Here is a 56,350-nt window from a genome sequence, read left to right on the forward strand (position 1 = left end):
ATGCCGGACGGGCCGTGCTGAGGGCCCCGCCGGTGGCGGGGTCGATCCTGCCGACGGCGTGGAACTGGTCGGCGACGTCGTCCCGGGCCGGCTGGTAGCCGCGGCCCTTCTCGGTGATGGTGTGCACGATGACCGGTGCGCCGTACGTCTTGGCGAGCTCGAGCGTCTCGACCAGGGCGTCGAGGTCGTGTCCGTCGATCGGCCCGAGGTATTTGATGTCGAGGTTGGAGTAGAGCGCTGCGTTGTTCGTGAATCGCGACAGGAAGCCGTGGGTGCCGCCGCGCACACCGCGGTACACGGCGCGACCGGCGGGCCCCATCTTGGCGAAGAAAGTCTCGGTGCCTCGGTAGAAGTCCCGGTAGGTGTCGCCCGTTCGCACCCGGTTCAGGTACCGGGCCATCCCGCCGATCGTGGGTGCGTACGATCGGCCGTTGTCGTTCACGACGATGACGAGGTTGCGGTTGTTGTCGTCGGAGATGTTGTTGAGGGCCTCCCACGTCATTCCGCCCGTGAGCGCTCCGTCGCCGACGACGGCGATCACGTGACGGTCGGCGCGACCCGTGCGCGTCAGGGCGCGGGAGATCCCGTCGGCCCAGCTCAGAGAGCTGGAGGCGTGCGAGGACTCGACCACGTCGTGAGGGCTCTCGGAGCGCTGCGGGTAGCCGGCCAGACCGCCACGGGATCGAAGGCCGGAGAAATCCTGGCGGCCGGTCAGAAGCTTGTGCACGTAGGACTGATGGCCGGTGTCGAAGATCATCGGGTCATCCGGCGAGCGGAATACCTTGTGCAGCGCGATGGTCAGTTCGACCGCGCCGAGGTTGGGACCCAGGTGCCCACCGGTGCGCGAGACGTTCTCGACGAGGAAGCTGCGCACCTCGGCCGCGAGTTCCCGGAGCTGATCGAGACTCAGCCCATCGAGGTCGTCGGGTCCGGTGATGCTCGGAAGGATCGCCATCCGTCTCCCTCTGCGCTGCTCAGGGCCCCTGCCGGGAAGGCATTCCGAGACCCGGATGCCGGCCTCCAGTCTATCCCGCGGGATGCGAAGGGCCCCCGGCGCCGCGACGCCGGAGGCCCTTCTCCACGATGCTCAGACGAGCGAACGCAGCACGTACTGGAGGATGCCGCCGTTGCGGTAGTAATCCGCTTCACCTGGTGTGTCGATACGGACGACCGCATCGAACTCCACCGGCTGCTTGCCTGCCGCGGAGAACTCGCTCGGAGTGGCCGTGACGCGCACGGTCTTGGGGGTGACGCCCTCGTTCAGCTGCTCGAGGCCCGAGATCGAGACGATCTCGGTGCCGTCGAGGCCGAGGGATGCCCAGGACTCCCCCGCCGGGAACTGCAATGGAACGACACCCATGCCGATGAGGTTCGAGCGGTGGATGCGCTCGAAGCTCTCGGTGATGACGGCCTTGACCCCCAGGAGGCTGGTTCCCTTCGCGGCCCAGTCGCGCGACGAACCCGACCCGTACTCCTTGCCGCCGAAGATCACCAGCGGCGTGCCGGCGGCCTGGTAGTTCTGGCTCGCGTCGTAGATGAACGACTGCGGTCCGCCCTCCTGGGTGAAGTCGCGGGTGTAGCCGCCCTCGATCCCGTCCAGAAGCTGGTTCTTCAGCCGGATGTTCGCGAAGGTGCCGCGGATCATGACCTCGTGGTTGCCGCGGCGCGATCCGTAGGAGTTGTAGTCCTTGCGGTCGACGCCGTGCTCGTTGAGGTAGTGGCCGGCGGGGCTGTCGACCTTGATGTTGCCGGCGGGGCTGATGTGGTCGGTCGTGACCGAGTCGCCGAGCGTGGCGAGCACACGGGCACCGGAGATGTCCGTGACCGGGGTCAGCTCCATCGTCATGCCGTCGAAGTACGGGGGCTTGCGGACGTACGTCGAGGCGGCATCCCATTCGAAGACGTCGCCCGTGGGCGTGGGCAGCGTCTTCCAGCGCTCGTCGCCCTCGAACACGCTCGCGTACTGGGTGTCGAACATGTCCTTGTTGATCGACGAGTCGATCGTCGCCTGCACCTCCGCCGAGTCCGGCCAGATGTCGCGCAGGAACACGTCGTTGCCGTCCTGGTCCTTGCCGAGCGCATCGGTCTCGAAGTCGAAGTTCATCGACCCGGCGAGCGAGTAAGCGATGACCAGCGGCGGGCTCGCCAGGTAGTTCATCTTCACGTCGGGGTTGATGCGCCCCTCGAAGTTGCGGTTGCCCGAGAGCACGGCGGTGACCGCGAGGTCGTTCTGCTGGACGGCGGCCGAGACCTCCTCGATGAGGGGTCCGGAGTTGCCGATGCAGGTCGTGCAGCCGTAGCCGACGGTGTAGAAGCCGAGATCCTCGAGATCCTGCGTGAGGCCGGCCTTCTCGTAGTAGTCGGTCACGACCTTCGACCCCGGCGCGAGGGTGGTCTTGACCCACGGCTTGGCCTTCAGGCCCTTCTTCACGGCGTTGCGGGCCAGCAGGCCCGCCGCGAGCATGACGGAGGGGTTCGAGGTGTTCGTGCACGACGTGATCGCGGCGATGGTCACGGCCCCGTGGTCGAGCGTGAACCGCTGACCGTCTTCGAGCACGACCGGTGTGGGCTTGGAGCCGTTGGTGGGCGCGTGGCTGTGGTGGTGGTGCTCGTGGTGGCTGTTCTCATCCTCGGGGCTCAGACCGGGGGGGTCGGATGCCGGGAAGGACTCCGCCGTCGTCAGATCAACGAGATCGTGGTCGCTGTCCGCGTAGTTGACGAGGTCGCTTGCGAACTGCGTCTTGGCATTCGCCAGGATGATGCGGTCCTGGGGACGCTTCGGTCCGGCGATGGAGGGAACCACGGTGGCGAGGTCCAGCTCGAGGTACTCGCTGAAGACCGGCTCGGAGTCGGCGTCGTGCCAGAGCGTCTGCGCCTTCGAATACGCCTCGACGAGGGCCACCTGCTCCTCGCTGCGGCCCGTGAGGCGCAGATAGTCGAGCGTCACGTCGTCGATGGGGAACATGGCGGCGGTCGAACCGAACTCCGGGCTCATGTTGCCGATGGTGGCGCGGTTGGCCAGCGGCACCGATGCGACTCCGGAGCCGTAGAACTCGACGAACTTGCCGACGACACCGTGCTTGCGGAGAATCTCGGTGATCGTCAGGACGACGTCGGTGGCGGTGACTCCGGTCGGGATGGCACCGGAGAGCTTGAACCCGACCACCTTCGGGATGAGCATCGACACGGGCTGGCCGAGCATGGCCGCCTCGGCCTCGATGCCGCCGACGCCCCAGCCGAGCACGCCGAGACCGTTGACCATCGTCGTGTGGGAGTCGGTGCCGACGCACGTGTCGGGATACGCGCGGACCACGGAATCGGTCCCTGAGCCTGTCGAAGGGCGGGTGAACGTGACCTTCGCCAGGTGTTCGATGTTCACCTGGTGCACGATGCCCGTCCCCGGCGGGACGACCTTGAAGTCCTCGAACGCCGTCTGGCCCCACCGCAGGAACTGGTAACGCTCGCCGTTGCGCTGGTACTCGATCTCGACGTTGCGCTCGAGAGCGTTCTCGGTGCCGAACAGGTCGGCGATCACCGAGTGGTCGATGACGAGTTCGGCCGGCGCGAGCGGGTTGATCTTCTTCGGGTCTCCCCCGAGAGTCTCGACCGCCTCGCGCATCGTGGCGAGGTCGACGATGCACGGCACGCCGGTGAAGTCCTGCATCACGACGCGGGCGGGCGTGAACTGGATCTCGGTGTCCGGCTCCGCCGCGGCATCCCACGACCCGAGCGCCTCGATCTGCGCCTTCGTGACGTTGGCGCCGTCCTCGGTACGGAGCAGGTTCTCGAGCAGCACCTTGAGGCTGAACGGGAGCTTCTCGTATCCCGGAACGGAATCGATGCGGAAGATCTCGTAGTCGGTGCTGCCGACCGTCAGGGTGCTCTTCGCACCGAAGCTGTTCACCGTTGACACGATGCCGTCTCCTTCTCGTCGACCGCGGACGCTCGCTTCCATCTTCGTCGCAGGGTGCGAACTGGGCTAGCAAGGCGTGCCTAACCAGTCTGCGCCGCAGGCGGGCGACCCGGAAGAGGGCGAATTTATCTTGACATCAAGATAAATCTATCATGCCTTCTGCGTGGGATAGAGGGCGCGGACGGCGAGCCAGTTGACCGCCACCATGGGCGCGAACAGCGGCAGGCCCATGATCAGCTTGACCGTGCCGAGCGCTGTGACGTCCCCGGAGAGGTAGAGCGGAACCTGCACCGCGAGCCGCGCGGCGAACAGCGCGGCCCACGCGATCGCGAGCCAGAAGAAGACCCGGCGCTTGCGCTTGTCCTTGCGCCAGGCCGTGCCCTCCCCCATCAGGAAGCCCACGGCGAGGCCGATGAGCGACCAGCCGATCAGCGCCGAGACGAGGAACGCCGACCCGTACAGCACGTTGGTGACGAACCCGGGGATGAAGTTGTCCTCCGCGCGCCCGGTGAACAGCGCGAGCGCGGCCGCGGCGACGGTGGCGATGAGACCGCTGATGGCCGGTCCGGGAGGAGATTTCGTCGCAAGGCGGATGACGGTGAAGACCACGGCAAGCCCTACCGACAGCCCGAGGCTGAGCGGCAGGTTGCCGGTCCCGGCGTCCGGATCGTAGGTGAGCGTGAAGGCGAGGACGAAGGTGAGGCTGGGCAGAACCGACTCGACCACTCCGCGCCAGCCGCCCATGGCGGTCCACACCACTCGTCCGGTGGACGCATCCGAATTCGGATCGAGACCCGCGCTGCGCGCGGCTCCGCCCAGGGCGGCACCGAGCAGCTCCGAAGCGGACGGCTCCGGCGGTGGCGGCGTCAGGTCCGACGACTCGCTGCGCTCGGGGACGCGGTCCTCGCTCACGCGGAACCAGGCGTGGACGGCATCCGGAGCGGAATCAGGTCTCGCGGCGGCATCGGCGAGTTGCCCCGCACGACGACGATCGAGCGGAACAGGTCCTCGACCTGCGCGGCCGCCGCGACGTCGGAGGTCGCGGCGCCGCCGATCACCCCCCGGAGGAACCAGCGAGGGCCGTCGACGCCCACGAAACGTGCGAGGCGCTTGCCCGGCGCGCCGTCGGCCGTCGCCGCGACCGGCACCTCCGCCAGCAGTTCGGGGCCGAGGGGACCGTCACGTTCCTCGACCCGCCCGCCCTGCTGACGGACCTGATCGCGGATCTGGTCGCGCGTCTCATCCCACAGGCCGGCGGTGCGCGGCGCGGCGAAGGGCTGCACCTGCAGCGAGGAGTCCGCGTAGTCCAGGCCCACCGCGACGATCCGCTTGGTCTGCTCCTCGACCTCGAGGCGAAGATTCAGGCCCTCGCGCGGAAGGATCTTGATGCCGCCGAGGTCGATGTACGGACGGACGGGGTTCGCCTCCGATTCGTCGAAAGGCCCCGAGACCGCGCGGTCATCGGGAGCGGCCTTGCGGGGGGCACCCGTAGGTGTGTCGTCGCTCATGCGTTGCTCCCGGTGGTCTGCTGATAGCCGGTGGACCCGAAGCCGCCCTCGCCGCGGACGCTCTCGGGAAGGGTGTCGACGGCGATGAAGCGCACACGAGGCACCGGCAGCACGATCAGCTGGGCGATCCGATCCCCCGGTGCGATGTCGTACGCCTCCGTGGGGTCGGTGTTCAGCAGCGTGACCCTGATCTCGCCCCGGTAGCCGGCGTCGACCGTGCCGGGTGAGTTCACGATCGTGATGCCGTGCTTGGTGGCGAGGCCGCTGCGCGGCACGACGAATGCCGCGTAGCCCTCCGGCAGCGCGATCCGCACACCGGTGCCCACCAGCGCTCGCCGGCCCGGCTCGAGCCGAACGGACTCGCTGGAGACGAGATCCGCGCCGGCATCGCCCGGGTGTGCGTAGGCCGGAACCTCCGGGGCGATAATGAGGACGTCCACGCTTTCGGTCACCCAACGAGGGTAATGCAGATCACTCATCACGACAGTCCGCCCGACGACGGCTCCGGCGGCCGCCTCGACGCGGCCCGGCCGACCCTCGCCGCTTACCGGGAAAGACTCACGCCCTCGCTCTGGGCGCTCGTGGCCGCGGCCGTGGTCGCTCCGATGGCGGCGCTCGTCTTCGCCCCCTTCGATGCGACGGTCGCCCTGGTGATCGGGGCGATCGTGGGTGTGGCGGCTGTGACGCTGCTGATCATGCTGTCGCCGCTGATCGCGGTGGGCGACGGGATGCTGCGCGCGGGTCGCGCGCACATCGACGTGTCGCTGCTCGGCGAGCCCGTGCCGCTGACCGCAGAGGCGGCGCGCACCGCACGGGGACCGGGTCTGGACCCGCGAGGGTGGCATCTCATCCGCGGAGGCATCGACGGACTGGTGGTCGTCCCGAACATCGATCCGGATGACCCGGTCGCGACCTGGTCGATCTCCAGCCGCACGCCGGATCGCCTTGCGGCGGCGATCGTGCGGGCGCAGTCGGCGCCCCGATCCTAGGCAGCCTGCTGCGCTGAGGTCCCTACGCGGCGCACTCCTTGCAGATGGGGCCCGCGGCGTCGTCGTGGTCGAGCTGAGAGCGGTGCTTGACGAGGAAGCAGTTCACGCAGGTGAACTCGTCCTCCTGCGCCGGCAGGACGACGACATCCAGTTCGAGGTCGGAGAGATCTGCGCCGGGCAGTTCGAAGCCCGAGGGGTTGTCGGCGTCCTCCACATCCACCGACGCGGACAGCTTGTCGGGAACGCGTTCCTTCAGGGCCTCGATCGACTCGCTGTCGTCCTCGGTCTTGCGGGGTGCGTCGTAATCCGTGGCCATGCCTGAATGTCTCTTCCGTTGCGTATTGTCTGTGGGCCTGCGCGTGTCAGGCGGCGATAGTTTGCATGAAGCGAGGGCATTACGCAAATGCGATGCTGTCGTGCGAGGAGCCAAACTCGCGGCACGCCCGGTGTATTCCCGATGCCCGGGCGTCGCCGTGCGAGCATGGGCGCATACGCATACCGTTCGGAGAGGCGTCAGGCAATGGAACAGCTCACAATCATCGGAACCGAGGACGACACGATCGTCTTGGCGACCGAGTCGGGCGAGCGATTCGCGCTGTCGATCGATGACGTGCTCCGCGCCGAGCTGCGCAAGGCGCGTCAGGAACGCAACGCAGAAGCGCGCACTCCTCGGCCGAGTCCCCGTGAGGTGCAGGCGCACATCCGAGCCGGCCTCTCGGCCGCCGAGGTGGCCGAACTTCTCGGGGCACGGGTCGAGGACGTCGCGCGGTACGAGGGGCCCGTGCTCGCGGAACGCGAGCACATCGTCGGTCAGGCTCTGGCGGTCCCCGTGCTGATGGGCGGCGACCTGGAGCACGACGCGCTCCCGACCTTCGGCGCCGCGATCCGCGCGAAGCTGGCCGAGGCCGGAGCCACGAGCGAGCGATGGACCAGCTGGAAGGAGCAGACGGGCTGGATCGTCAAGGTCGAGTTCGCGGCATCCGATATCGATCACGACGCCCGCTGGGCGTTCGATCCCCGGCGAAGCACCCTGTCTCCCCTGAACGCCGACGCCGTCCAGCTGTCGAGGCAGGGGTCGCTGCCCGAAGGCCTGATCCCCCGGCTCCGCGCTCTGGATCAGGCGCCGCTCAAGGACGACTCCCGCTTCGACAGCGGCGCATTCGGTCCACGGCGCGTCCCCGACACTGAGCACTCCGCCGGATCGGCACAGCCAACCGCCCCTGTGCTCGAGACGGGCGACGCCGGAGAACCGGCCGCCGTCGCGGTGCAGAACGCCGCGATCAAGCGCGCGCCGGACACATCGGTCACGAGTTCCGAGACAGCGGACCTGCTCGAGGCCCTTCGCCGGCGCCGGGGGCAGCGCGAGCCGCTGCCCGGCGCGGAACGGGAGCCCGAGCGGGACCACTCCCCGGTCGCGCTGTTCGACGCGCTGGAGCCGGGCTATGAGGACTTCTCGCGCACCGATCCGAGCCCGAGGCAACCCGAGCCCGCCCGTGGCGAGGCATCCGGTCGCCGCAAGGGCCGCACATCGATGCCGTCCTGGGACGAGATCGTCTTCGGCGCGCGCACCGACGAGCAGTAGGCCGAGGGGACCGACGAGCAGTAGCCCGAGGGCACCGACGAGCAGTAGCCCGAGGGGAGGGCGTCAGGCCGCGAACGCTCCCAGCCTGAGAAGCGGGACGACGGTCTCCTCCGGACTCGTCGAACCGTGCTGGCCGACCATGAGCTGCGGCCGCTTGTCGGTCAGCCGGTCGTCGTAGAAGGCCCACGTCCCGCGCGCCGCCACGAGCACATCGCCGATGCGCGGCAGCACCTCGTCGTCGACGTCGGGTCCGAAGATCCCCGCCGCCACAGCGGCGCTTCGCGTCGCGACATCCGCCGTCGCACCAGACACGGTCTCCCACCGCAGGGCCGCCCCGGCGGCGTCTTCCCCCTCGTCCAGGTAGATGTGCAGCAGCCGCGGCTCGCCGCCGATGTGGGCCACTCCCTCGAGCCGGGGGTCCTCGTCGGTCAGGAGCACGTGGCGGTGACGGGGCACGTCGATCATCCCGTGGTCCGCCGTCACCAGGGCGCCGACACGGTCGGGGATCTTCGCCGCACCGAGCGCGGCGTCGATGCCCTCGAGGGCGGAGACCCACTCATCCGATGCGACGCCGTGCTTGTGGCCGGCCTTGTCGAGTTCCGGGAAGTAGCAGTACACGAGCGTGCCGGGATGGCGGCCGGCGAGTTCGAGCGCCACGCTCACCCGCTCCGCCGGCGATTCGGCGGCGACGTACTCGGCGCCCCGGAGGATCGCCCGTGTGAACCCGCTGGCTGCGTATGCCGGCAGTCCGACGGCGAACGAGCGCAGAGCCGCGAACCGCTCGAAGACGGTGGGCACCCGTTGCCAGGTCTCGGGGTCGATTCCCTCGTTCTCCCAGCCGCTGAGCTGGTTGATCAGCACGCCCCTGGTGGGGTTCAGCACGCTGTATCCCATCAGGCCGTGGCGACCGGGCCACTCGCCGGTCAGCAGCGACGTGAGTGCGGCGGCTGTCGTGGATGGGAAGACGCTGCGCCCGACGTCCTTCTTCCCCATCCTCGGGGCCAGCATCCGCGCATGGCCGGCATGCGCGCGAAGCTGCAGCGCGCCGAGTCCGTCGACGACGAAGACGACCGCGGATGTCGCGGGGCGAAGCGGCGATTCTCCACCGGTGAGGGCGGCCACGACATCCGGCAGCACACCGGTGAGGCTCCGGGCGGAGGCGGGCCCGGCGGGTATCATCAGGGACATCGGGGCAAGTCTCGCACAGCGTGCGGCCTTGCCCTGGCTGTCGTTCAAGGCCCTTCCTGCAGAGCGAGGGTCGACCCGCTTGACCGAAGGCACGCATGCCCCGCACCAACCCACCAGCCGAAGACATCGCCGAGCGCATCGAAGACGTCGATGTCTCCGCGGAGATGCAGGGCTCCTTCCTCGAGTACGCGTACTCGGTCATCTACTCCCGTGCGCTGCCCGATGCGCGCGACGGCCTGAAGCCGGTGCAGCGCCGCATCCTCTACCAGATGGCCGATATGGGCCTCCGCCCCGACCGCGGTCACGTGAAGAGTGCTCGCGTCGTCGGCGAGGTCATGGGAAAGCTGCACCCGCATGGCGACGCGCCGATCTACGACGCGCTCGTGCGGCTGGCGCAGCCGTTCTCGCTGCGTGTGCCGCTCGTCGACGGACACGGCAACTTCGGCTCGCTGGATGACGGTCCGGCTGCCGCTCGGTACACGGAGGCGCGGCTGGCTCCGGCCGCGCTCGCGCTGACCGAGAACCTCGACGAGGACGTCGTCGACTTCATCCCCAACTACGACGGCCAGTTCCGGCAGCCGGCCGTGCTCCCCGCCGCCTATCCGAACCTTCTGGTCAACGGCGCGAGCGGCATCGCCGTCGGCATGGCCACCAACATGGCGCCGCACAACCTCATCGAGGTCGTCGCGGCCGCCATCCATCTGCTCGAGAACCCCGACTCCACCGTCGAGGATCTGATGGAATTCGTGCCCGGTCCCGACTTCCCCTCCGGGGGGATCGTGATGGGGCTCGACGGCGTCAAAGACGCGTACACCAAGGGCCGCGGGGCCTTCAAGGTCCGGGGCAAGGTGACCGTCGAGCCGCTCGGCCCCCGCCGCACGGGGCTCGTCATCACCGAGCTGCCATATCAGGTGGGTCCCGAGCGGGTGATCGAGAAGCTCAAGGATGCCGTGCAGGCCAAGCGCCTCACCGGCATCGCCGACGTCAACGACCTGACCGACCGCAACCACGGCATGCGGCTCGTGATCGGCCTCAAGACCGGCTTCGACCCGCAGGCGGTGCTCGACCAGCTCTACCGGCTGACGCCCCTCGAGGACTCGTTCAACATCAACAATGTGGCGCTCGTCGACGGTCAGCCGCTGACCCTCGGCCTCAAGGAGCTGCTGCGGGTCTACCTCGACCACCGCATCGAGGTCATCACGCGCCGCAGCCGCTTCCGGCTCGCACGGCGGGAAGAGCGTCTGCACCTGATCGAGGGGCTGCTGATCGCGATCCTCGACATCGACGAGGTCATCCAGGTGATCCGCACCTCCGATGACAGCGAGCAGGCCAGGGCGCGCCTCCGGGACGTGTTCGACCTCAGCGAGGTGCAGGCGGAGTACATCCTCGAGCTGCGCCTTCGTCGCCTGACGAAGTTCTCCCGCATCGAGCTCGAGGCCGAGCGCGATGCGCTGAAGGCCGAGATCGCGCAGCTGCAGGAGCTGCTGGGCAGCAGCGCGCTCATCAATCTGCAGGTCGCCAAGGAGCTCGAGGCGGCCGCCGACGCACACGGGACCCCCCGCCGCACCATGCTCATGAACGCGAATCCGGCCGCTCCCCGGCCGACGCGAGGTGCCCCCGCGCCGGATCTGCAGATCGCCGACGCGCCGACCGTCGTCGTGCTCTCCACGACCGGACGCGCCGTCCGGGTGGACCGTCCGGATGGCCAGACGCTCACCACCCCCACGCGCAGGAGCAAGCACGACGCCATCCTCGCAACCGCGGCATCCACCACCCGCGGAGAACTCGGCGCCATCACGACGGCGGGGCGGATCCTGCGCTTCACCCCCGTAGACCTCCCTTCTCTGCCGTCCACCTCGATGCAGCTCGGCGCCGGGGTGCCGCTCAGGGACTACCTGGGCATCACGGACAAGTCCGAGCGCGTGCTGGCTCTGGTGCGCTTCGACGACGACACGCCGGTCGCGCTCGGCACGGCTCAAGGCGTGGTGAAGCGGATCGTCCCCTCGACGCTCCTTCCGCGGCCGGAGCTCGAGATCATCGGCCTCAAACCCGGCGATGCGGTGGTCGGTGCCGCACCCGCCCCCGACGGGGCCGAGCTGGTCTTCGTGACGAGCGACGCCCAGCTCCTGCGTTTCCCGGCGTCCTCGGTCCGCCCCCAGGGCGCGCCGGCGGGCGGCATGGCCGGCATGAACCTCTCCCCGAAGGCCAGCGTCATCCATTTCGGGGCGGTCGAGGGCGAGGATGTCGTGGCGGTGACGATCTCGGGCGCCGACGGGGTGCTTCCCGGGACCGATCCCGGTCGGGTGAAGGTGTCCAAGTTCGAGGAGTTCCCCGCGAAGGGCCGGGCAACGGGTGGGGTGCGAGCGCACGCGTTCCTGCGCGGCGAGGACCGGCTCACCCTGGCCTGGGTCGGACCGGCACCCGCCAGGGCGGTGGGCACGGACGGAGCCACCCGGCAGCTGCCCGAGGCGACTGCCAAGCGGGATGCATCGGGTCAGCCCCTCGACGCTGTCATCGGGTCCATCGGCCGAACGCTCGCCTGACCCGCGGCCGACGCTTCGGCGTTTCCCTCCGGGACGGGGCGCAGAAGCGTCAGGATGTCGCGATGGCGGAGCAGGAAGGTGCGCTCGTCCAGCTTCTTACGGCGGAGCCACCGCGTCACCTCGTCGTTGCCCTTGCTCGCATTGCACGAGCGGCAGGCGGGGACGATGTTCTCGATCGTGTAGCGCCCGCCGCGGGACAGGGCCAGCACGCAGTCGCGCTGCAGCGCGGCGTCCGAGGCTCCGCAGTATGCGCAGCCGCCGCCCCACGCTTCTCTGATCGTCGCCCACTCGGCGGCGGTCAGGTCGTTGTCCGCCGCATCCATCCGCCGCTTGCGGCGCCGGGCGGCCCGTGCGCGCCTGCTCTGACCGACAGCCATGCCGCTGCCGCCTACGCGTCGATCGCCTCGCGCGAGAGGCGGTGCGAGGACTCGACGATGAAGTCGCGGCGGGGGGCGACCTCGTTGCCCATCAGCAGCTCGAACACGCTGCCGGCGACCTCGGCGTCCTGCAGACGCACTCGCCGAAGCATCCGCCCGCTCCGATCCATCGTCGTCGTGGCGAGCTGATCGGCATCCATCTCGCCGAGCCCCTTGTAGCGCTGCACCGGTTCGTGCCATCGCCGGCCCGACTTGGTCACCTTGGCGAGGAGCGCGTGCAGCTCCGGCTCGCTGTAGGTGTAGATCGTCTCGTTCGGCTTGGTGCCGGGGTTCATCACGATGACGCGGTGCAGCGGCGGCACGGCCGCGAACACCCGTCCTGCCTCGACGAGCGGGCGCATGTAGCGGAAGAACAGGGTGAGCAGCAGGGTGCGGATGTGCGCTCCGTCGACGTCGGCATCGCTCATCAGGATCACCTTGCCGTAGCGAGCGGCCGAGAGGTCGAACGAGCGCCCGGAACCTGCCCCGATCACCTGGATGATCGACGCGCATTCGGCGTTGCTCAGCATGTCGCTGACCGATGCCTTCTGCACGTTGAGGATCTTGCCGCGAATGGGCAGCAGCGCCTGGAACTCGCTGTTGCGCGCGAGCTTGGCCGTGCCGAGGGCCGAGTCGCCCTCCACGATGAAGAGTTCGGACTGCTCGACGTCGGACGAGCGGCAATCCGCGAGCTTCACGGGCAGGGACGACGACTCGAGCGCATTCTTGCGGCGCTGGGTCTCCTTGTGCGCCCGCGCCGAGATGCGGGCCTTCATCTCGGAGACCACCTTGTCCAGCAGCAGCGCCGTCTGGTTCTTGTCGTCGCGCTTGGGCGAGGAGAAGCGCGCGCCCAGCTCCTTGCGCACCACCTGGGTGACGATCTGGCGGACGGCCGGGGTGCCCAGGATCTCCTTGGTCTGGCCCTCGAACTGCGGCTCGGGCAGGCGCACCGTCAGCACGGCGGTGAGGCCCGCCATCACGTCGTCCTTCTCCAATTTGTCGCTTCCGACCTTGAGTCGCCGGGCATTCTGCGCCACCTGATCGCGCAGCACCTTCAGCAGCTCCTGCTCGAAACCCTGCTGGTGCGTGCCGCCCTTGGGTGTGGCGATGATGTTGACGAACGAGCGAGTGGTGGTCTCGTAGCCCGTCCCCCACCGCACGGCGATGTCGACGTTGCACTCGCGCTCGACCTCGGTCGGGACCATCGCCCCCGTCGGCTGCAGCACGGGCACGGTCTCGGTGAACGTGCCGGTGCCGGTCAGTCGCCACGTATCGGTGATCGGCGAGTCGACGGCGAGGAACTCCGCGAACTCGGAGATGCCTCCGTCGAATCGGAAGGACGTCTCGATGATCTCGTCGGTCGCCGAGCCCCCGCCGGTCCCCGAGCCTGCCTGTGGGCGGGCGTCCTTCACGACGATCTCGAGCCCCGGCACCAGGAAGGCCGTCTGCCGCGCGCGGGTCGAGAGCTCCTCGAACTGGAAAGCGGCGTCCTTGGTGAAGATCTGACGATCGGCCCAATAGCGGATGCGCGTGCCCGTGACGCCCCGGGGCGCCTTGCCGACGACGCGCAGCTCGCTGCGCTCCTCGAACGGGGTGAAGGGCGAGTCGGGCGACTTGTCGCCCTTGTCGGCGAACACTCCCGGCTCTCCGCGGTGGAAGGACATCGCCCAGGTCTTGCCGCCGCGGTCGACCTCGACATCGAGTCGCTCCGACAGGGCGTTGACCACCGACGCGCCGACGCCGTGAAGACCGCCGGATGCCGCGTACGAGCCACCACCGAACTTGCCGCCTGCGTGCAGTTTGGTGAAGACCACTTCGACGCCCGAGAGCCCCGTTCGGGGCTCGATGTCGACCGGAATGCCGCGGCCCGTGTCGTGGACCTCGACGCTGCCGTCGGCGTGCAGCGTGATGTCGATGCGGTCGCCGTTCCCGGCGAGCGCCTCGTCGACGGCGTTGTCGATGATCTCCCAGACGCAGTGCATGAGACCGCGGGAATCGGTCGACCCGATGTACATTCCGGGGCGCTTGCGGACCGCCTCGAGTCCCTCCAGGACCTGAAGGTGATGCGCGGAGTACTCGGAGGTCACAATCGGCAAGCCTAGCCGCGGCGGCTCCGGGGCTCCGCTCGACACTCGGCGCTCCGAAAGCTCCGTACGCGCACAGCGAAATACCAGGCGATCGCGGCCTTGCCGAAACATCCGCGTGGTTACATTGAGAGACCCCGCACCAGACCGCGATACGCACCAAGGAGGCACCGCGATGAACACGCTATCGACACCTGCCGAGCCGGCCGCCGCTGTCATGTCGCACCGCCTCACCGCGGCCGACCGCTGCGACTCCTGCGGCGCGCAGGCATACATCGCCGCCGAAGTGAACGGCAGCGAGCTTCTGTTCTGCGCCCACCACGGCCGCAAGTACGAGGACAAGCTCCGCAGCATCGCCACTTCGTGGCACGACGAGACCGCGCGTCTCGCCGAGGTCCTCTGACCTAGACGGCTTCTCTCGGAACGGTCGGCGAGACCCTCACCAGGATCTCCTCGCCGACCGTTCCGATCTTCTCGGCCAGATCCGTGGCTGAAGAGCCCCCGTCGCCGAAGACGACGACCTCGTCGCCGGCCGCGGCGCCCGGCCACCCCTGGACGCGGCTCTCGGTCGGGCCCACTTCCGCGAGCGCTCTGGCGCCTTCTGACGTGGTGACGCGGGCCCGTCCTGCGAGGAGCGATGGCAGTCCGTCCAGGGCTCCGACCGCGATCGTGGCATCGTCGCCGTCGACCCGAATCACTGGGGCCGTCAGCCGCGCGACAGGGCGGATGCCGAGCTGTTCCTCGCTCGGTCCGCCCGCCGAGCGGATGCCGTAGCAGAATGCCCCGACGCGAACGACGTCGTAGCGGAACTCCGGACGCGCGAAGGAGGCCGCGCTGGCGGCGAGATGGCGCACATCGATCGTGAAGCCTGCCGCCTCGGCAGCGGCCACCGCGGCGTCGAAGTGCGCGCGAGACGTGTCGTCCTCCTCGTCGCTCGCCTCCGCGATGTGGCTCCATACCCCGACGACCCGGAGTACCCCGGATCGCTCGTGGGCCATCGCCTGTTCGAGCACGGCGGGCCAATCCTCGGGGCGGATGCCGTTGCGGTGCAGTCCGGTGTCGATCTTCAGGTGCACCCGCGCGACGCCGCCGCGGGCGGCCGCGACCGCGGCGACGTCGTCCAGAAAACCGGCGTCACCGACGCCGAGCTCGATGTCGTCGTCGAGCGCGACCGCGATCTCCCGCCGGCCGACGGTGAGCCACGAGAAGATGCGGGACTCGGGACCGCTGATCGCGCGCGTGGTCACCGCGGCGCTCACATCGAAGGCGCCGAACCAGCGCACGCCCTCGGCGACCGCTCGGGCCACGATCGTCTGGATGCCGTGCCCGTAGGCGTCGTCCTTGACGACGAGCATCAGCTCGGCGGGCGAGACCCGTGCGCGGACGGCCGCGATGTTCTCGGCGAACGCGTCGAGGTCGACGCTCAGGCGGGGGCCGGCCGGCGGGGCACTGGCGCTTCCGGAGCTCACGGGACGTACTCCCGAGCGGCGTGCATCCCGACGGCGGCAGCCAGTTCGCCGGCCGACATCCCGGTGCCGGCCACCCATTCGCCGATCGCCGGAGCGCCCGTCGCCGGGTCGCCGAAGAAGGCGACCTCGTCTCCGCGCGCAACACCCGAGTCGCCGACATCCACGACGCACACGTCCATGGCGACACGTCCGACGATCGGATGCCGTCGACCGGCGATCGCGACGCTCGCCACATTGCCCAGCGCGCGGACGATCCCCTGGGCGTAGCCGCCGGTGACCAGGGCGACGGTGGTGTCGCGGGCAGCTCTGTGGGTGTAGCCGTAGGAGACGCCCTCCCCTTTTCGGAGGGCCTTCAGGCTCACCACCCACCCGTGGGCGCTCATCACGGGAGCCGTGGTGTCAGAGAGACCGAAGACGGCGTTCGGGTCGAGCGTCGGCCCCGAGGCGAGCACTCGGCGTCCGTCGACGACATCGGCCAGCGCGAGGGCGGCCCACGGATCGGCCAGCACCGCGGCGGCGCCCGCCTCGACGGCGGAACGCGCGACGAACCGGGCACCGTGGCCCCAGGCATCCGCTCGCACGTCGATCACGCCGGCATGCACGCCGGACAGCACGCGTCGCAGATTGCGCTCGAGAGCGGACCGCGAGAGCCGCACGATCGGCGCACTCCGCTCGGGCGGGCCCGAGGGCGTGGGTCGCCCAGGGTTGCCGGAGATCACGCAACTAGACTATCCGGGTCCCCCGATCCCGACTCCGGAGCACCCATGCCCTCGAAAGGCCTCGGCCTCGCCCCCCGCTTGCGCTACCTTCTCGAGCGGGCGCGACGCATCGACGCCGGCTCGGTGATCGAGCGGGCCAAGGAGGCCTCCGCACAGCACGGCAAGGCCGTTCCGGTGGTCGTCGCCGACATGCTCTGGTCGGCCGCGCGCCACAACGTCGGATTCCAGGACTACATCGACTACGACTTCGCGATCCTGAACCGCGACGAGCGCTCCACCTATATGACGCATCCCGTGTCGAACCAGATCTCGCAGCGCTACGCGCAGCCGGAGTATCGGCACGTGTTCCACGACAAGATCGAGTTCGACAAGGTCTTCGACGCGTTCCTGCGGCGGGAATGGATGATCGTCGAACCGGGCAACGCCGACCGGTTGCGCGACTTCCTGCAACGCCGGGGCACGGTGGTCGTGAAGACCCCGATGGGCCAGGCGGGCTCGGGCGTCTTCCGCTACCACGCCGCGGATGTCGAGAACTGGAACGAGTTCCACGCCACCCTTCTCGCCCAGGGGCGCCTGCTCGTCGAAGAGGTCATCCAGCAGCACGCAGACCTGGCCGCCGTCTGTCCCGGCACCGTCAACACGACGCGCATCACCGCCTTCTTCGACGGGGACAAGACCCACGTCCTGGCCATCGCGCAGAAGTTCGGGCGAGGCGAGGTGTCGGACCAGATGTCGTTCGGCGGCTTCTACACGATGCTCGACGACGACGGACACGCGGTCGGTCCCGGTTACGACTCCCACGGGCACGTGCACGAGAAGCACCCCGACTCGGGCTTCGTCATCGCGGACTTCCAGCTGCCGATGATGGACGAGGTCCGTGTCTTCATCGATCAGGTGGCGCGCGTCGTGCCACAGGTGCAGTACGTGGGGTGGGATGTCGTCGTCAGCCCGACGGGACCGGTGCTGGTCGAGGGTAACTGGGGCGCCGGAGTGTATGAGAACAAGCCGAGCGTGACCGGCATCCGCACCGGCCACAAGCCCCGCTACCGCGAGGCCATCGGCTTCTGACGAAGCGCGCTCAGATCGCGCGGACGATCCCGAGCGGCGTGGACTGGTGTCCCTGACCGAGCGGGTTGTCGCCGAGGATGGCGACGAGGCGCTTCTCCCCCGCCTTGTCGAGCGTCGACCCGAGGATGTTGCCGCCGAGGTCGTTGATGTCGACGACGGCTACCTCGGCGGTGCCGCCGAGGAGGGTCTTCAGGTGCGCGGCGACCTCACGGGGCTTGTCCGGTCCGAGCACGACGGCCTGGTTGTACGGCGGAATCGTGCCGCTCGTCGGGCCGTCGATCGCCCGGGCCTTGTCCCCCGCGATGCGGTAGAAGTCGCCCTTGCGGCCGAAGAACTTGGTCACGGCAGACACGGCGGCTGCGAAGAGGATGCGCGGGGCACCGCACTCGCGAAGCGCCATCTCCATGGTCTCGGGCATCCCGAGGCCGATGCCGTAGGGCGTGCGCGTCACGTACTTGGAGAGGAAGAGCGCCAGCTTGCGCGGGCGGATCTCATCGAGCAGGTAGGAGCGGCCCTGGGTGATCGCCACGATCTTCTCGGTCACGAAGAAGGTATCGCCCGACCGCACCGCCGCCGCCCCGTACTCGGTGACGATCTCATCGAGGTCATCACCGGGCATCACAACGCGGGTGCGCAGGGGGATGCGCGCGTAGCGCGCGCCGTCCACCTGCACCTCGAGCTGTTTTCCTTCGTTGGCCGCGGGAGGCTGTCCGTCCGAGCTCATGCTCGCCGGAGCCTCATGCTCACTCAAGCCTCAACTCACTCGAGGTAGTCGCGCAGCGACTGCGAGCGGCTCGGGTGGCGCAGCTTCGCCATCGTCTTCGACTCGATCTGACGGATGCGCTCGCGCGTCACCCCGAACGTGTCGCCGATCTGGTCGAGCGTCTTGGGCTGGCCATCGCCCAGGCCGAAGCGCATGCGGATGACACCAGCCTCCCGCTCCGAAAGCGAGTCCAGGAGCGACTCGAGCTGGCGCTGCAGCATCGTGAAGCCGACGGCATCCGCAGGCACGACCGCCTCGGTGTCCTCGATGAGGTCTCCGAACTCGCTGTCGCCGTCCTCGCCGAGCGGGGTGTGCAGCGAGATGGGCTCGCGGCCGTACTTCTGGACCTCGATGACCTTCTCGGGGGTCATGTCGAGCTCGCGGCTGAGCTCCTCGGGCGTGGGTTCGCGCCCCAGGTCCTGCAGCATCTGACGCTGGACGCGCGCGAGCTTGTTGATGACCTCGACCATGTGGACCGGGATGCGGATCGTGCGCGCCTGGTCGGCCATGGCGCGCGTGATCGCCTGACGGATCCACCACGTCGCGTAGGTCGAGAACTTGAAGCCCTTGGTGTAGTCGAACTTCTCCACGGCGCGGATGAGACCGAGGTTGCCCTCCTGGATCAGGTCCAGGAACTGCATGCCGCGGCCGGTGTAGCGCTTGGCGAGCGAGACCACGAGGCGCAGGTTGGCACCGAGCAGGTGCGACTTCGCGCGCTGACCATCGCGGGCCACCCACTGCAGGTCGAGGCCCAGCTGGCTGGACTTCTCGGCCGGCGTCATGTGCGAGAGCTTCTCTTCGGCGAACAAACCCGCCTCGATCCGCATCGCGAGCTCGACCTCTTCGGCCGCATTGAGCAGCGGAACCTTGCCGATCTGCTTGAGGTAGTCCTTGACGGGGTCGGCAGTGGCGCCGGTGATCATCGAGGAGTAGACCGGCACATCGTCCTCGTCGGAAGACGAGATGACGATCGCGCCGGTGGGGAGGGGCTCGGTGAAGGCGGGCTTCGTGGACTCCTCGTCCTCGTCGTCCTCCTCGACCGCTTCGGTCTCGGCCTCGGGCTCGGCGACAGCGGCCGCCTTGCGACCGGGCTTCGCGGCGGCGGGCGCCGGGGTCTCCTCGTCGTCCACCTCGACCTCGACGTCGAGATCGACATCGTCGAGCTCCACCTCCACCTCGACGTCGTCATCGAGCTCGACGGCGGCGTCGGCGTCGTCATCCTTGGGCTTGCCCTTGCTCGCGGCGGCCTTCGCGGCCGTCGACTTGGCGGGTGCCTTGGCAGCAGCCTTCTTCGCGGGGGCCTTCGCGGCCGTAGTCTTCTTCGCCGGAACCTCGACGCCGGCGTCGGCCTCGGTGTCCTTCTCTGCGGAGGTCCGCGTGGTCTTCGTAACAGTAGTCACGTTTCGCCTTTCACCGGCTCGCGGACTTCACGCGCCGCCGGTCGTTTTCGGACACTAGTAAGACCCTTGTCAAGTGCGGAGCCCGATCGACCGAAGTGACGAGCCCGTTGACAACGGGTCAGATACACCATTGTACATACGTACCGCAATGGTGGTGACGCGCGGGACACGCGCGTACCCGAGAAAACGCCCGGAAGCGCCGCGCTATTCCGACATCGGCGACGGGTGTGCTCCCCCGCCGCGCTTGTCATCGTCCGGCGACGGCCGCGTGGCGAGGTACCGCTCGAGCTCGGCGGCGAGTTCATCGGCGCTGGGCAGGTCGCCGTCATCCAGGAGCGGCGGGGTCACCACTCCGCCCGTCATCCCGGCCATGTAGGCGTCGTAGCGCTCCTCGAGCCCGCGCACCATGCGACTCAGTTCCTCGTTGCCCTCGACCTGCTCGTCGACCTTCGTGACGTACTCGCGGTTCTCCTCCCGCAGGTCGTCGGCGGTGAAGACGAGGCCGGTCGCGGTCATCACGCGGTCCATCGCGGCGATGGTGGCCCCGGGAAACTCCGTGTCGGCCAGGTAATGGGGAATGAGGAGGACGAAGCCGGCGATGCGGGCGCCCGACTCGGCGAAGCGATACTCGAGCAGGTGCCCGGCCGTGGCGGGGACCTGCGTGTGGGGACGCCACACCGAGTGCGCCGCCGTCAGCTCCTCACGTGTTCCGCTCACCGTGGTGCCGATCGGACGGGTGTGCGGCACGGGCATCGAGATCGCGTGCACCCACGTCACGGTCGCCACGTCGAGCACGGTCGAGAAGCGCAGCACGGTGTCGGCGAACGCATCCCACGCGAAGTCCGGCTCGTAGCCGGCGAGCAGCAGGAACGGCTGGCCGAGCGCGTCGCGCACCAAGGAGAGTTCGAGCCGCGGCGGCTGGTAGTCGGTGAGGTGATCCTCTTCGAAGGCGACGATCGGACGGCGCGCCCGGTAGTCGAGGAGCGCATCGTTGGAGAACACGACGATGGGCTCGGCATCCAGTTCGTCGCGCGTGTAGTCGATGAGCCCGGCGACCGCGCTGCCGGCATCCGTGAAGCCCGTCAGCAGGATGACGAGGGGAAGCCCCGGCGGAACGGCCGGGCCGTTCGCAACACGCTCGTAGAGGTCTCCGATTGGGGGCATGCCTCCATGGTACGAGTCGGTCGGCCGGCAGGGCGTCGCGGTGCTCCCGCTTTCAGCGAACACGTGAAACCTAGGATGGGGTGCATGTCTCTTCCCGAGCTCGCCCAGAGCAGCGCACCCATTCGAGAATCCGACGCAGATGCCATCCTGCTGGCAGTCCCCTCCTTGGACGGCGAGGACACATCGGCGTTCGGCGAGTGGCCGGGGCTCCACGAGACGCTCACCGCCGTGGGGTTCACCGGCGGACCCAGTGCGTTCGCGCGCGTGCATCTGCCGGATCTGACATCGGTTCCGCTTGCCGTCGTCGGCGCGGGAAAGACGCCGGATGCCGTCTCGATCCGCGACGCGGTCGGTACCGGCATCCGCACCCTCACGGGCTTCGAGACCGTCGCGGTCGGCGTGCTCGGCGCCGTGGATGCCGAGAGCCTGAGCGCCGCGGCGCAGGGCGCGGGCCTCGGCGGGTATGCGTTCGACGGATACAAGAGCGGCGGTGCGAAGAAGCGCGCATCGCGGGTCGTGCTGCACGCCGATCTGCCGCCGAACGCCGTGCTGGCCGCTCAGGCGGACGCCGACGCCGTCGCCCTGGTGAAGGACCTCGTCACGATCCCGGCCGAATGGCTGGGGCCCGACGACTTCGCCCGGCGAGCCGTCGACTCGGTGGCGGATCTTCCCGTCGATGTGCAGGTCTTCGATGAGGCCGCGCTCGCCGATGGCGGATTCGGCGGCATCCTCGGCGTCGGCCAAGGGTCCGACCGCCCGCCGCGTCTCGTGCGACTGGACTACTCCCCCGCGGACGCCGTCCGGCACGTCGCCCTCGTCGGCAAAGGCATCACGTTCGACACCGGGGGGCTCTCGCTGAAGCCCGCGGCATCCATGGTGGGGATGAAGTACGACATGTGCGGCGCGGCCACCGCCCTGGCCGTGCTGCGTGCGGCTGCGACGCGCGGGCTTCCCGTGCACGTGACGGCATGGCTGTGCATCGCCGAGAACATGCCGTCGGGGCGGGCGACGCGACCGGGCGACGTGCTGCGGATGCTCGACGGCACGACCGTAGAGGTGCTGAACACGGATGCCGAGGGCCGGCTCGTGCTGGGCGACGGCCTCGTCGCCGCCAGCCGGGAGCACCCTGATGTGATCATCGACGTCGCGACGCTCACGGGCGCCATCACGATCGCGCTCGGCACGCGCCACGCCGGTGTGATGGGTGAGGGCGGTGCGGTGAAGGAGTACCTGGAGGCCGCGAATCGCACGGGCGAGCTCGCGTGGCACCTGCCCCTGCCCGCTCACATGGTCGATGACCTCGACTCCCCGATCGCCGACCTCGCCAACGCCAAGATCGGCGACCCGGCGGGCGGCTCGCTGTTCGCCGGTCTGTTCCTCCGCCACTTCGTCGGCCGCGTGTCGGACGAGGATGACGCGCCCCGCATCCCCTGGGTGCACCTCGACATCGCCGGCGTGGGGATGAACAAGGGCGGCGGATACGGTTTCACCGACAAGGGGCCGACGGGCGCGACGGTTCGCTCGCTCATCGAGTTCCTCGCGAGCTCATCCGCCGCAGAGAGCTCGTCCGCCACCGAGGGCTCATCCGCCACGCAGGGAGAGGAGTCGCGATGAGCGACCACACGTTCGACATCGTCGTGCTCGGAGGCGGCAGCGGCGGCTACGCGGCGGCCATCCGCGCGTCCGAGCTCGGCAAGTCGGTGGCGCTCATCGAGAAGGACAAGGTGGGAGGCACGTGCCTGCACCGAGGCTGCATACCCACGAAGGCGCTCCTGCATGCGGCGGAGGTCGCCGAGAACGTGCGCGACGCTGCTTCGTTCGGAGTCAGGGCGCAGCTCGATGGCATCGACGTCGAGGGGGTGCGTTCCTACCGCGAGGGCATCGTGGCCAAGAAGTTCAGGGGCCTCGAGAGCCTGCTGAAGGCGCGCGGCGTCACGGTCGTGCCCGGGGAGGGACGACTGGAGAGTGGGCGCTCCGTCCGGGTGGGCGAGGACACCTACACCGGTGCCGACGTCATCCTGGCGACCGGTTCCTACAGCCGCACGCTGCCGGGCCTGAACATCGGCGGCCGGGTCCTCACGAGCGAGGGCGCGCTCGAGCTGACGGAGGTGCCCGGGCACGTCGTCATCCTCGGTGGCGGTGTGATCGGAGTCGAGTTCGCCAGCGTGTGGCGCTCCTTCGGTGCGGAGGTGACGATCATCGAGGCGCTCCCGCACCTCGTGCCCAACGAGGACCTCGCCATGAGCAAGGGGCTGGAGCGCGCATTCCGCAGGCGCGGGATCGCCTACGACCTCGGCGTGCGGTTCCAGGGTGTGACGCAGACCGGCAACGGCGTCACGGTCGCGCTCGAGGACGGGAAGTCCTACGAGGCGGACTACCTGCTCGTGGCGGTCGGTCGCGGCCCGGTGACGAGCGGTCTCGGCTTCGAGGAGGCCGGGGTTGCCCTGGACCGCGGGTACGTCACCGTCGATGACTCCCTTCGCACCGGTGTGGACGGCGTGTGGGCGGTCGGCGACATCACGCCCGGCCTGCAGCTGGCGCACCGCGGCTTCCAGCAGGGGATCTTCGTGGCGGAGCAGATCGCGGGACTGAGCCCCGCGCTCATCCGGGACGTCAACATTCCGAAGGTGACATACTCCAGCCCCGAGGTGGCGTCCGTCGGCCTCAGCGAAGCCCAGGCGATCGATGCGCACGGCGCCGACGGCGTGGTGTCGTACGAGTACAACCTCGCTGGCAACGGCAAGAGCGAGATCATCGGCACGGCCGGGCTCGTCAAGGTCGTGAGGCAGAAGGACGGGCCCATCCTCGGCGTGCATCTGCTGGGCGATCGAGTGGGCGAGCTGATCGCCGAGGGTCAGCTCGCCGTCGGCTGGGAGGCCCATCCCGAGGACATCGCGCCCCTGATCCACGCGCATCCCACCCAGAGCGAAGCGCTCGGCGAGGCGTTCCTCGCCCTGGCCGGAAAGCCGCTGCACGCCCTGTAGACCATCGCCCGCCGCGTGGCAGGGCAACGCTCCACGCGTTGGAGAGCAATGCTTCGCAGGGGCATCACTAAGCTAGAGAAGTCATCGACATCTTGAAGGAGACACCGTCATGAGCACATCCGTGGTCCTCCCCGCTCTCGGCGAGAGCGTGACCGAGGGAACGGTCACCCGCTGGCTGAAGCAGGTGGGAGACACCGTCGAGGCGGACGAAGGCCTGCTCGAGATCTCGACTGACAAGGTCGACACGGAGATCCCCTCTCCGGTCAGCGGCGTGCTCGAGGAGATCCTCGTGCAGGAGGACGAGACCGTCGAGGTCGGTGGCGTGCTCGCGAAGATCGGCGACGGCAGCGGCGCGGGTTCGGATGCCGCAGCGGAGGCGGCCCCGGCCGACTCCGCTCCTTCGGAGCCGACGAGCGACCCTGTGGAGGAGCCCGAGGCTTCGTCCGTCGAGAAGCCGATCGAAGCCGACGTCCCGGCATCGGAGACGCCGCAGGGAGCCCCCGCGCCCGAGCCGGCACCCGCCGCCAGCGGCGACAGCACGTCGATCGTGCTGCCCGAGCTCGGTGAGAGCGTCACGGAGGGCACTGTCACCCGCTGGCTGAAGCAGGTCGGCGACACCGTGGAGGTGGACGAGGGTCTGCTCGAGATCTCGACCGACAAGGTCGACACCGAGATCCCCTCCCCCGTCGCCGGAGTGCTCCAGGAGATCGTGGTGCAGGAGGACGAGACGGTCGCCGTCGGTGCCGTGCTCGCCAAGGTGGGCAGCGGTGCGCCGGCCGAGGCCCCAGCGCCGGAAGCACCGACGCAGGAGCAGGCCGCGCCCGCGGCTGAGCCCGCGCCGGCGCCCGCCGAAGAGCCGGCGCCTGCCGAAGAGCCGGCGCCTGCCGAAGAGCCGGCGCCTGCCGAAGAGCCGGCGCCTGCCGAAGAGCCGGCGCCCGCCGCTCCGCAGCCGAGTGCCCCCGCTCCGCAGCAGGCTGCTCCGCAGCAGGCCGCCCCCGAGGCGGCGAAGGCCGAGCGGCCGGAGCCGCCGGCGCCGACGTTCGTGGACGACGCGTCGAGCGACCGCAGCTACGTCACGCCCCTCGTCCGTCGCCTCGCGGCGCAGCAGGGTGTCGATCTCGCCACCGTGCAGGGCACGGGCGTCGGCGGTCGCATCCGCAAGGAAGACGTGCTCAAGGCGGCGGAAGCCGCGTCCGCTCCGGCGGCACAGGCCACTCCCGCGCCGGCCCCGTCCCCCAAGCTCGAGGTCTCACCGCTGCGCGGAACCACCCAGCCCATGTCGCGGCTGCGCAAGGTGATCGCCGAGCGCGCCGTCGCGTCGATGCAGGCCACCGCACAGCTGACCACAGTCGTCGAGGTCGACGTGACCAAGCTGTCGTCGTTCCGCGACCAGGTGAAGAGCGACTTCCAGGCCAAGACCGGCGACAAGCTGTCGTTCCTGCCCTTCTTCGCCGTCGCGGCGGTCGAGGCGCTCCAGGCGTTCCCGATCGTCAACGCGACGGTCGACGGCACCGACATCGTCTACCCCGCCAGCGAGAACATCTCGATCGCCGTCGACACCGAGCGCGGCCTGCTGACGCCCGTCGTGAAGGACGCCGCAGGCAAGAGCCTGGCGCAGTTCGCCCGCGACATCGCCGACCTCGCCGCGCGCACCCGCGACAACAAGCTGAAGCCCGACGAGCTCGCGGGCGGGACGTTCACGCTGACGAACACCGGGTCGCGGGGAGCGCTCTTCGACACACCGATCGTCTTCCTGCCGCAGTCGGCGATCCTCGGGCTCGGCGCCGTGGTCAAGAAGCCCGGCGTCGTGCAGGTCGACGGCAAGGACGCGATCTCGGTGCGCTCGTACGTGTATCTCGCGCTGTCGTACGACCACCGCATCATCGACGGCGCGGATGCCGCACGTTTCCTCGGCGCCGTCAAGACCCGCCTGGAAGCGGCGGACTTCGCGGGCGATCTGGGGATCTGACTCCAGGCCTCACTTGGATGGCTGCTCGGCGACGTCGTACACGTCGCGGAGCAGCCATCCGTCGTCTGTCCGGATGATGACCATCAGCTGCGGCGCCGCGTTGCCTGCGGCGGACTCGACGCGGAGCACAGCGGCGCCGCCATAGTCATCGAGCAGCGTGATCACCCGCTCGCGCGCCGGCAGGTCGATGACGCCGGGACTCACCTGCAGCCCCGTCTGCTCGAGCACGTCGTCGCGGCACGACGTTTCGTCCGCCGATCCGCACGAAGCCCACCGGTCCAGAAGCAGGCCGGCCTCCGCTTCGAGCGGGAGCGCCGGCGTCTCCGCCTCCGGCGCCTCCGCCTCGGGCGTCGCCGGAGTGTCAACAGGGAGCGGTGCTGCGGGCGTCGATGCGTCGGTCGGGAATGGATGGGGTGACGCCGACGAGGAGCCCGGCTCGGCCGCCTGTGCCACCGGATCGTGTCCCCCGTCGGTCGGCCAGAGGGCCCCTGCCAGCACGATCGCGCCGGCCACACCGGCGGCCGCGAGCCAGGGGGCACGCCGGCCACGCCCGAACTTGGCGCGCACCGCTCGCACGACGCCGCCCACCGTCACGGCGACGGCGTCGGCCAGCTCACCGTCGACGTGACGCGCGATGGTGTCCCGCAGCGGACGCGAGAAATCCGCGGTGACGGCGGTGCCGCCGACCGGGCGGAGCGCCGGCGCCTCGAGGTCCCGCACGCGCGCCGCCGGGAAGATCGTGGTCGCGAGGGGCTGCGGCGCGGAGGCGTGGAACAGCTCGCTCTCCAGCCGACTCGCCTCCTGCGCAAGCGTCCGCGGGCGATCAAGCGCACTCATCGCCGCCGACACGAGTCGACTGAGGACGCGATCGTCGCATGACGAGACTGCGTCCTCCACGATCCGGCGAGCACCCGCCTCGACATCGGCGCCGGACTCACCGTGCACGAACACCGGCCGCCCGGCATCCGTCAGCCACCAGGTTCCCCGGGGACTCGCCTCGTCTCCGGCCCGGCCCTGGTGAGCCTCCGCGGTTCCGCGGAGGGCGCTGACGACCAGGGTCACCACCTCTCCACCGGACAGCGGCGAAGCGGCGGCGCGCCGCCGTCCCAAGAAGACATCCACTCGCTCGGTGCACCACGGCATCACCGCTACATGGCCGTCTGGTCTGCGTGCGATGTCGTGGGGACCGAGCACGTGCTGCGCGCGATCGAAGGCCCAGCCGGCCCAGGACTCGAGGGCCGCCGCATCCACGAGCAGGACGACCTGGTCGCCGTCGCGCGCAAGAGTCCCCTCCAGAGGCGTCTCGGGTGGGGACACCGTGCGGATGATGCGGTACGCATCGGTGAGAGGCGCATCGGCGACAGGGGCGGAAGGGGACGTAGGCGGTGGCACGGTCTCAGTGTTCTCGGCCGCGCGGCGGCATCGAGCCGGCGAGACGCATTCTGTGCAGCCTCGCGCCTCCGGTTCGCCTGGGGAGGAATCGGCTCGGCCGACAACGCTCTGAAGGTACTCTTGACGCATGGCAGCACGCAGTCCCGAGCCCGAGAAGCGCCCCGGCTTCTTCAAGCAGATCAGCTCTCTCTTCCGCTTCACGCGGGAGGCGTACCGGTGGCTCCCGTGGCTCCTGATCGGCATCGTGCTGGTGGCCGTCGGCGTCGGCGTGCTCATCGGCTTCCTGATCCCGCCGCTCGTGTGGTGGAGCGTGCTGCTGTGGGGCATCACCGGCCTGATGGCGGGCATCCTCGCCGCTCTCATGACGATGACACGGCTCTCGACGAAGGCCATGTACCGCAAGATCGACGGGATGCCGGGGGCCGCCGGACACGTGCTGTCCACGAGCCTCGGCCGCAACTGGCAGACGAGCGACATGCCCGTGGCCGTCAACCCGAAAACGCAGGAAGCCGTCTACCGTGCCGTGGGCCGCGGAGGCGTCGTCCTCGTCGGCGAGGGTGCGCGCGGCCGCCTCACGCGTCTCGTGAACGAGGAGCGCCAGAAGGTGCAGCGGGTCGCGCAGGGCGTTCCCGTCACGGTGCTCTACCTCGGTCACGGCGAGGGCGATGTGAAGATCGACGACCTCTCGAAGACGATCAAGGCGCTCCCGAAGAAGATCGACAAGAGCACCATGGCCGCCGTCATCCGCCGGATCGACTCGGTCTCGCAGTCGCTGTCCTCGCTCCCCATTCCGAAGGGAATCGACCCCACCAAGGTGCGGGCCCAGCGCCCTCGCTGATCATCTGGGTAAGCGCCTCGCTGATCGATCGGGCCGGCGCCCTCGCTGATCAGCCCCGGCGCACCAGCAGCGTGCCGGCCGCCTTGTCGTGCAGGCCGCGCTGATCCGGGTCCCAGATGACGGCCGGGATGACCAGCACGAGCAGCGCGGTGCGCACCAGCGGGCGCCACAGGCCGACCCAGCCTCCACGCATGGCGGCCACCCGCAGTCCGACCAGGCGATGCCCTGGGCTGCCGCCCAGCGTGGGGATGAACACCACCTGGACGAGAGCGAAGATCGTGAGCGTCGCCAGCGAGTCATACGCGAAGAAGGCGACCGAGATCAGAACGGCGGCCGTCCAGTCGATCGCCAGGGCCGCGAGTCGGCGGCCGACACGGGCGATGCTTCCCGGCCCGGTGGCCGGCAGGCCGAGGCGCTGCCCGGGGTAGGTGCTCTGCGGGGCGGATGACGTCATGCTCCTCAGCGTAACCACGCACGCGTAACACGGCCGAAACGTGGGAGATACCGTCGGGCAACGCCCTGTCGGTAGGTTCGAATCGACCCGCTACGGGTGGGTCGTCCTTCCCGATGCCCTACCTCTGGAGTTCCATGTTCCGCGATTCATCCGAGGTGCTGACCTTCATCAAGGAGAACGACGTCAAGTTCCTTGACATCCGTTTCACCGATCTCCCTGGCGTTCAGCAGCACTTCAACATCCCTGCGTCGACCGTCGACGAAGAGTTCTTCACGGTCGGTCAGCTGTTCGACGGCTCCTCCATCCGGGGCTTCGCGAACATCCACGAGTCCGACATGCAGCTGATTCCGGACGTGACGACGGCGTACGTCGACCCCTTCCGCGAGCACAAGACGCTCATCATGGTGTTCGACATCTACAACCCGCGCAACGGCGAGATCTACTCGAAGGATCCGCGTCAGGTCGCCAAGAAGGCGGAGAAGTACCTCGCCTCGACCGGCATCGCCGACACCGCGTTCTTCGCGCCCGAGGCCGAGTTCTACATCTTCGACGACGTGCGCTACTCCGTCACGCAGAATCAGAGCTTCTACTCCGTGGACTCCGAAGAGGGCGCCTGGAACACCGGTCGCGAGGAGGAGGGCGGAAACCTCGCCAACAAGACTCCCTACAAGGGCGGCTACTTCCCGGTCAGCCCGGTCGACAAGCAGGCCGACCTTCGTGACGACATCAGCCTCAAGCTCATCGAGGCGGGACTCATCCTCGAGCGCGCGCACCACGAGGTGGGCACCGGCGGCCAGGCCGAGATCAACTACCGCTTCGACACCATGGTGCACGCGGCCGATGACATCCTGAAGTTCAAGTACATCGTCAAGAACACGTCGCTCGAGTGGGGCAAGGTCGCGACGTTCATGCCCAAGCCGCTCTTCGGCGACAACGGCTCCGGCATGCACACGCACCAGTCGCTGTGGCTCGACGGCAAGCCCCTCTTCTACGACGAGGCCGGCTACGGCGGACTCTCGGATGTCGCTCGCTGGTACATCGGCGGCCTGCTGGCGCACGCGCCCGCCGTGCTCGCATTCACGAACCCGACGCTGAACAGCTACCACCGCCTGGTCAAGGGCTTCGAGGCCCCGGTCAACCTGGTGTACTCGGCCGGCAACCGCTCCGCGGCGATCCGCATCCCCATCACGGGCACCAACCCCAAGGCCAAGCGCATCGAGTTCCGCGCTCCCGACGCCTCGGGCAACCCCTACCTGGCCTTCGCCGCGCAGCTCATGGCCGGTCTCGATGGCATCAAGAACCGCATCGAGCCGCACGAGCCCGTGGACAAGGACCTGTACGAGCTTCCCCCCGAGGAGGCGAAGAACATCCCGCAGGTCCCGAACTCCCTTCAGGACTCGCTCGACGCCCTTGCGGCCGACCACCAGTTCCTCCTCGAGGGCGGCGTGTTCACGCAGGAGCTCATCGACACGTGGATCGAGTACAAGGTCGAGAACGAGATCAAGCCGCTCGCTCAGCGCCCGCACCCCTTCGAGTACGAGCTGTACTTCGGGGTCTGACGCACGACGCACGAAGAGGGCCGCGGGCGACCGTGGCCCTCTTCGTCGTGTGATCCCGGTACGTGCTACCCGTAGAAGAGCTGCTCGAAGACCCGGCGTGCCCGGCGGGTGGCGCCCAGGTAATCCGCCTCGACCTCCGTCGCGGAGCGCGGCGGGTACCCGAGCAGCCGCCCGATGCCGTCCAGCTGGCGGCGGTCGGTGGGAAGGACGTCGCTGGTGCGTCCGGTGAGCAGGGTGTTGGCGGACCTCAGCCGGCTGGCCAGGCGCCAGGCCTCCCGCAGGCGCTGGGCACCGGTGTCGCTCACCAGCCCGGCGTCCTCCGCCGCCACGAGCGCGGTCATCGTCGAGGTGGTTCGGAGGCCGGTGATGCCGTGACCGTGTTCAAGCTGCCACAGCTGCACGAGCCATTCCACGTCGCTGAGCGAGCCGGGCCCCAGCTTGAGGTGCCGTGTCCGCTCGACGCCCTGAGGGAGTCTTTCGTTCTCGACGCGTGCTTTGATGCGCTTGATCTCACGAAGGCCCTGCGGGTCGACCACGGCCGGGTAGCGCACCCCATCGGCGACATCGGTGAAGGCGCGGATGAGCTTCACGCTTCCCGCGACCCCGCGGGCCCGCAGCAGCGCCTGTGCCTCCCAGGAGAGTGACCAGCGACGGTAGTACTCGGTGTACGCCTCGAGCGACCGCGCCAGCGGCCCGTTCCGGCCCTCCGGTCGCAGACCCGCATCGAGCTCGAGCGGCAGGCGGTGGTCTTCGGAGTGCCGCCGCAGCTCGGACACCACGAGGAGCGCCAGCTCCTGGGCCCGCTGCGGGTCGACGCCGTTCGGGTTGTAGACGTACATGACGTCGGCGTCGGAGCCGAAGCCCAGCTCCGCTCCCCCGAACCGTCCCATCGCGATGACCGCGAAGTCGAGGGCGCCGTCCGCGGCGGGGACGACCGAGCGCCACACCGCCCTCAGCGTCGCCTGGATCGTCACCTCGGTGATGGTGGTGAGCGCCTGCGCGACCTGCTCGATCGTGAGGACGCCGAGGAGGCCCCCCATGGCCGTGCGCAGCAGCTCCCGGCGGCGCAGCGCCCGCACCGATCGCATCGCGTCGTCGATCGTGTCGTGGCGCGTCTGGATCGCCCGCGCTTCCTCCTGCAGCGCCCGTCCGCTGCGGGGGTGCAGGTGCTCGTCCGAGTCGAGCCACGCGACCGATTCGGGGATCCACTCCATCAGCTCGCCGATGTACCGCGAGCCGGAGAGCACGCGCGTCAGGCTCTCCCCGGCGGCCGACGAGTCCCGCAGCATCCGCAGGAACCACGGCATGTTGCCGAGCCGCTCGCTGATGCGGCGGAAGGCCAGCAGCCCGTAGTCAGGATCCACGCCGTCCGCGAACCACTGGATCATCACGGGCATCAGGTGGCGCTGGATGGTCGCCTTGCGGCTGAGGCCGCTCGTGAGGGCGGCGATGTGCCGCAGAGCCCCGGCGGGGTCGCGGAAGCCGATGGCCGCCAGACGGTCGTGGGCCTGCTCGGTCGAGAGGGAACGCTGTTCCTCCGGCATCGAGGCGACGACGGACAGGAGAGGCCGGTAGAAGAGCCGCACGTGGATCTCGCGCACCTCGCGTTTCACGCTCTCCCACAGCGCCCAGACGTCGGGGCCGGTCTCGGCGATGCCGGCCGCCCTCGCGAGCACTCGGAGCCCATCCGGCGTGCGGGGCATGAGGTGCGTGCGCGAGAGTCCCTGGAGCTGCAGGCGGTGCTCCAGAAGACGCAGCGTCCGATAGTCCCGCGCGAAGATCGCGGCATCGTTGCGGCCGATGTACCCCTCGCTCACGAGCGCATCGAGGGCGTCGAGCGTCCCTCGTTGACGGATGCCGGCGTCGCTGAGGCCGTGCACCAGCTGCAGCAGCTGCACGGTGAACTCGATGTCGCGGATGCCGCCCGGCCCGAGCTTCAACTGGTAGGGCACGTCCGCCGTGGGGATGTGCTCGGTGACCCGCTCCCGCATGCGCTGCACGCTGTCCACGAAGTTCTCGCGCGCGGCGCTGGTCCAGATCTTCGGCTGCACCGCATCGACGTACGCCTCGCCGAGCTCGGCATCGCCGGCGATCGGGCGCGCCTTCAGAAGCGCCTGGAACTCCCAGCTCTTCGCCCAGCGGTCGTAATACGCCAGGTGCGAGTCCAGCGTGCGTACGAGCGCGCCCTGCTTGCCCTCCGGTCGCAGGTTGGCGTCGACCTCCCACAGCGCAGGCTCCATCTCCGCGCCCGAGATGCCGCGCATGGTCTGCACCGCCAGCCTCGTCGCGATGTCGATGACCCTGCTCTCCGGCAGTTCGGTGTCGTTGTCTGGCGCGGCCCCGCCGACGAAGATGACGTCGACATCGCTCACGTAGTTGAGCTCACGGGCTCCGGTCTTGCCCATCCCGATGATCGCAAGCTGTGCCGCCGCCACCTCCTCGCGCGGGAAGAGACCGGCCCCCGCGACGCCCGTGGAGATGCGCGTCCGCGCGACCGCGAGCGACGCCTCCAGCGCCGCGCCGGCGGCATCCGCCAACCGAGCCGAGACGGCACGGACGGCCTCCACGGGATCGCTGCTCAGCAGGTCGTACACGGCGATCTGGGCCACGAGCCGTCGGTAGCGCACGCGCAGTGCGCACCATGCCGATTCGTCACCGCTCTCGGCGAATCCGTCGACGGCGCCCACCGACTCGAGCAGTGCATCGGTCAGTTCCGCGCTCGATGGGAGGGCGCCGGCGGAGCCCCGCAGGTGCGCGAGTTCTTCCGGATGCCGCAGGTAGAAGTCGCCGAAGCCCGTCGAGGCGCCGAGCAGCGCCCACACCGCCCGGCGGCTGAGGTCATCGGCCAGCACGTCGCGGACGGCATCGGCATCCCGGCGCGCAACGCGCACCATGCCCCTGAGACCGGCGTCAGGATCGCCCGCCGTGGCGGCATCCGCGGTCAGAACCTCGCGGGGCAGCCCGGTCGTCTCGGCCAGCTCTGTGAGCTGCGCCTCTGCCTCACCGAGGCTGCTGAACCCCAGCCGGGCAAGGTCGGTCAGCGCGGAGGAGCGGTCGTTCGTGGACATCGGCGGTCATCGCCGGGTCAGAGCATCTCGAGGTTGCTCTTCAGCTCGAAGGGGGTGACCTGGGAGCGGTACTCCTGCCACTCCCTCCGCTTGTTGAGCAGCACGTACTGGAACACCTGCTCGCCGAGCGTCTCGGCGACGAGCTCGCTCTCCTCCATGTACTCGAGGGCGTGGTCGAGGCTGGCAGGCAGCGGCGCGTAGCCCAGCGCGCGGCGCTCGGCGTCGGTCAGCGACCAGACGTTGTCCTCCGCCTCCGGCGGCAGCTCGTAGCCCTCTTCGATGCCCTTGAGGCCGGCCGCCAGCATCAGCGCGTAGGCGAGGTAGGGATTCGCGGCGGAGTCGAGCGCGCGGTACTCCACGCGGGACGACTGGCCCTTGTTGGGCTTGTAGAGCGGCACGCGCACCAGCGCGGACCGGTTGTTGTGACCCCACGTGATGAAGCTGGGCGCCTCGTCGCCGCCCCAGAGCCGCTTGTATGAGTTCACGAATTGGTTCGTGACCGCGGCGATCTCGTTGGCGTGCCGCAGCAGACCGGCGATGAACTGCCGCCCGACCTTGGAGAGCTGGTAGGTGGCCCCCTCCTCGTAGAAGGCGTTCACATCGCCTTCGAAGAGGGACATGTGGGTGTGCATGCCGCTGCCCGGCTTGCCGCCGAGGGGCTTCGGCATGAACGTCGCGTAGACGCCCTGCTCGATCGCCACCTCCTTGATGACCGTGCGGAAGGTCATGATGTTGTCGGCCGTCGCCAGGGCGTCGGCGTACCGCAGGTCGATCTCGTTCTGGCCCGGTCCACCCTCATGGTGGCTGAACTCCACCGAGATCCCGAGGTCTTCGAGCATGCGCACCGAGCGTCGCCGGAAGTCGTGGGCCGTGCCGCCGGGCACGTTGTCGAAGTAGCCGGCGGAGTCGACGGGCTCCGGTCCCTCCGCGCCGAAGGAGGATGACTTGAGCAGGTAGAACTCGATCTCGGGGTGGGTGTAGAAGGTGAACCCGCGATCCGCCGCCTTGGCCAGCGCCTTCTTCAGCACGTGCCGGGGATCGGCCACCGCCGGCTGCCCGTCAGGCGTCGTGATGTCGCAGAACATTCGCGCGGTGGGGTCGATCTCCCCGCGCCACGGCAGTGTCTGGAAGGTCGTCGGGTCGGGGTGGGCGAGCAGGTCGGACTCGTAGCTGCGCGTGAGACCTTCGATCGCGGAGCCGTCGAAGCCGAGGCCCTCACTGAAGGCCCCCTCGACCTCTGCCGGGGCGATCGCCACCGACTTCAGCGTGCCGATGACGTCGGTGAACCACAGGCGTACGAACTTGACGCCCCGCTCCTCGATCGTGCGCAGAACGAAGTCTCGTTGCTTGTCCATGGATTCCCTGGATTCCCTTCGGCCCGTGACGTCTCAGACTACTTGCCGTCAGTGTCCTGTTCCGTCTGCGGCGGGGTGCCCCACGAGTTCTCGCGCGCCTCTTCTTCCGCCCAGGCGCGTGAGCGCTCGCGCAGCAACTCGGGCGCGTGCGCGGCCTCGGCTTCGGTGTCGAAAGGACCGGCCCTGTCGATGGCCGGGGACTCGTAGCCCTTCTCGACCTGTCCGGTCGTGAAGTTGTACCAGTACTTCTCGTCGTCACGGGTCACGATGACTCCTTCGATTCCTGAGCCCGTCGAACGGCTCGGCTGTCTCGATCCTACTGATCCCGGATGCCGCGCCTGGGTATGGTGGAGGCATGACACGGGGTGCGACACAGGCAATCGGAGTCGACATCGGCGGGACCGGCATCAAGGCCGGCATCGTCGACCTCGATCAGGGAAAGCTCTCGAGCGACCGCATCCGCGTGTCGACTCCCGAGGGGGCAGAGCCGAAGGCCGTCCTGGCCGCCGTCCGCGAGGTGCTCGACACGCTGGGCGTCGGGGATTCGGACATGGCGCTCGGCGTGGCGTTCCCCGCGATCGTCAAGGGCGGGCGCACGCTCTCTGCGGCCAACGTGTCGAAGAAGTGGATCGATTTCGAGGCGGAGAAGTTCTTCGAGGACGGCCTGGGCCGGGACATCCACTTCGTCAACGATGCGGATGCCGCCGGCATCGCCGAAGTCCGCCACGGCGCGGCGGAGGGCCAGGCGGGCCTGACGATCCTCACCACCCTCGGCACCGGCATCGGGTCCGCGATGATCTACGACGGCGTCCTGATCCCGAACTCCGAGCTGGGGCATGTGCAGCGCGCGAAGCACGGCGGCGACGCCGAGTCATACGCCGCCTACTCCGCGATGGAGCGCGAGAAGCTGTCATGGGGCGACTGGACCGAGCGCCTGCAGTGGTACTACTCCTACATCGAGTTCCTCTTCTCTCCCGACCTCTTCGTCGTGGGCGGCGGGGTCTCCAAGCACCCGGAGAAGTTCCTGCCGTTGCTGAAGCTGCGCACGCCTATCGTTCCCGCGGTGCACCGCAACTCGTCGGGGATCATCGGCGCCGCGAGCCTGGCGGCAGACGGCCCGCCTGCGGTGGTTGCAGCGAGCTGAGTTCCCCGCCCGCCCGCGCAGCGGCATGGCGAGAAAGGGCGAATGGGCCGGCCTGTACGCCGGGTTCTGTCCGGGGGCGAAGCCCCGTGGACGGTCATCTATCTCGGCGACACGTTGCCGTGCCGCTCCAGCGGCCTACCCGGGGACTCGGCGGGCCACGTCAACATCCCCTGTCTGACCTTGCTCCGGGCGAGGTTTACCCAGCGAGTCGCGTCACCGCGACCCCTGGTGGTCTCTTACACCACCGTTTCACCCTTACCGGGGCGAACCCCGGCGGTCTCTTCTCTGTGGCACTGTCTCGCGGATCACTCCGGGTGGGAGTTACCCACCGCCCTGCCCTGTGGAGCCCGGACGTTCCTCGGCGCGTGCGGCGAACCGCGCGCGACGTGACCGTCCAGCCGACCCATTCGCGGTCTCATTCTATCGAGCGGCGCCGGGCGCCCGCTTCAGGTCTTCTCGGCCGTCTCGGCGATGTGCAGCTCGAGGGGGAAATCCAAGGGGAAGTCGCCGAAGAGCAGCCGAGATGCGGATGCGGCGGCATCGCGCACCGCGTCGGCCGCCGCATCCGCCAGCTCGAGCGGGACGTGCAGGATGACCTCGTCGTGCAGGAAGAACGCGAGGTGCGGCCTCCGGCCGAACGCCGGGCCCGAGCGAGGGGCGGCAGTCCCCTCGCCCACTTCCCCGAGGGCGTCGAGGCGCCTCCGGATCTCTGCCATCCAGGCGAGCGACCACTCCGCCGCCGTGCCCTGCACGATGAAGTTGCGGGTGAACCGACCGCGATCACGAGCGCTCTGGCGAGCCCGGCGCTCATCGGCCGGCAGCGCCGCGTGGTCGCCGGCTCGCGACTGCGCCTCCCGCCACCCAGGCGACGGCGGCGGCGAGCTGCGCCCGAGCCAGGTGGTGACGATGCCACCGTCCTCCCCCGTGCGCGCCGCCTGATCCACGAGGGCCATCGCCCGAGGGAAGATCGAGCGGAGCCGGGGCACCAGCCGGCCGCTGCTGCCGGTCGTCGCTCCGTACATCGCGCCGAGCATCGCCACCTTCGCCTCGGCGCGCGTTGCCACGGCGCCGCGCTCGACGATCCCGGCATAAAGGTCGCGCCCGCGCGCGGCATCCGCCATCGCCGTGTCGCTCGCCATGCCGGCGAGCACCCGCGGCTCGAGCTGAGCCACGTCGGCGACGATGAGTGTCCAACCCGGGTCGGCGCTCACGGCGGCACGCAGCTGCCGAGGAAGCTGCAGGGCTCCCCCACCGGAAGACGCCCACCGCCCTGTGACCACGCCGCCTGGCACGTAGACGGGGCGGAAGCGACCGTCGTGCACCCATGTCGAGAGCCACGTCCACCCGTTGGCTGAGTTGAGGCGGGACAGCTTCTTGTACACGAGCAGCGGCTCGATCGCCGGGTGGTCGTGCTGGGCGAGCTCCCAGCGGCTCGTCGATTCGACCAGGATGCCGGAGCGGTGCAGCGCCCTCATGAGCTTGGGCTGCGAGTCCAGGCTGAGGGCCGGGTCGCCGAGCGCCTCGCGCACCGCCTGCCCGGTTCGTTCGAGTTCGGCCGGATTGCCGCCGCCCACGGGGCGTGCGCCGAGGATGTCGGTGAGGATCGCATCGTGGGCTGCGGCGTCCCACGGCACACCCGCCGAGCGCAGCTCGGACGCGATCAGCGCACCGGCCGACTCGGCGGCCAGCAGGAGCCGCAGGCGTGCGTCCTGGTCGCTCGATGCCAGGGCGGCGCGCTGCCGGGGGAACTCGGTCATGGCGGCGTCGAGTCCGTCGGGCGCGCCCGTCGGTCCGCTGGCGTCCGCGACCTCGAAGAGCGTGTCTTCACCAGGGGTCAGGTCGGCCGATGGGGCGTCCCACTCCCGCGCTGCTCGAAGGGGCTCCGCGGATCGGACGTAGGCGCTGTCCCGGAGGATCGCATGGCACAGCCGCAGGTCGTGGCACCGCGCGACCCGCACCCCTGCCTCCAGCAGCGGTCCGTACCAGGTGGGGGTGTCGCTCCACACCCAGCGCGGTGCTCCGTCGCGCTCGCGAGCCGCGACCCATTCCGCCAGCCCGGATGCCGGAACGTCGATGCGCGCGAGCTCGTGGGAGTCCGCATCCAGCAGCACCGCTCCAACGAGAACCCCGGTGACCCGCCCGAGCACGATCCAGGCGGGGGCGGGCTCAGCGCGACGGCTGGAGGTCACGGCGGAAGCTCTCGCGCCGATCCATGGACTCGTTCGCCGCGGCATCCGCCCGCTTGTTCGAGAGGCGAGGCACCCACTCGAAGGTGACCGCACGGCCGGCGATGAGCTGCTGGGCCCTGCGCGCCAGCACCTGCATGTCGGGGTGCTTGACCTTCCAGCGGCCCGTCATCTGCTCCACCACGAGCTTCGAATCCAGGCGCACGTGGACGGATGCTTCGGCGTCGCGCTCCAGCGCAGCCTCCAGGCCCGCAATCATCCCGTTGTACTCGGCCACGTTATTGCTGGCGATGCCGACGTAGACACCCAGCTCGGTCAGAACCTCGCCGGACTCCGCGTCGATCACGACCGCGCCGCCGGCGGCGATGCCCGGATTGCCGCGGGAGCCGCCGTCGGCCTCGACGATGAGCCTCCCGGTCACAGTCCCGACTCCTCCGTGCGCACCAGGATGCAGCCGCACTCGGGGCACGTCACGATGCGGTCCTCGGGCGCGTTGCGCAGCGCCTGCAGATCGGTGCCGGAGAGCACCATGCGGCAGCCCTCGCACGTGCCGCGGGTGAAGAGCGCCGCGCCCGGACTCCGGAGCGCGACCTTCTCGTAGTACCCCACCAGGTCGGCCGGGAGCGAGGCGACGATCGCTGCGCGGTCGCGGGCGATGCGCTCCAGCTCGGCGGTCGCCTCCGCGACGACGGCCTTCGCCTCGGCGGAGAGACGGGACCCCTCGGCGTTCGTCTCGTCGATGACCGCCTGCTGCGCCGCCACCGCGGCCTCGGCCTGCTCCAGGCGCTCCATGACGTCCAGCTCGGCGTCCTCCAGGTCGCTCAGGCGCTTCTTGAGGCTCGCCAGTTCGTGCTCGAGCGCCTGCGCGTCCTTCGAGTTGGAGCTGGCGGCGAGCCTTGCGGCGTCCCGCGCGCGGCGCGCCTCGGCCACCGCGACGTCGGACTCCAGACGGGACAGTTCGACCTGCGCGTCGTCGCGCACGCCCGACCGGAGCGCGAGCTCGTGCGCCTGCAGCGTGCGCTGCGCCGTGAGCTCCCCGATGCGGGCCGCCTGGGGCGGAGTGCGACGGGATGCCTCGGCGCGCCGGGCGCGCCGGTCCAAATCGGCCACGTCGAGGAGAGCGCGCTGGTCTGCGGGGCTGGCATTCACCCCACCAACCTAATCCCCCGCCCCCCGGAGCGCGCGGCGGGGTGGATCGTGGTGGGCCCTGCCGGGATCGAACCGACGACATCCACGGTGTAAACGTGGCGCTCTACCAGCTGAGCTAAAGGCCCGTGCGCGTTCAGTCTAGGCGAGGGTGCGCGCGCCGTCGGGAGAGCACCGCACGCGCTCGAAATGGATAGGCTTGAAGAGGGTGCGTTGTGCACGGCCGACAAGCCGCCCGTGCTCCCAGAGTGATTCCCTGGCACGATCTGCCAGAAAAACCGACGAAAGGCCGCGCGTGACCGTTCACGACCAGGATCCGTATTCTCAGGGCCAGCTCGACAGCGATCCCGATGAGACCGGCGAGTGGCAGGAGTCCCTCGACCAGTTGGTCGCGGCGAAGGGTCACGCCCGCGGGCGCGAGATCATGCTGAGCCTGCTGAAGCGCTCGAAGGATCTGCACCTCGGCGTGCCGATGGTCCCCACCACGGACTACATCAACACGATCGCGCCAGAGAACGAGCCGGAGTTCCCCGGCGACGAGGAGATCGAGCGCCGCTACCGCGCGTGGATCCGGTGGAACGCCGCGGTCACGGTGCACCGTGCCCAGCGCCCGGGCATCGGCGTCGGCGGCCACATCTCGACGTACGCCTCGTCGGCCGCGCTGTACGAGGTCGGCTTCAACCACTTCTTCCGCGGCGCCGACCACCCGAGCGGCGGCGACCAGATCTTCATTCAGGGGCACGCGTCCCCCGGCACGTATGCGCGCGCCTTCCTCGAGGGCCGCCTGACGGAGGCGCAGCTCGACGGCTTCCGTCAGGAGAAGTCGGCCGCGCCGAACGGCATCCCCTCGTATCCCCATCCCCGCCTCATGCCGGATTTCTGGCAGTTCCCGACGGTGTCGATGGGGCTCGGCCCGATCAACGCCATCTACCAGGCGATGACGAACAAGTACCTCGGCAACCGGGCCATCAAGGACGTCGGCGACTCGCACGTCTGGGCCTTCCTCGGCGACGGTGAGATGGACGAGGTCGAGAGCCGCGGACAGCTGCAGGTCGCCGCGAACGAGGGCCTGGACAACCTCACGTTCGTCGTGAACGCCAACCTCCAGCGTCTCGACGGCCCGGTCCGCGGCAACGGCAAGATCATCCAGGAGCTCGAAAGCTTCTTCCGGGGCGCCGGGTGGAACGTCATCAAGGTCGTCTGGGGCCGCGAATGGGACGAACTGCTTGCTCGCGACACCGACGGCGCGCTGCTCAACCTCATGAACGTCACCCCGGATGGGGACTACCAGACGTTCAAGACCGAGAGCGGCGCCTACGTGCGCGAGAACTTCTTCGGTCGCGACGAACGAACCGCCGCGCTCGTCAAGGACTACTCCGACGAGCAGATCTGGGGTCTCAAGCGCGGCGGCCACGACTACCGCAAGGTGTACGCCGCCTACAAGGCGGCGGTCGAGCACAAGGGACAGCCGACCGTCATCATCGCCAAGACGATCAAGGGCTACGGCCTGGGTCCGCACTTCGAGGGGCGCAACGCGACGCACCAGATGAAGAAGATGACCCTCGATGACCTGAAGCTGTTCCGCGACGCGATGCACATCCCGATCAGCGACGGCCAGCTCGAGGAGAACCCCTACCTGCCGCCGTACTTCAACCCGGGTCCCCAGGACGAGAGCATCCAGTACCTCCTGGAGAGGCGCCGCGCCCTCGGCGGCTTCGTCCCGGAGCGCCGGTCCACCCACGTGGGCCTGCAGCTTCCGGGCGACGCCGCGTACGCGCAGCCCAAGAAGGGCTCCGGAACACAGGAGATCGCCACGACCATGGCGTTCGTCCGGCTGCTGAAGGACCTGCTGCGCTCCAAGGACTTCGGTCACCGCATCGTGCCGATCATCCCCGATGAGGCGCGCACCTTCGGAATGGACGCGTTCTTCCCGACGGCGAAGATCTACAACCCGAATGGCCAGCACTACACGTCTGTGGACCGGGAGCTCCTGCTCGCCTACAAGGAGAGCCCGCAGGGGCAGATCCTGCACGTCGGAATCAACGAGGCGGGTGCCGTGGCTGCGTTCACGGGCGTGGGCACGTCGTACTCGACCCACGGCGAACCGCTGATCCCGGTCTACATCTTCTACTCGATGTTCGGCTTCCAGCGCACCGGCGACGCGCAGTGGGCTGCGGGCGACCAGATGGCGCGCGGCTTCATCATCGGTGCCACCGCAGGCCGCACGACGCTCACGGGCGAGGGCCTGCAGCACGCCGACGGGCACTCGCACCTGCTGGCCTCGACGAACCCCGCGACGCTCTCGTACGACCCGGCGTACGGCTACGAGATCGCGCACATCGTCCGCTCCGGCCTGGAGCGCATGTACGGCCCCGGACCGGATGGCACGGGTCACCCCGACCCGAACGTCATGTACTACCTGACGGTGTACAACGAGCCGCTCGTGCAGCCGGCCGAGCCGGAGAACGTGGACGTCGACGGCATCGTCCGCGGCATCCACCACATCTCCACCGGCGAGGGCGACGGGCCGCGCGCCCAGCTGCTCGCCTCCGGGGTGGGTGTGCCGTGGGCGCTGGAGGCGCAGACGCTGCTCAAGGACGACTGGGGCGTGAGCGCGGACGTCTGGTCGGTCACCTCGTGGACGGAGCTGCGCCGCGACGGCCTCGCCGCCGACGAGCACAACTTCCTGTACCCGAACGACGAGCCGCGCGTCGCGTACCTCACCGACAAGCTCAAGGAGGCGCAGGGACCCGTCGTGGCCGTCAGCGACTTCATGCACGCGGTGCAGGACCAGATCCGGCCCTGGGTGCCCCAGCGCTACGCGACGCTCGGCGCCGACGGCTTCGGATTCTCCGACACGCGGCCCGCGGCCCGCCGATTCTTCAAGATCGACGGACCATCGGTCGTCGTCCGCACCCTGCAGGCGCTGGCGGAGGAAGGCGCCGTCGACCGCTCGCTCTCCGCGCAGGCGATCGAGAAGTACCGCCTGTACGACGTCACGGCGGGCACTTCGGGCAACGCGGGCGGGGAGAGCTGACGCGCGGATGTCCACTCCGCCGGCGCAGGTAGACAAGGGTCACAGCGAGGGCGCCCGAGCGACGGGTCCCGCCGGCCCGCGCGGCCGCGGTGGGAAGTCGCCCGCGGACAAGGTCGAGACCTTGGCGTGGCTGCGCCGGATCTCGGGCGACCTCGCGACGGTGACGACCAAGCGGCTCGAGGACTCGCTGCCCTGGTATGCCGAGATGCCCCCTGGCCGCCGGTCGGCGGTCGGGCTCGTGGCGCAGGCCGGCATCACGTCGTTCATCCAGTGGTACGACGACCCCGCGTCGACCCCGTGGATCGCGGCCGACATCTTCGCGGCAGCGCCCCGTGAGCTGCTGCGCAGCGTCAGCCTGACGCAGACCCTGCAGCTCATCCGCGTCACCGTGGAGGTCACAGAGGAGCGGCTCGTCGGAAAGGGCGAGGATCTTCGCGAAGCGATCCTGCTGTACTCCCGCGAGGTGGCCTTCGCCGCGGCGGATGTCTACGCCAGGGCCGCGGAGGCGCGTGGCCTGTGGGACGCGCGGCTCGAGGCCCTGGTCGTGGACTCGATCCTCACCGGCGAGGCCGACGAGGAGCTTCCCAGCCGGATCGCGGCGCTCGGGTGGCACGGCCACGGCGAGGTGTGCGTGCTCGTGGGGACGACCCCTCCCCAGTTCGACGTCGATCACCTGCGGCGCACGGCCCGCAAGCTCGGCGTCGATGTGCTGATCGGTGTGCAGGGCTCCCGGCTCGTGCTCGTGATCGGCCGCGCTCAGCTGCCCGGACGCACGGCGGAGGACCCCGGTCCCGAGCTGCCGTTCCTGGACATCGGCAGGCAGCTCGAGTCGGGGTTCGGGCCGGGGTACCTCGTCCTCGGGCCGCCGGTGCCGGCCCTCGTCGACGCGAGCTCGAGCGCGAGGGCATCCCTCGCCGGCTTCGCGGTCGCACGCGCCTGGCGCGGTGCCCCGCGACCGGTCGAGGCCGATGACCTGCTCCCGGAGCGCGCACTCGCGGGAGACCCGCTCGCCAAGCAGACGCTGGTGGAGCGCATCTACCGCCCGCTGCAGGCGCACTCGAGCGATCTCGTCACGACGCTCTGGAGCTACCTCGACAACGGGCGCTCGCTCGAGGCGACGGCGCGGGAGCTCTTCGTGCACCCGAACACGGTTCGCTACCGCCTCAAGCGGGTGTCCGAAGTCATCGGGTGGGATGCCACGGGCCCGCGCGAAGCGCTCATCCTGCAGACGGCGCTGATCCTCGGCTCGATCGGCACCAGCGATGCCGCGCGTCGGCGGGCGGCGATCCCCCGCCACGGTCGTTGACCGCCGCGGGAGGCACCGCCTGACATCGCCGCGGGCCGACGCTGTCGGGCGCGCACAAAGCTTTCCGCGATTCTTGTAAGGGTTGAGCCAGCACGGGCGCGCGATCGTTGGCAGACTGGGAAAGTGATCGTCGTCGTATGCCCGGGTCAGGGATCCCAGACCCCCGGATTCCTCAACCCGTGGCTTGAGCTCGAGGGCGTGCGCGCACGGCTCGAGCAGTTCTCGGACGCCGCCGAGGTCGACCTCGTCGCCCACGGCACCGTCTCGGATGCCGACGCGATCCGCGACACGAGCGTGGCGCAGCCGCTGATCGTCGCAGCCAGCGTCCTGGCCTGGGAGGCCCTCGGCGCCTCCAAGGGCGGGGCCGGCGGCGTGGCCGGCCATTCGGTCGGCGAGATCGCCGCGCTGATCGCGACGGGGGTGTTGGATGCCGAGAGCGGCATGCGCCTCGTCGGCGTCCGCGGTCGCGCGATGGCCGAGGCCGCGGCACAGGTCAGCACCGGAATGAGCGCCGTCGTCGGCGGCGATGAGGCCGAGGTGCTCGCGAAGATCGAGGAGCACGGCCTCTCGCCCGCCAACTACAACGGCGGAGGGCAGCTCGTCGTGGCCGGGGCGCTCGACGCCCTCGCCGCCCTGGCCGCGGATGCCCCGCGCGGCGCACGCGTGATCCCCCTCCAGGTCGCAGGGGCGTTCCACACGCACTACATGGCGCCCGCCCGCGACGCGCTGCAGAACGCGGTGGACGGCCTGGCGAGCGACCGCACTGTCTCGGACCCCGGTGTCACTCTCTGGACCAACCGCGACGGCACGATCGTGCACAGCGGAACGCAGGCCCTCGAACTGCTCGTCGGCCAGGTCGCGTCCCCGGTCCGCTGGGACCTCTGCATGACGTCGTTCGCGCAACACGGCGTGACCGGCATCATCGAACTCGCGCCGGCCGGCGCACTCACCGGTCTCGCCAAGCGCGCCCTGCGGGGCGTGCCGAGTGTGGCCATCAAGACGCCCGACGACCTCGAGGCGGCCGCATCGTTGCTCCAGGGAGACGCCGCATGACACCCACACTCAGGCAGCCGACCGGTCCCGCCCACACGAGGGTCTACTCGTACGGCGCCGCCCGCGGCGAGCTCAGCGTCCCGAATGACGACCTGATCGGTCCCATCGACTCGAGCGACGAGTGGATCCGCCAGCGGACGGGCATCATCACGCGCACGCGCGCGGTCCCGGAGACGGACGCCATCGATCTCGCCACCGAGGCCGCGGCGGAAGCGATCGCGACGGCCGATATAGACCCGGCGCTGATCGACCTGGTGATCGTGGCCACGGTGAGCAACCCGAAGCAGACGCCTTCCGTCTCCGCCATCGTCGCCGATCGAGTCGGCGCCAATCCGGCCGCCGCCTACGACGTCAACGCCGCGTGCGCCGGATACGCCTACGCGGTCGCGCAGGCGGACGCCCTGATCCGTGGTGGCGCGGCTCAGTACGCGCTCGTCATCGGCACCGAGAAGCTGTCCGACATCGTCGACCCCACCGACCGCAGCATCTCCTTCCTGCTCGGCGACGGCGCGGGGGCGGCTCTCATCGGGCCGAGCGAGTTCCCCGGCATCTCCGAGACGGTGTGGGGCTCCGACGGCTCGAAGGCCGATGCGGTCGGCATGAACGGCACTCTCACCCAGTTCCGCGACGGCGAGGTGCCGTGGCCCACGCTCCGCCAGGAGGGGCCGACGGTCTTCCGCTGGGCGGTGTGGGAGATGGCAAAGGTGGCCAAGGAGGCCCTCTCGGTGGCCGGCATCCAGGCATCCGACCTGGCGGCGTTCATCCCGCACCAGGCCAACATGCGCATCATCGACGAATTCGCCAAGCAGCTGAAGCTTCCGGACACCGTCAAGGTCGGACGGGACATCGAGACGACCGGCAACACGTCGGCCGCATCGATCCCGCTCGCCACCCATCGTCTGCTGCAGGAGAATCCCGAGCTCAGCGGCGGGCTCGCGCTCCAGATCGGCTTCGGAGCCGGACTGGTCTTCGGCGCGCAGGTCGTGGTGCTGCCCTGAGGCGGCGAACCCCGACCCTAGACTGAACGCGGTCTTCACCCGGACCGCCTTGACCCCAACGAATAGGAGAACCCATGGCATTCACCAATGACGAGGTGCTCGCAGGCCTTGCCGAGCTCATCACCGACGAGACCGGAATCTCGGCCGACGAGGTCGCGTCCGAGAAGTCGTTCACCGACGACCTGGACATCGACTCGATCTCGATGATGACGATCGTCGTCAACGCCGAGGAGAAGTTCGGCGTGACGATCCCCGACGATGAGGTCAAGAACCTCAAGACCGTCGGCGACGCCGTCACCTTCATCACCTCCAACCAGGCGTAGGAGTTCGGGATGCCACGACCGCGTCTTCGAACGCGTCGTGGCATCCCTGCCTCACAGGGTAAGGAATCCCCCATATGACCAAGCGCATTGTCGTGACCGGAATCGGTGCGACCACACCGCTCGGAGGCACCGCCCAGGAGACCTGGCAGAACCTCCTCGCCGGTGCGTCCGGAGCTCGCACCCTCGAGTACGAATGGGTCGCGAGGCACCAGCTGCCGGTGACCTTCGCCGCGTCGGCGGCCGTGCCGTCGGCCGACGTGCTCGAACGCGTGGAGACGAAGCGACTCGACCCCTCCAGCCAGTTCGCCCTCATCGCGGGCCGTGCGGCGTGGCAGGATGCCGGGGCTCCCGAGGTGGAGCCCGAGCGGCTGGCCGTCGACTGGGCCACGGGCATCGGCGGTGTCTGGACGCTGCTCGACGCCTACGACACGCTGCGCGAGCGCGGCCCCCGCCGCGTGCTGCCCATGACCGTTCCCATGCTCATGCCGAACGGGCCCGCCGCTGCGATCGGAATGGATCTCGGCGCACGTGCCGGCATCCGCACCGTCGTCTCGGCCTGCGCCTCCAGCACCGAGTCGATCGTGAACGCGTACGAGCACCTCCAGCTCGGCTACGCCGACGTCATCCTCGCCGGCGGCTCCGAGGCGGCGATCAACCCGCTCCCCGTGGCGTCCTTCGCCGCGATGCAGGCGCTGTCCCGCCGCAACGATGAGCCCGCCACGGCATCGCGCCCCTACGACGTCAGTCGCGACGGCTTCGTGCTCGGCGAGGGCGCTGCCGCGCTCGTGCTCGAGACCTACGAGCACGCCGTCGCCCGCGGCGCCCGGATCTACGCCGAGGTGCTCGGTGGCGCGGTCACGAGCGACGCCTACCACATCACCGCTCCGGACCCCGAGGGTTCCGCCGCGGCTCGCGCGATGCGGCAGGCTGTCGAGCGCTCGGGCCGGGACCTCGGTGATGTGCGCCATGTCAACGCCCACGCCACGAGCACGCCCGTCGGCGACATCGCGGAGTACAACGCCCTGCGGCGGGTCTTCGGCGAGGGCCTCGACGACATCGTCGTCACGGCGACGAAGGCATCGACCGGTCACCTCCTTGGAGGTGCGGGCGCCATCGAGGCGATGTTCACCGTGCTCGCCCTCGCGGAGCGGACGGTGCCGCCGACCATCAACCTGACCGAGCAGGACCCCGAGATCCAGCTCGATGTCGCGACGACGACGCGGCCCCTGCCCGAGGGCGATGTGCTGGCGATCAGCAACTCGTTCGGATTCGGCGGACACAACGCCGTGGCGGCGTTCGCGAGCGTGTAGCCACCGGCATCCGGTGCCTGGCAGCGTCCGGACACGCGAAGACGCCCCCGTTCCCTCGACATACTTCGGGAACGGGGGCGTCTTCGTGTCAGGCGGCGATTCGCGTTCCCAGCCCCCGGGCGATCTTCCTCCGATTGCCGGTAGTGGCGCCTCGCCGCCTGACCCCTCGACAAGCTCGGGGACCGAGCTTGGGAGACATCCGGTCAGCCGACCTTGTGCAGCCAGACGACGGGGGCGTCATCGCTCGCATGGCGGAATGCCTCGAGCTCTTCGTCCCACGCGGCGCCGAGCGCGACGGACAACTCGCGCTGGAGTTCGACGGCGTCACCGGCCGCGACCTCCATCGCGTAGCGGATGCGGTCCTCGCCGATCACGACGTTCCCGGCCGAATCGGTCTGGGCGTAGTGGATGCCGAGCCCCGGCGTGTGCAGCCAGCGTCCGCCGTCACTGCGAGGAGTGGGGTCCTCCGTCACCTCGAACCGCAGGTGCTCCCACCCGCGCATGGAGGTGGCGAGCGCAGCGCCGGTTCCCGCCCTCCCCTCCCAGTAGAACTCGGTGCGCTTGGCGCCGCCGAGCACGGGCTGGTCGGCCCACTCGAAGTTGACCGCGCGCCCGAGGGCGCGCCCGACAGCCCACTCGAGGTGGGGGCACAACGCTCGCGGCGCCGAGTGAATGAAGATCACTCCGCGCGCTGATGGTGTCGCCATGATCTCTCCGTTTCGTCAGGTGCGTCTTCCCCTACGACCTGGTCCGCGGGAGTGCGGCGATGTGCTGTTGTACCTGCATTATCGCCTATGGACCGGCGGAATGACAAGCGTGTGATTCGGTGGGGCGGGTGGGACTTGAACCCACGATCGTCGGGTTATGAGCCCGCTGCCTTGACCAGCTTGGCCACCGCCCCTTTCGGTCTACGAGCCTACCGCCAGCCGGGGGTGCGAGAATGACGTCATGGACGTGTCGGGGTGGATCGGTCTGGGCGTTGTGGCCGCGCTCGGCGTGGCGGGCGCATCCGCGATGCCCGCGTTGCTGCGTGATGCCCGTCGTCGCCAGAAGCGCGGCGCCGGCGGTTCACTGAGCGGCATCGCCGGTGGCATGGATGCGATCTGGCGTCCGAGTGCCGAGGAGGCCCACGCGCAGTGGGAGGCACAGGTCGAGTTGCCGGCCCCGGCGCCGACGCCCGGCGACGGGGGCGATCTCGATGGCGGGCCCGTGGTGATAGAGCTCCCGGGCCGCAACGGCTAGACGGGCGGCTCGGTGGGCGGGAGGGGCTCGCTGCCCCGCGAGATCGGCAGCCCCTTGCTGTCGCTGACGATCTGCGGGTGGAACCGCGCCAGCTGGATGACGCCCCACACGGCGACGGCGCCGAAGACCACGAAGCCGATGACGGCCCAGAGCGGCGCGGCAGCGGCCTCTCCCAGCACGATCACACCGATGAGCACGGCCACCATCGGGTCGACCACGGTGAGGCCGGCGATGACCAGATCGGGCGGGCCGGATGAATACGCCGTCTGCACGAAGTACGCGCCGGCCGCGGTGCCCAGGAGCAGTGCGACCAGGCACACGAGCGTGAGCCACTCGAAGTCGCCCGCCTGCACACGTTTGATGATGACCTTCGCCAGGGTCGCCACGAAGCCGTAGATGATCCCGGCGCCGAGGATGTAGAACAGCGCCCCCATGCGCTTGCGCAGGAAGAACCACATCAGCGCGAGGGCCACCATAACCACCGCGAGGATGCTCAGGATGATGAGGAGCTGCCGCTCGGTGACGTCGTTCTCGGTGGCGAAGAAGGCCGCGACCGCCACGAAGAAGAAGATGCCGCCGACGCACGCGGCGATCGCCGTCAGAGACTTGCGGGTCGGTGTGTGACCGCTCACGCGAGCATTGAGCAGGGTGGTGATCACAAGCGCCATCGCACCGAGGGGCTGAACGACGATCAGCGGCGCGACGGCGAGGGCCCCCAGCTGGCAGATGATCGCCATGCCGAGCATGAGCGTCCCCACCACCCAGGAGGGGCGGGTGATGAGGTGCTTGAGCTGCGTGCCCGTCAGTCCGGATGCACCGTTCTGACCGCTCAGCCTTTCGACCTTGGCGACCCCGCGGTGCTGGTACTGAGCGCCGAACGACATGAAGACAGCACCCGCCAGGGCAAGTGGTATGCCCAGCAGCAGTCCTGGATTCTGGAACACGCCGACGAGGTGATCGCTCACGTCTTCGACTACTCCGGTCGCCTCGAACATCACCCCTCGACACTACCTGCAGGCCCCTCGGGCTAGGCTCAAGGCGTGGCCGTTCTGCCGATTCGCATCATGGGAGACCCTGTCCTGCACGCACCGGCGGCACCCGTGTATGAGATCACCGACGAGGTGCGCACGCTCGTCTCGGACATGTTCGAGACGATGGATGCCGCGCCCGGCGTCGGCCTCGCGGCGCCCCAGGTGGGCGTAGGTCTGCGCATCTACACCTACAGCTACCCCGATGACGACGGTCGCCCCTGGCGCGGTGTGCTGATCAACCCTGAGCTGTGGATCGCTCCCCTCGTGCCGGGCGATCCGGATCCGGACGACGAGTCGGAGGGGTGTCTCTCGTTTCCGGGCGAGCGGTTTCCTCTTCGCCGATCCGAACGGGTGCTGGTGACGGGCATCGACCTCGACGGGGCCGCGGTGCGCATCGAGGCCGACGGCTGGCGCGCGCGGATCATGCAGCACGAGTTCGACCACCTGGACGGCGTGCTCTACATCGATCGCCTGGACGACTCCGACTGGAAGACGGTGCAGAAGATCGCGCGCAAGCGCGGCTGGGGCCGTCCTGGTGCCGCCTGGACCCCCGGAGTGGACGACATCGACGCGTGAGCGCGAGTCGAAGCACGTTCGACCGGGGAGTGCAGAAGGACGTTCGACAAGAAATGAAGAACGGCCCCGGAGTGGAGTCCAGGGCCGTTCGCTCCCCGGCTTGGACTCGAACCAAGAACCTGCCGGTTAACAGCCGGCTGCTCTGCCAATTGAGCTACCGAGGATTATGCCTGCCGGAGCAGGCAACCCGACTAGCTTAGCAAACGCCGAGCCGTGCTCACGACGCGAGGGCACCGTGCCGACGAGCGAAAGCACCGGGCTCAGGAGGCGAGGGAAGGGTGCTCACCCCCCGCGCTCGGCGTCCACATGAGCTGCGCGCCCTGTCCCTGAGCGACGACATGACCGCCGTGCAGCACGACGACATCGGCGTTCAGCTCCCGCACGAGATCGGCGTCGTTCGTGACGATCAGCGCCGACATCCCGTGCGCCAGGCTGCGCGCCACGATCGCGTCGTAGACGACGTGGCGCACCCCCGGATCGAGGGCGGTGAGCGGGTCGTCGGCGATGAGGATGCGGGGCTGCAGAACCAGTGCACGCGCGAGAGCCACCCTCTGCCGCATGCCGGCGCTCAATTCGTAAGGGAACTTGGCGGCCGCGCCCAGAGGCAGCTGCATCTCGTCGAGCAGCGTGGCGATCCGCACGGCGAGGGCGCGGGCGTTGACACGGCGATCGCGGCTCGTGATGGGCTCGCCGATCACGTCGTTCACCGTCATCCGCGCCGGCAGCCGGGCGCCCGCGCCCTGCGCGAGATAGCCGACCTGGTAGACCAGCTGACGGTGCGCGCGTCCGGGGCGGCGAACGGGGATGCCGAGAACGTCCGCCGATCCCCCTACGACGGCCAGTCGGTGGTCCTCGGAGCCGGCGAGCACGGCGGCCAGGCTCGATTTGCCGGCCCCGGTCGGGCCCATGAGAGCCAGAGAGCCCGCGTGTGGCAGGGTGAACGAGACGCCGTCGACGGCCCGGGCGCCGCCGGCGTACGCGACGCTGATGTCGGAGCACCGGATCGCGACGTCGGGATCTGTGCGACGGGGCATGGGTTCATCCTGCCGGTAACCCCTCCCGTTGGCTACTGCTCGTTCAGCAGGCGCTGACGCTCGGCATCCAGATCCCGCAGGCGTACACGCACTCTGCGGCCCTCTTCCGAGTCGGCCGGCACACGCTGGACGGCGCCCAGCAGTTCGTTCTTCTCACCGTCGAGCGATCGCACGATGAGGTTGCGGGCCAGTTCGCCCGTGACGGCGACGGCACCGGCCTCGTCCGTCGCCGGCAGCGGCCGCGCCAGAAGCTCGCCCGCGAGAATGCGGTACGGCTCACGGACGGACTGGATCGTGTCCATGGCCCAACCTGGTCGAGCTGGATCGGGGGCCGCCGCGACGGCCGATCGGACCGCGTCGAGCGCCGGATGCCGGAAGGGGATGGCGATCGCGCGAGCGAAGAGCTCAGGGTCGATCCGATGCCCGTACTGCAGGAACGCCATCAGGGCGTCGCGCTCCAGCGCGACGTCGTGGTGGCGGGGCAGGCCGGCCAGCGTCACCCGCTCGAGCGGCGAGCCCGGTTCCGCCGGCTCCGTTGCGGGCGCATCGTCCCTCGGCGTGCTGCGCCGAGCCGCGCGCTCGACCTCGACGTGCACCTCGGTCGGATCCATGCCGAGGCGCCGGGCCAGCACGCGTTCGTATCCCGGCCGGAGCAGGGCGTCGCGGATCTCCGCGAGGATCGGCGCCGCCGAGCGCAGTCCTCCGACGCGGCCCTCTACGCTGGAGAGGTCGTATCCCTTCAGGCGCTGGTCGATGACGAACTCGAACATCGGCACCTTGCGCTCCATCAGCGAGCGGACGGCGACGTCGCCCTTCTGGAGGCGAAGGTCGCAGGGGTCGAGGCCATCGGGGGCGACGGCGACGTAGGTCTGCGCGTTGAAGCGCTTCTCCTCGGCGAAGGCGCGCAGCGCCGCCTTCTGGCCGGCGGCATCCGGATCGAACGTGAAGACCACCTCGCCCGAACCGGAGTCATCCCCCATCACCCGTCTGAGGACGGTGATGTGGTCGGTGCCGAACGCCGTGCCGCAGGTCGCGATGGCCGTGGTCACGCCGGCGAGGTGACACGCCATCACGTCGGTGTAGCCCTCGACGACGACCACCCGTCGCGGGTCGCCGCGGGTGATGTCCCGCTTGGCGAGGTCGAGCCCGTACAGCACCTGCGCCTTCTTGTAGATCTGCGTCTCGGGGGTGTTCAGGTATTTCGGTCCCTGATCGTCGTCGTAGAGCTTGCGGGCTCCGAAGCCGACGATCTGTCCCGTGACGTCGCGGATCGGCCAGACCAGCCGGCCGCGGAAGCGGTCGTAGACCCCGCGCTGCCCCTGCGACACCAGGCCGGCGGCGGTCAGCTCCTCGCGGGAGAAGCCCTGCGCCGTCAGGGCGTTGGTCATCGACTCCCACCCCTTCGGGGCGTACCCGACGCCGAAGTGCGACGCCGCGCCGGCATCGAAGCCACGCTCGCCGAGGAACCGGCGGCCGGTCTCGGCCTCCGGCGTGGCGAGCTGAGCGCGGAAGAAGTCGGCGGCCGCCGTGTTGGCTGCGAACAGGCGCGTGCGACCGCTCGTCTCGGGGGTCGCCCCCCCGTCTTCGTAGTGCAGGCTGTAGCCGATGCGCCCCGCGAGGCGCTCCACGGCTTCGGTGAAGCTGACGTGGTCCATCGCCCGCAGGAACGAGTACACATCTCCGGATTCGCCGCAGCCGAAGCAGTGGTAGAAGCCGACCCCCGGCCGCACGTGGAAGCTCGGGCTTCGCTCGTCGTGGAAGGGACAGAGCCCCTTCAGCGAGCCGACGCCCGCCGACTTGAGCGCGACGCGCTCCCCCACGATGTCGGCGATGTTGGTGCGGGCCTTGACCTCTTCCACATCGGCCTGGCGGATGCGTCCGGCCATCACTCGGCTCCGGAGGCGGGTCGCTGCGCTCGGCGGAACTCGCTCACCGATCCCCGCGGAGACCAGATACCGATGGACGCGGCATCCACCTCGCCGACCAGACGGCCGTGCCACGCGAGGGCGAGCTGGTCGGTGAGGCCGGCGACCTGGTCGACGATCACGCGCTTGCGCGCGGCATCCGTCTCCGCCTCCGCGAAGTCGCCGCGGAAGACCGGGTCCAGCGCATCGGGGCCGGCGTTCCAGAGCGCCGTCGCGACGCGCTTCAGCACCCGGCGCTGCTCCTTGTAGAGCTGCTTGCGGCCTTCGATCGAGACCACGGTTGCGCCGATGATCCCCTTCAGCACCGCCATCTCCGCCTCGATCACGCGAGGGACGACGACATGGGCGCGGTAGCGCGTGAGCACGGGCCCGGGGTAGGCGTCGTGGGTCGCGGTGGTCGCAGCGCGCGCGAAGCGCCCGATCAGGTCGGAGGTGAGATTCTTCAGGCGTGCCAGTGCCGCGCGGGACCCGTCGAAGGAGGGCAGCCATTCGGGGATGCGCAGGAGCCGGAACAGCGCGTCGGCCAGCTCGTCCCGTGCGAAGTCGTAGCCGACCCACGCCTGGATCGCCGACACGAGGAACTCGTGCTCCGCGGGATCGGAGAGTCTCGCCGGATCGAGGTAGCCGTTGACGACCGCGTCTTCGAAGTCGTGCACGGAGTACGCGATGTCATCGGAGAGGTCCATGACTTCGGCCTCGATGCAGCGAACGCGCCCCGGTGCGCCGCTGCGCATCCAGCGGAACACCTCCTCGTCCTCGGGGTACACCCCGAACTTGAGGCGGCCACCGGGGTCCGGCAGCGGGTGCGCCGCGGTCCACGGATACTTGCAGGTCGCGTCGAGGCTGGCGCGGGTGAGATTCAGGCCGTGACTGCGGCCAGCCGCATCCATGACCTTCGGCTCGAGCCTGGCCACGATCCGCAGAGTCTGCGCGTTGCCCTCGAAGCCGCCGATGTCCTCGGCCCAGTCGTTGAGGGCCCGCTCGCCGTTGTGTCCGAACGGCGGATGCCCGAGGTCGTGGTTGAGGCACGCGGTATCGACGACGTCCGGGGAGAGCCGCAGCTGGGTGGCCAGCTCACGGCCGACCTGCGCGACCTCGAGCGAGTGCGTCAGGCGATTGCGCGCGAAGTCCGCGGGGCTCGCGGGACTCAGCACCTGGGTCTTGGCGGCCAGTCGGCGCAGCGCCGCCGAGTGCAGCACCCTCGCCCGGTCGCGGGCGAAGTCGTCGCGCAGCGACCGGTGGTCCTCGGCGACGAAGCGCGCGGCATCCACCTCGTCGTAGCCGCTGGGGCGCCCGGGTGCCACGCCTACCGCGCTTGCACCCCTAGCCACCACTGTGGTCGAGTTCCGCTCCGGCCAGTTCGAAGGAAGCATCGGCCCCGAGGTCGCGGGACTCCAGCCAGCGCTCGGGCAGTGCGGGGCGCTTCGGTGTTCCGGCCCGCCCACGCTGACCCTCGGCGGCGGCGCCGGGGTACGGGGCATCCCGTTCCAGGGTGGCGATCAGCTCGTCGATCTCGGCCAGGGTCGAGACGGTGGCGAGCTGCGCTCGGGTCTCGCCTCCCACCGGGTAGCCCTTGAAGTACCAGGCGACGTGCTTGCGGATGTCGCGGCATCCCCTGCCCTCGTCCTCGAAGAACTCCACGAGCAGCTCGGCGTGGCGGCGGAAGGCGTCGGCGACGAAGCCGAGGGTGGCGTCCACCACCGGCCCGGTCCCTGCCGGCCCCGATCCGGTCCCTGCCGGCCCCGATCCGGTCCCTGCCGGCCCCAATCCGGTCCCTGCCGGCCCCGATCCGGTCCCTGAGCCTGTCGAAGGGCCGAACGCCGTGGCGAGTTCGCCGAAGAGCCATGGCCGGCCGAGGCATCCACGCCCGACGACCACGCCGTCGCAGCCGGTCTCATCCATCATCCGCACGGCGTCATCCGCCGACCAGATGTCGCCGTTGCCGAGCACGGGCACACTCGTCACCGCCTGCTTGAGCGCCGCGATGGCGGACCAGTCCGCCGTGCCCGAGTAGAACTCGGCGGCGGTACGGGCGTGCAGGGCGACGGCCGCGACGCCGGCGTCCTCGGCGATGCGACCGGCATCGAGGAAGGTCAGGTGGTCGGTGTCGATGCCCTTGCGCATCTTGATCGTCAGCGGCACGTCGCCGGCCGCCTTCACGGCCCCGCGGACGATCTCGCCGAACAGGCCGAGCTTCCAGGGCAGCGCCGCTCCCCCGCCCTTGCGCGTCACCTTCGGGACCGGACACCCGAAGTTGAGGTCGATATGGTCGGCGTGGTCCTCCGCGACGAGGATGCGGACGGCCTCGGCGACCGTCGCGGGGTCCACCCCGTAGAGCTGGATCGACCGAGGAGTCTCGGACTCGTGATGGCGGATGAGGCGCATCGTGGTGTCGTTGCGCTCCACGAGCGCCCGCGAGGTGATCATCTCGCTGACGTAGAGACCGGCACCGTACTCCCGGCAGAGCCGCCGGAAGGCGGTGTTCGTGATGCCCGCCATCGGCGCCAGTACGACGGGCACATCGATGTCGAGCGGCCCGATCCGCAGCGCGCGCACGGGGGCGGGAGCGGTGGCGAGGGCGGTGTTCACCGTTCCATTCTCCCAGAAGCGAAGGCGGTGCCGCGCGGCCGGCCCGAGCCGGTGGGGCTTAGCCTGTGGGTATGACTTCGGAGACCGCCACCGACATCCGCCACATCCCCTTCACCACCGCCGACGGGGGGCAGTCGAGGCTCGCCGATTACGCCGGCAAGGTGCTCCTGATCGTCAACGTCGCTTCCCGCTGCGGTCTCGCCCCGCAGTACGAGCAGCTCGAGCAGCTGAAGAAGACCTATGGTCCTCGCGGCTTCGAGGTGCTGGCCTTCCCGAGCAACCAGTTCCTCCAGGAGCTGTCGAAGATGGACGACATCCTCGAGTACTGCTCGACGACGTGGGGTGTGACCTTCCCCGTCTTCGACAAGGTAAAGGTGAACGGCCGGAGCGCCGCTCCCCTCTACAAGGAGCTGAAGAAGGCTGCGGATGCCGATGGCAAGGCCGGTCGGGTCGCGTGGAACTTCGAGAAGTTCCTCGTGCTGCCGAACGGCGAGATCCAGCGCTTCCGGCCGCAGATGAGGCCGGACGACCCGGCGATCGTCGGCCTCATCGAGGCCAACCTCCCCGGCTGACTGCTCACGTGGCGGTCGGTCGGGCGTTAGCGGGTCAGGCGTTGGTCGGTCGGGCCTTGGCCGGTCGGGCGTCGGCCGGTCAGGCGCCGGTCGACTGGGTTGCCAGCGCCTCGCGGCGCTCCGCCCAGACCTGCCGGGCCACCTGCGCGAAGGCTTCGGGCGGCTGAGCGCCGCTCACGCCGTACTTGCCGTCGATCACGAAGAACGGCACGCCGTTGATCCCGTATGCCGCGGCCTGGGCCTGATCGGCGCGCACGGCTTCGACGTACTCCGAGCTCTCGAGCGCCTGCCGCGCGGCATCCGGGTTCAGGCCGACATCGCTCGCCAGGGCGACGAGCTCTTCGATGCGGCCGAGGTGGCGCCCCTCGGTGAAGTAGGCCGACATCAGGCGCTCCTCGAGCTCGTACTGCAGCCCGTGGGCCTTGGCGAAGTGCAGCAGCTCATGCGCCTTCA

The 56,350-nt window shown here is 69.5% G+C and carries 49 protein-coding genes, 3 tRNA genes and 1 other RNA gene (2 of these 53 only partly in view); 20 read left to right on the plus strand and 33 right to left on the minus strand.

The annotated features are described in order from the left end of the window. The 5 genes from dxs to dut all read right to left on the minus strand — a co-directional run. Positions 1 to 955 carry the beginning of a 1-deoxy-D-xylulose-5-phosphate synthase gene (gene dxs, locus ACLQ2Q_RS04645; RefSeq protein ID WP_425818387.1) on the minus strand. It extends 998 nt beyond the left edge of the window, so the window shows 955 of its 1,953 coding nt (coding positions 1–955); the start codon lies at positions 953 to 955; its stop codon lies beyond the left edge, outside the window. A gap of 132 nt (positions 956 to 1,087) precedes the next feature. Further along, the gene (gene acnA / locus ACLQ2Q_RS04650) at positions 1,088 to 3,913 is read right to left on the minus strand and encodes an aconitate hydratase AcnA (protein ID WP_425818389.1); all 2,826 of its coding nucleotides are present in this window, start codon (positions 3,911 to 3,913) and stop codon (positions 1,088 to 1,090) included. Between the two features lie 150 nt (positions 3,914 to 4,063). Then, positions 4,064 to 4,825: a DUF3159 domain-containing protein gene (locus ACLQ2Q_RS04655; protein ID WP_425818391.1), complete on the minus strand. Its 762-nt coding sequence runs from the start codon at positions 4,823 to 4,825 to the stop codon at positions 4,064 to 4,066. Beyond that, positions 4,822 to 5,421, minus strand: coding sequence for a DUF3710 domain-containing protein (locus tag ACLQ2Q_RS04660; RefSeq protein WP_425818393.1), 600 nt, complete (start codon positions 5,419 to 5,421; stop codon positions 4,822 to 4,824). Before ACLQ2Q_RS04660 ends, ACLQ2Q_RS04655 begins: the two co-directional genes overlap by 4 nt. Continuing rightward, positions 5,418 to 5,873 (minus strand): dUTP diphosphatase, encoded by a 456-nt coding sequence (dut, locus tag ACLQ2Q_RS04665; protein ID WP_425818395.1) that lies wholly within the window; start codon positions 5,871 to 5,873, stop codon positions 5,418 to 5,420. The genes ACLQ2Q_RS04660 and dut overlap by 4 nt, the downstream gene beginning before the upstream one ends. Before the next feature lie 12 nt (positions 5,874 to 5,885). Here dut and ACLQ2Q_RS04670 point away from each other — a divergent pair, with 12 nt between their 5' ends. Further along, positions 5,886 to 6,410: a DUF3093 domain-containing protein gene (locus ACLQ2Q_RS04670; protein ID WP_425818397.1), complete on the plus strand. Its 525-nt coding sequence runs from the start codon at positions 5,886 to 5,888 to the stop codon at positions 6,408 to 6,410. 22 nt (positions 6,411 to 6,432) lie between these two features. Here the strand turns inward: ACLQ2Q_RS04670 and ACLQ2Q_RS04675 are convergent, their stop codons facing one another. Continuing rightward, a complete protein-coding gene (locus tag ACLQ2Q_RS04675; protein ID WP_425818399.1) occupies positions 6,433 to 6,726 on the minus strand; it encodes a DUF4193 domain-containing protein in 294 nt (97 codons plus the stop codon). 204 nt (positions 6,727 to 6,930) lie between these two features. Between ACLQ2Q_RS04675 and sepH the strand changes: the two genes are divergently transcribed. After that, entirely contained in the window at positions 6,931 to 7,992 is a 1,062-nt protein-coding gene (gene sepH, locus ACLQ2Q_RS04680) for a septation protein SepH (RefSeq protein ID WP_425818401.1), read from the plus strand. A gap of 63 nt (positions 7,993 to 8,055) precedes the next feature. Here the strand turns inward: sepH and ACLQ2Q_RS04685 are convergent, their stop codons facing one another. After that, positions 8,056 to 9,180, minus strand: a complete 1,125-nt coding sequence (locus ACLQ2Q_RS04685) for an alkaline phosphatase family protein (RefSeq protein WP_425818403.1) — start codon at positions 9,178 to 9,180, stop codon at positions 8,056 to 8,058. A gap of 95 nt (positions 9,181 to 9,275) precedes the next feature. On the opposite strand from ACLQ2Q_RS04685, the gene ACLQ2Q_RS04690 reads away from it, so the two are divergent. Further along, positions 9,276 to 11,723, plus strand: coding sequence for a DNA gyrase/topoisomerase IV subunit A (locus ACLQ2Q_RS04690; RefSeq protein ID WP_425818405.1), 2,448 nt, complete (start codon positions 9,276 to 9,278; stop codon positions 11,721 to 11,723). Here ACLQ2Q_RS04690 and ACLQ2Q_RS04695 read toward each other — a convergent pair. Together ACLQ2Q_RS04695 and ACLQ2Q_RS04700 are read right to left on the minus strand one after the other, a co-directional pair. Next, positions 11,675 to 12,100, minus strand: a complete 426-nt coding sequence (locus tag ACLQ2Q_RS04695) for an HNH endonuclease (protein WP_425818407.1) — start codon at positions 12,098 to 12,100, stop codon at positions 11,675 to 11,677. The genes ACLQ2Q_RS04690 and ACLQ2Q_RS04695 overlap by 49 nt on opposite strands. Positions 12,101 to 12,111: 11 nt before the next feature. After that, positions 12,112 to 14,229 carry a DNA gyrase/topoisomerase IV subunit B gene (locus ACLQ2Q_RS04700; RefSeq protein ID WP_425818643.1) on the minus strand — a complete coding sequence of 706 codons (2,118 nt, stop codon included), beginning with the start codon at positions 14,227 to 14,229 and terminating at the stop codon, positions 12,112 to 12,114. Positions 14,230 to 14,398: 169 nt separating this feature from the next. Here ACLQ2Q_RS04700 and ACLQ2Q_RS04705 point away from each other — a divergent pair, with 169 nt between their 5' ends. Further along, on the plus strand, positions 14,399 to 14,626 hold the full coding sequence (locus tag ACLQ2Q_RS04705) for a DUF7455 domain-containing protein (protein WP_425818409.1): 228 nt from the start codon (positions 14,399 to 14,401) through the stop codon (positions 14,624 to 14,626). 1 nt (position 14,627) lies between these two features. Here the strand turns inward: ACLQ2Q_RS04705 and ACLQ2Q_RS04710 are convergent, their stop codons facing one another. Further along, the gene (locus ACLQ2Q_RS04710) at positions 14,628 to 15,692 is read right to left on the minus strand and encodes an alanine racemase (RefSeq protein WP_425818411.1); all 1,065 of its coding nucleotides are present in this window, start codon (positions 15,690 to 15,692) and stop codon (positions 14,628 to 14,630) included. After that, entirely contained in the window at positions 15,689 to 16,411 is a 723-nt protein-coding gene (locus ACLQ2Q_RS04715) for an alanine racemase C-terminal domain-containing protein (RefSeq protein ID WP_425818413.1), read from the minus strand. Before ACLQ2Q_RS04715 ends, ACLQ2Q_RS04710 begins: the two co-directional genes overlap by 4 nt. Before the next feature lie 45 nt (positions 16,412 to 16,456). On the opposite strand from ACLQ2Q_RS04715, the gene ACLQ2Q_RS04720 reads away from it, so the two are divergent. Further along, entirely contained in the window at positions 16,457 to 17,479 is a 1,023-nt protein-coding gene (locus tag ACLQ2Q_RS04720; protein ID WP_425818415.1) for a sugar-transfer associated ATP-grasp domain-containing protein, read from the plus strand. 10 nt (positions 17,480 to 17,489) lie between these two features. On the opposite strand, the gene ACLQ2Q_RS04725 is transcribed toward ACLQ2Q_RS04720, so the two are convergent. The 3 genes from ACLQ2Q_RS04725 to ACLQ2Q_RS04735 form a co-directional block, all read right to left on the minus strand. After that, positions 17,490 to 18,203, minus strand: coding sequence for a coenzyme F420-0:L-glutamate ligase (locus ACLQ2Q_RS04725; RefSeq protein WP_425818417.1), 714 nt, complete (start codon positions 18,201 to 18,203; stop codon positions 17,490 to 17,492). Between the two features lie 35 nt (positions 18,204 to 18,238). Further along, complete coding sequence (locus tag ACLQ2Q_RS04730; protein ID WP_425818419.1) at positions 18,239 to 19,642, minus strand: RNA polymerase sigma factor; 1,404 nt, start codon at positions 19,640 to 19,642, stop codon at positions 18,239 to 18,241. Between the two features lie 204 nt (positions 19,643 to 19,846). Continuing rightward, complete coding sequence (locus ACLQ2Q_RS04735) at positions 19,847 to 20,806, minus strand: proteasome assembly chaperone family protein (RefSeq protein ID WP_425818421.1); 960 nt, start codon at positions 20,804 to 20,806, stop codon at positions 19,847 to 19,849. Positions 20,807 to 20,890: 84 nt separating this feature from the next. Here ACLQ2Q_RS04735 and ACLQ2Q_RS04740 point away from each other — a divergent pair, with 84 nt between their 5' ends. The 3 genes from ACLQ2Q_RS04740 (at position 20,891) to sucB (ending at position 25,759) form a co-directional block, all read left to right on the plus strand. Further along, positions 20,891 to 22,420: a leucyl aminopeptidase gene (locus ACLQ2Q_RS04740; protein ID WP_425818423.1), complete on the plus strand. Its 1,530-nt coding sequence runs from the start codon at positions 20,891 to 20,893 to the stop codon at positions 22,418 to 22,420. Beyond that, the gene (gene lpdA, locus ACLQ2Q_RS04745; RefSeq protein WP_425818425.1) at positions 22,417 to 23,790 is read left to right on the plus strand and encodes a dihydrolipoyl dehydrogenase; all 1,374 of its coding nucleotides are present in this window, start codon (positions 22,417 to 22,419) and stop codon (positions 23,788 to 23,790) included. Before ACLQ2Q_RS04740 ends, lpdA begins: the two co-directional genes overlap by 4 nt. A gap of 109 nt (positions 23,791 to 23,899) precedes the next feature. Beyond that, positions 23,900 to 25,759 carry a 2-oxoglutarate dehydrogenase, E2 component, dihydrolipoamide succinyltransferase gene (gene sucB / locus ACLQ2Q_RS04750; RefSeq protein WP_425818427.1) on the plus strand — a complete coding sequence of 620 codons (1,860 nt, stop codon included), beginning with the start codon at positions 23,900 to 23,902 and terminating at the stop codon, positions 25,757 to 25,759. Positions 25,760 to 25,768: 9 nt separating this feature from the next. Here sucB and ACLQ2Q_RS04755 read toward each other — a convergent pair whose 3' ends face one another. Then, positions 25,769 to 27,151, minus strand: a complete 1,383-nt coding sequence (locus ACLQ2Q_RS04755) for a hypothetical protein (protein ID WP_425818429.1) — start codon at positions 27,149 to 27,151, stop codon at positions 25,769 to 25,771. A gap of 127 nt (positions 27,152 to 27,278) precedes the next feature. On the opposite strand from ACLQ2Q_RS04755, the gene ACLQ2Q_RS04760 reads away from it, so the two are divergent. Then, positions 27,279 to 27,989 (plus strand): DUF4191 family protein, encoded by a 711-nt coding sequence (locus tag ACLQ2Q_RS04760; protein ID WP_425818431.1) that lies wholly within the window; start codon positions 27,279 to 27,281, stop codon positions 27,987 to 27,989. A gap of 49 nt (positions 27,990 to 28,038) precedes the next feature. Here the strand turns inward: ACLQ2Q_RS04760 and ACLQ2Q_RS04765 are convergent, their stop codons facing one another. After that, on the minus strand, positions 28,039 to 28,443 hold the full coding sequence (locus ACLQ2Q_RS04765; protein WP_425818433.1) for an RDD family protein: 405 nt from the start codon (positions 28,441 to 28,443) through the stop codon (positions 28,039 to 28,041). A 134-nt stretch (positions 28,444 to 28,577) separates the two neighbouring features. Between ACLQ2Q_RS04765 and glnA (ACLQ2Q_RS04770) the strand changes: the two genes are divergently transcribed. Further along, the gene (gene glnA / locus ACLQ2Q_RS04770; protein WP_425818435.1) at positions 28,578 to 30,002 is read left to right on the plus strand and encodes a type I glutamate--ammonia ligase; all 1,425 of its coding nucleotides are present in this window, start codon (positions 28,578 to 28,580) and stop codon (positions 30,000 to 30,002) included. A 65-nt stretch (positions 30,003 to 30,067) separates the two neighbouring features. Here the strand turns inward: glnA (ACLQ2Q_RS04770) and ACLQ2Q_RS04775 are convergent, their stop codons facing one another. Genes ACLQ2Q_RS04775 through ACLQ2Q_RS04785 form a run of 3 tightly spaced genes read right to left on the minus strand, consistent with a single transcriptional unit; the run spans position 30,068 to position 34,691 of the window. Continuing rightward, entirely contained in the window at positions 30,068 to 33,070 is a 3,003-nt protein-coding gene (locus ACLQ2Q_RS04775; protein WP_425818437.1) for a bifunctional [glutamine synthetase] adenylyltransferase/[glutamine synthetase]-adenylyl-L-tyrosine phosphorylase, read from the minus strand. Positions 33,071 to 33,087: 17 nt separating this feature from the next. After that, positions 33,088 to 34,425, minus strand: coding sequence for a type I glutamate--ammonia ligase (gene glnA / locus ACLQ2Q_RS04780; RefSeq protein WP_425818439.1), 1,338 nt, complete (start codon positions 34,423 to 34,425; stop codon positions 33,088 to 33,090). 38 nt (positions 34,426 to 34,463) lie between these two features. Next, positions 34,464 to 34,691, minus strand: a complete 228-nt coding sequence (locus tag ACLQ2Q_RS04785; RefSeq protein ID WP_425818441.1) for an SPOR domain-containing protein — start codon at positions 34,689 to 34,691, stop codon at positions 34,464 to 34,466. 89 nt (positions 34,692 to 34,780) lie between these two features. Between ACLQ2Q_RS04785 and ppgK the strand changes: the two genes are divergently transcribed. Then, positions 34,781 to 35,569 (plus strand): polyphosphate--glucose phosphotransferase, encoded by a 789-nt coding sequence (ppgK, locus tag ACLQ2Q_RS04790; protein ID WP_425818443.1) that lies wholly within the window; start codon positions 34,781 to 34,783, stop codon positions 35,567 to 35,569. A gap of 39 nt (positions 35,570 to 35,608) precedes the next feature. Here ppgK and rnpB read toward each other — a convergent pair. The 5 genes from rnpB to ACLQ2Q_RS04815 form a co-directional block, all read right to left on the minus strand. Continuing rightward, an RNA gene (gene rnpB, locus ACLQ2Q_RS04795) (RNase P RNA component class A) lies at positions 35,609 to 35,975 on the minus strand. Positions 35,976 to 36,015: 40 nt separating this feature from the next. Beyond that, positions 36,016 to 37,758: a bifunctional 3'-5' exonuclease/DNA polymerase gene (locus tag ACLQ2Q_RS04800; protein WP_425818445.1), complete on the minus strand. Its 1,743-nt coding sequence runs from the start codon at positions 37,756 to 37,758 to the stop codon at positions 36,016 to 36,018. Beyond that, positions 37,736 to 38,176: a reverse transcriptase-like protein gene (locus ACLQ2Q_RS04805; protein WP_425818447.1), complete on the minus strand. Its 441-nt coding sequence runs from the start codon at positions 38,174 to 38,176 to the stop codon at positions 37,736 to 37,738. The genes ACLQ2Q_RS04800 and ACLQ2Q_RS04805 overlap by 23 nt, the downstream gene beginning before the upstream one ends. After that, positions 38,173 to 38,904, minus strand: a complete 732-nt coding sequence (locus tag ACLQ2Q_RS04810; protein WP_425818449.1) for a zinc ribbon domain-containing protein — start codon at positions 38,902 to 38,904, stop codon at positions 38,173 to 38,175. The genes ACLQ2Q_RS04805 and ACLQ2Q_RS04810 overlap by 4 nt, the downstream gene beginning before the upstream one ends. Before the next feature lie 49 nt (positions 38,905 to 38,953). After that, a tRNA-Val gene (locus ACLQ2Q_RS04815) sits at positions 38,954 to 39,029 on the minus strand. 167 nt (positions 39,030 to 39,196) lie between these two features. Here ACLQ2Q_RS04815 and aceE point away from each other — a divergent pair. The 6 genes from aceE to ACLQ2Q_RS04845 all read left to right on the plus strand — a co-directional run bounded on the left by aceE (position 39,197) and on the right by ACLQ2Q_RS04845 (position 46,928). After that, complete coding sequence (gene aceE / locus ACLQ2Q_RS04820; protein ID WP_425818451.1) at positions 39,197 to 41,938, plus strand: pyruvate dehydrogenase (acetyl-transferring), homodimeric type; 2,742 nt, start codon at positions 39,197 to 39,199, stop codon at positions 41,936 to 41,938. 7 nt (positions 41,939 to 41,945) lie between these two features. After that, positions 41,946 to 43,244 carry a PucR family transcriptional regulator gene (locus ACLQ2Q_RS04825; RefSeq protein ID WP_425818453.1) on the plus strand — a complete coding sequence of 433 codons (1,299 nt, stop codon included), beginning with the start codon at positions 41,946 to 41,948 and terminating at the stop codon, positions 43,242 to 43,244. A gap of 123 nt (positions 43,245 to 43,367) precedes the next feature. Beyond that, positions 43,368 to 44,297, plus strand: coding sequence for an ACP S-malonyltransferase (locus tag ACLQ2Q_RS04830; protein ID WP_425818455.1), 930 nt, complete (start codon positions 43,368 to 43,370; stop codon positions 44,295 to 44,297). Next, positions 44,294 to 45,295, plus strand: coding sequence for a beta-ketoacyl-ACP synthase III (locus ACLQ2Q_RS04835; RefSeq protein ID WP_425818457.1), 1,002 nt, complete (start codon positions 44,294 to 44,296; stop codon positions 45,293 to 45,295). The genes ACLQ2Q_RS04830 and ACLQ2Q_RS04835 overlap by 4 nt, the downstream gene beginning before the upstream one ends. A gap of 74 nt (positions 45,296 to 45,369) precedes the next feature. Further along, entirely contained in the window at positions 45,370 to 45,618 is a 249-nt protein-coding gene (locus ACLQ2Q_RS04840) for an acyl carrier protein (RefSeq protein WP_425818459.1), read from the plus strand. 74 nt (positions 45,619 to 45,692) lie between these two features. After that, entirely contained in the window at positions 45,693 to 46,928 is a 1,236-nt protein-coding gene (locus ACLQ2Q_RS04845; protein WP_425818461.1) for a beta-ketoacyl-[acyl-carrier-protein] synthase family protein, read from the plus strand. A 203-nt stretch (positions 46,929 to 47,131) separates the two neighbouring features. Here ACLQ2Q_RS04845 and ACLQ2Q_RS04850 read toward each other — a convergent pair whose 3' ends face one another. Together ACLQ2Q_RS04850 and ACLQ2Q_RS04855 are read right to left on the minus strand one after the other, a co-directional pair. Beyond that, positions 47,132 to 47,635, minus strand: a complete 504-nt coding sequence (locus ACLQ2Q_RS04850) for a DUF3145 domain-containing protein (protein WP_425818463.1) — start codon at positions 47,633 to 47,635, stop codon at positions 47,132 to 47,134. 120 nt (positions 47,636 to 47,755) lie between these two features. Then, positions 47,756 to 47,829, minus strand: a tRNA-Ile gene (locus ACLQ2Q_RS04855). Between the two features lie 47 nt (positions 47,830 to 47,876). Between ACLQ2Q_RS04855 and ACLQ2Q_RS04860 the strand changes: the two genes are divergently transcribed. Continuing rightward, positions 47,877 to 48,170 (plus strand): hypothetical protein, encoded by a 294-nt coding sequence (locus ACLQ2Q_RS04860; RefSeq protein ID WP_425818465.1) that lies wholly within the window; start codon positions 47,877 to 47,879, stop codon positions 48,168 to 48,170. Here the strand turns inward: ACLQ2Q_RS04860 and ACLQ2Q_RS04865 are convergent. Further along, positions 48,167 to 49,165: a DMT family transporter gene (locus tag ACLQ2Q_RS04865; protein ID WP_425818645.1), complete on the minus strand. Its 999-nt coding sequence runs from the start codon at positions 49,163 to 49,165 to the stop codon at positions 48,167 to 48,169. The genes ACLQ2Q_RS04860 and ACLQ2Q_RS04865 overlap by 4 nt on opposite strands. 45 nt (positions 49,166 to 49,210) lie before the next feature. Here ACLQ2Q_RS04865 and def point away from each other — a divergent pair, with 45 nt between their 5' ends. Next, on the plus strand, positions 49,211 to 49,777 hold the full coding sequence (gene def / locus ACLQ2Q_RS04870) for a peptide deformylase (protein ID WP_425818467.1): 567 nt from the start codon (positions 49,211 to 49,213) through the stop codon (positions 49,775 to 49,777). Between the two features lie 91 nt (positions 49,778 to 49,868). On the opposite strand, the gene ACLQ2Q_RS04875 is transcribed toward def, so the two are convergent. The 5 genes from ACLQ2Q_RS04875 to dusB all read right to left on the minus strand — a co-directional run bounded on the left by ACLQ2Q_RS04875 (position 49,869) and on the right by dusB (position 55,325). Next, positions 49,869 to 49,941 (minus strand) — tRNA-Asn (locus tag ACLQ2Q_RS04875). Positions 49,942 to 50,037: 96 nt separating this feature from the next. Continuing rightward, on the minus strand, positions 50,038 to 50,811 hold the full coding sequence (locus tag ACLQ2Q_RS04880; protein WP_425818469.1) for an ATP-binding cassette domain-containing protein: 774 nt from the start codon (positions 50,809 to 50,811) through the stop codon (positions 50,038 to 50,040). A gap of 32 nt (positions 50,812 to 50,843) precedes the next feature. After that, complete coding sequence (gene dnaG / locus ACLQ2Q_RS04885) at positions 50,844 to 52,697, minus strand: DNA primase (protein ID WP_425818470.1); 1,854 nt, start codon at positions 52,695 to 52,697, stop codon at positions 50,844 to 50,846. Beyond that, positions 52,697 to 54,109 (minus strand): deoxyguanosinetriphosphate triphosphohydrolase, encoded by a 1,413-nt coding sequence (locus ACLQ2Q_RS04890; protein WP_425818472.1) that lies wholly within the window; start codon positions 54,107 to 54,109, stop codon positions 52,697 to 52,699. Before ACLQ2Q_RS04890 ends, dnaG begins: the two co-directional genes overlap by 1 nt. After that, complete coding sequence (gene dusB, locus ACLQ2Q_RS04895) at positions 54,060 to 55,325, minus strand: tRNA dihydrouridine synthase DusB (RefSeq protein ID WP_425818473.1); 1,266 nt, start codon at positions 55,323 to 55,325, stop codon at positions 54,060 to 54,062. The genes ACLQ2Q_RS04890 and dusB overlap by 50 nt, the downstream gene beginning before the upstream one ends. Positions 55,326 to 55,396: 71 nt before the next feature. Between dusB and ACLQ2Q_RS04900 the strand changes: the two genes are divergently transcribed. Next, entirely contained in the window at positions 55,397 to 55,897 is a 501-nt protein-coding gene (locus ACLQ2Q_RS04900) for a glutathione peroxidase (RefSeq protein WP_425818474.1), read from the plus strand. 79 nt (positions 55,898 to 55,976) lie between these two features. On the opposite strand, the gene ACLQ2Q_RS04905 is transcribed toward ACLQ2Q_RS04900, so the two are convergent. Then, on the minus strand, positions 55,977 to 56,350 hold the 3' portion of the coding sequence (locus ACLQ2Q_RS04905; RefSeq protein ID WP_425818647.1) for a DsbA family oxidoreductase. The gene runs 316 nt beyond the window's last position; only the last 374 of its 690 coding nucleotides appear in the window; the start codon falls outside the window, past its right edge; its stop codon occupies positions 55,977 to 55,979.

Origin of the sequence: Microbacterium sp. DT81.1 (genome assembly GCF_049844955.1) — a bacterium.
Lineage (GTDB): Bacteria > Actinomycetota > Actinomycetes > Actinomycetales > Microbacteriaceae > Microbacterium.

What these genes read in the sequence shown, in the direction of transcription:
- ACLQ2Q_RS04845 (WP_425818461.1), top strand. Translation starts at nt 45,693, where the DNA reads ATGACCAAGCGCATTGTCGTGACCGGAATCGGTGCGACCACACCGCTC.
- sepH (WP_425818401.1), top strand. Translation starts at nt 6,931, where the DNA reads ATGGAACAGCTCACAATCATCGGAACCGAGGACGACACGATCGTCTTG.
- ACLQ2Q_RS04765 (WP_425818433.1), bottom strand. Translation starts at nt 28,443, where the DNA reads ATGACGTCATCCGCCCCGCAGAGCACCTACCCCGGGCAGCGCCTCGGC.
- ACLQ2Q_RS04735 (WP_425818421.1), bottom strand. Translation starts at nt 20,806, where the DNA reads ATGCCCCCAATCGGAGACCTCTACGAGCGTGTTGCGAACGGCCCGGCC.
- dnaG (WP_425818470.1), bottom strand. Translation starts at nt 52,697, where the DNA reads ATGGCCGGACGCATCCGCCAGGCCGATGTGGAAGAGGTCAAGGCCCGC.
- ACLQ2Q_RS04725 (WP_425818417.1), bottom strand. Translation starts at nt 18,203, where the DNA reads ATGAGCTCGGACGGACAGCCTCCCGCGGCCAACGAAGGAAAACAGCTC.
- ACLQ2Q_RS04660 (WP_425818393.1), bottom strand. Translation starts at nt 5,421, where the DNA reads ATGAGCGACGACACACCTACGGGTGCCCCCCGCAAGGCCGCTCCCGAT.
- ACLQ2Q_RS04720 (WP_425818415.1), top strand. Translation starts at nt 16,457, where the DNA reads ATGCCCTCGAAAGGCCTCGGCCTCGCCCCCCGCTTGCGCTACCTTCTC.
- lpdA (WP_425818425.1), top strand. Translation starts at nt 22,417, where the DNA reads ATGAGCGACCACACGTTCGACATCGTCGTGCTCGGAGGCGGCAGCGGC.
- glnA (WP_425818439.1), bottom strand. Translation starts at nt 34,425, where the DNA reads ATGGACAAGCAACGAGACTTCGTTCTGCGCACGATCGAGGAGCGGGGC.
- glnA (WP_425818435.1), top strand. Translation starts at nt 28,578, where the DNA reads ATGTTCCGCGATTCATCCGAGGTGCTGACCTTCATCAAGGAGAACGAC.
- ACLQ2Q_RS04825 (WP_425818453.1), top strand. Translation starts at nt 41,946, where the DNA reads ATGTCCACTCCGCCGGCGCAGGTAGACAAGGGTCACAGCGAGGGCGCC.
- ACLQ2Q_RS04690 (WP_425818405.1), top strand. Translation starts at nt 9,276, where the DNA reads ATGCCCCGCACCAACCCACCAGCCGAAGACATCGCCGAGCGCATCGAA.
- ACLQ2Q_RS04775 (WP_425818437.1), bottom strand. Translation starts at nt 33,070, where the DNA reads ATGTCCACGAACGACCGCTCCTCCGCGCTGACCGACCTTGCCCGGCTG.
- ACLQ2Q_RS04670 (WP_425818397.1), top strand. Translation starts at nt 5,886, where the DNA reads ATGCAGATCACTCATCACGACAGTCCGCCCGACGACGGCTCCGGCGGC.
- ACLQ2Q_RS04835 (WP_425818457.1), top strand. Translation starts at nt 44,294, where the DNA reads ATGACACCCACACTCAGGCAGCCGACCGGTCCCGCCCACACGAGGGTC.
- ACLQ2Q_RS04880 (WP_425818469.1), bottom strand. Translation starts at nt 50,811, where the DNA reads ATGCCCCGTCGCACAGATCCCGACGTCGCGATCCGGTGCTCCGACATC.
- ACLQ2Q_RS04760 (WP_425818431.1), top strand. Translation starts at nt 27,279, where the DNA reads ATGGCAGCACGCAGTCCCGAGCCCGAGAAGCGCCCCGGCTTCTTCAAG.
- ACLQ2Q_RS04840 (WP_425818459.1), top strand. Translation starts at nt 45,370, where the DNA reads ATGGCATTCACCAATGACGAGGTGCTCGCAGGCCTTGCCGAGCTCATC.
- ACLQ2Q_RS04675 (WP_425818399.1), bottom strand. Translation starts at nt 6,726, where the DNA reads ATGGCCACGGATTACGACGCACCCCGCAAGACCGAGGACGACAGCGAG.
- ACLQ2Q_RS04900 (WP_425818474.1), top strand. Translation starts at nt 55,397, where the DNA reads ATGACTTCGGAGACCGCCACCGACATCCGCCACATCCCCTTCACCACC.
- ACLQ2Q_RS04705 (WP_425818409.1), top strand. Translation starts at nt 14,399, where the DNA reads ATGAACACGCTATCGACACCTGCCGAGCCGGCCGCCGCTGTCATGTCG.
- ACLQ2Q_RS04685 (WP_425818403.1), bottom strand. Translation starts at nt 9,180, where the DNA reads ATGTCCCTGATGATACCCGCCGGGCCCGCCTCCGCCCGGAGCCTCACC.
- ACLQ2Q_RS04740 (WP_425818423.1), top strand. Translation starts at nt 20,891, where the DNA reads ATGTCTCTTCCCGAGCTCGCCCAGAGCAGCGCACCCATTCGAGAATCC.
- ACLQ2Q_RS04695 (WP_425818407.1), bottom strand. Translation starts at nt 12,100, where the DNA reads ATGGCTGTCGGTCAGAGCAGGCGCGCACGGGCCGCCCGGCGCCGCAAG.
- sucB (WP_425818427.1), top strand. Translation starts at nt 23,900, where the DNA reads ATGAGCACATCCGTGGTCCTCCCCGCTCTCGGCGAGAGCGTGACCGAG.
- ACLQ2Q_RS04860 (WP_425818465.1), top strand. Translation starts at nt 47,877, where the DNA reads ATGGACGTGTCGGGGTGGATCGGTCTGGGCGTTGTGGCCGCGCTCGGC.
- ACLQ2Q_RS04865 (WP_425818645.1), bottom strand. Translation starts at nt 49,165, where the DNA reads ATGTTCGAGGCGACCGGAGTAGTCGAAGACGTGAGCGATCACCTCGTC.
- ACLQ2Q_RS04890 (WP_425818472.1), bottom strand. Translation starts at nt 54,109, where the DNA reads ATGCTTCCTTCGAACTGGCCGGAGCGGAACTCGACCACAGTGGTGGCT.
- ACLQ2Q_RS04850 (WP_425818463.1), bottom strand. Translation starts at nt 47,635, where the DNA reads ATGGCGACACCATCAGCGCGCGGAGTGATCTTCATTCACTCGGCGCCG.
- ppgK (WP_425818443.1), top strand. Translation starts at nt 34,781, where the DNA reads ATGACACGGGGTGCGACACAGGCAATCGGAGTCGACATCGGCGGGACC.